This window comes from Streptomyces sp. NPDC001450 (genome assembly GCF_053597295.1).
Genome location: NZ_JBSFHY010000015.1, coordinates 54,761 through 111,490, shown reverse-complemented (window position 1 = coordinate 111,490; position 56,730 = coordinate 54,761). Strand labels below are relative to the sequence as shown.

Here is a 56,730-nt window from a genome sequence, read left to right as displayed (position 1 = left end):
ACATCGACGACACGCTGCTGCTCAGCCTCGACTACGAGAAGCGCTACAACTACACGTACAACCCGACCACCTGGGCCGACTACGTGAACAAGGCCGACCGTCCGGCCGTGTTCGGCAGCCCCGAGCTGGTCCAGTACGCCGAGTCCAAGGGCGTCGAGGTCTTCTACAACTCCGGTCTCAGCGAGGCGCAGCGCAGCGCCGCCGTCGAGAACCTGAAGAAGATCGGCGCCGATGTGAACCTCGACGCCGACCACATGTTCCTCAAGGACAAGGCCAACCCGCCGGCCTACCTGGGCGACTGTGCCACCCCGGGCACCTGGACCTGCACGACGGTGCAGTACAAGTCCGGTACCCGCAAGCACATCGAGGACGACCTGGGGTACGAGGTCATCGCCAACTTCGGCGACCAGTACTCGGACCTGGACGGCGGCTACGCCGACCGTACCTACAAGCTGCCGAACCCGACGTACTTCGTGTCCTGACCCGTCCGGTCAGCCGTACGTCCTGAGCAGCCGCTCGTACTCGGCCCCCGTCACCGGCGAAACCGTGCCGTGGCGGGGGCTGGCGGGCAGTGCGTAGTCCGTGGACAGGGTCCACCTGCCCGAGGCGAGGTCGGTGGTCTCGAAGGGCACGTAGCCGCGCAGGCCGTACTCGTCGATGAACAGGTACCACTTCTCCTCGGTGTTGGACCTGAACACGGTCGGGCCCTCGCCCCGCTGGATGGAGCCGCTGCCGATGCAGTCGGAGACGAAGCCGTACGACGTGTCGGTCAGGTTCCGTGACTTCTCCGCCGTGATGAACTTCGAGCAGGGCGAGCTGGAGCCCGGGTCCCGCTCGTCCTTGGTGAAGCGGTAGTACGTCCCCTTGTCCTTGATCACCGTCGAGTCGATGACCGAGTAGCCCGGGTCGTCCCAGACCTCCGGCTCGCTGAAGGTGCGGAAGTCCCTGGTCGTCGCGTAGAGCATCCGGTTGTACGTCGAGCCGGTGTGGTCGGGGTCGTCGGCGGCGTACAGCTTGGACGCCCAGAAGACCACGTACTCCTGCAGCCGGTCGTCCCAGTAGGCCTCCGGGGCCCAGGCGTTGCCCGCGTTGTCCGGGGCCACCTTCGCCAGCCGCTGGTCGGTCCAGTGCACCAGGTCGGTGGACTCCCAGACCATGATGGACTTGCTGCCGTGCCGCTGGACGTAGTCCCAGCTGCCGCTGCTGTTCTGGTACATCCGCAGGTCGGTGGCGATCAGATAGAACCGGTCCCCCTTGGGGGAGCGGATCACGAACGGGTCGCGCAGACCCTTCTCGCCGATGGTCGACGTCAGCACCGGCTCGCCCGCGTTCAACTCCCGCCAGTGCAGCGGGTCGTTGCCCTGGCTGAGGGCGTAGCGGATCTGTTCGCCGTCGGCGGTGCCCTCGCCGGTGAAGTAGGTGAAGAGATAGCCCGCGTACTTGGGGTGCCGCGGCTGCGCGGAGCCCGGCGGGGCGGTCAGCAGGGTGAGGAAGAGGGCGACCAGGAGGGGGACCAGCAGGGTTCTGGTTCTGGAGCGCATGGCAGTCCTGTGTGGGTTTGGGGATTTCTGTTGAATGGTGCGCGCTCTCGGAGTGTGGCCAGTGGGGGACAGTGCGTCAATCGGTGTGCGGGCGAGTGGGGCGGCCGAAAGTTTCGGTTGTTCTCGCGCGGGTGCGGCAACCTGTTCCGGCCATGGCGGCGACTTGACTGCGTCCCAACTCCCTGGGAAGGGAACGCCCAGGGCCTGCTCAAGAGGCGACCCCGTCGTACTTGAACGGATCTTTTACGAGTCGCCCGCGCCGTCCGTGTGTGCCGCGAAGTCGCCGCCCACCGCGCGCCGCCTGCCGTCCGCCGTGGCCTTGACCGTGTAGCTGTCGTCCTTCGCGTCCCGGCCGCCGCGCTCGTGGTCGTACTGCCCGGCGAACACCCACTCGCCCTTCGGGACCGTACGGCCGTCCTTGAGCACCCAGGTGTAGACCAGGAAGCCGTCCTGCTCGCCGACGGTCAGGGTGAAGTCCTGCTCCGGCAGTGAGCGCCAGGCGCCGGCCGAGACGACCCCGCCGGTCTGCGCGACCTTCAGCTGCACGGTGAGGGAGGTGATTTGCTCGCTCGTCTTGAGTGTGACGTCGCTCTGCGCCCAGAAGTCGTTGCTGTGCGGGTCGACCGAGCCGTCCGACCAGAGCGGGCCGTCCGTCTCGCCGTCGGCCGACGGCACCACGGGGGCCGAGGCGGAGGGCTTCGAGGAAGGGGAGCCGTTCGGCTTGTGCGTCTTCGGCGCCCTGCTCGGTGCAGGGTTCACCGGCGGGACCGGGGCCCGGCGCGTCGCGTCCGGCGACGGCGTGGGCGTCGGCGACACCGCGACCGTCTGCTGTGGGGGAGTGGTGTCGTCCTTGACCGCGGACGCCACCGCGTACCCGCCGACCGCGAGGACGCCGGCGACCGCCGCGGTGGCGCTGACCACGCGCACCCAGTCGAACGCCGGCGGGCGCGTGGCCCGGTGGTCGGGGCGGGTCTGTGCGGCCATGCCCCGCTCGACCCGGGCCAGGATGTGCGCGCGGTCGGGTTCGTGGGTCTCGGCCGCCTCGTGCAGCCGGGCGCGCAGCTCGTCGTGCACGTCCTGCTGCCTCATCGGTTCCTTCCTCCGCTCTCGCCGCCGCGCGCCATCGCCGCGTGCACCCTCTGCGGAACGCCCTGGGTGCCGAGCAGGCGCTGCAGTTCGGCCATGGCCTTGGACGTCTGGCTCTTAACCGTACCCACCGACACCCCGAGGGCGAGCGCGGTGTCCTTTTCCGACAGGTCGAACGCATGCCGAAGTACCACACATGCGCGTTTGCGGAAGGGCAGCCGGCGCAGTGCCGACTGCACGTCCACCACGCCCGCGACGTCAGGGTTCTCGGTCTTCTCCTCGCGGTGCGACCAGAACAGCGCGATCCGGCGCCGCTCGCGCACCGCGCTGCGGATCCGGGTGCGGGCCAGATTGGCGACCACGCCGCGTGCGTACGCCACCGGATGGTCGGCCGCGCGCACCCGGTCCCAGCGGTGCCACAGCGCCAGCAGTGCGTCCGCGGCCAGGTCGTCGGCGGCGTCGGCCTCGCCGGTCAACAGGTGGGCGAGACGGGAGAGTTCGGCGTAGTGCTGTTCGAAGAAGGCATGGAACTCCGCGGAGGCGTCGTCGACAACTGAGCCCACGGGTGACCTCTTCTCGGTGCAGCTCTGTGAGTGTCATGTGAATGACATGCGAACGTCCGGCGGAGCCTCGGACGGAGATCCGGAAGCGTAGCAGTGACCGCTTTCTGTCAGCCGTACGGGGGGCCGGACGCCGTATGGCACACCGAACCCGATTCTGTAACACGTTGAAAACCTGAAACGGGTTCGACGTGGGAACAATCCAGCCAGCATCCGCACACGCTCATCAGGCAACGAGGAGTAGGACCATGTCCGAGACGCAGAAGGTGGAGCAGCGGCCGGATACCGCGCCACCTGCCGGGAGCAGCGTCGACCGGTACTTCAGAATCTCCGAGCGGGGATCGACCTTCGGCCGGGAGATACGGGGCGGCTTCGCCACGTTCTTCACCATGGCCTACATCCTTGTCCTGAATCCAATCATCCTGGGCAGTGCCAAGGACAAGTTCGGCCACTCCCTCGACACCGGCCAACTCGTCACCGCCACCGCGCTGGTGGCCTGTGTGATGACGATCATCATGGGTGTCGGCGGCAACCTCCCGCTCGCGATCGCCGCCGGCCTCGGCCTCAACGCCGTCGTCGCCTTCCAACTCGCCCCGCTGATGAGCTGGTCCGACGCGATGGGCCTGGTCGTCCTCGAAGGCCTCGTGATCTGTCTGCTGGTCCTCACCGGGCTCCGGGAAGCGATCATGAACGCGATCCCGCAGCAGCTGAAGCAGGCCATCGGCGTCGGCATCGGCCTGTTCATCGCCTTCATCGGCTTCGTCGACGCCGGGTTCGTCAGCCGCATCCCGGACGCCGCGCACACCACCGTCCCGGTGCAGCTCGGCGCCGTCGGCCGCCTCACCGGCTGGCCCGTCCTCGTCTTCTGTCTCGGCGTCCTGCTGACCATCGCGCTGCTCGCCCGCAAGGTGAAGGGCGCGATCCTCATCAGCATCGTGACGATGACCGTCGTCGCGATCGTCATCGACGCCGTCGCCGACATCAAGAGCTGGGGCCTGACCACCCCGAAGGTCCCGGACAAGCTGGTCGCCGCCCCGGACTTCGGGCTCGTCGGTCACTTCAGCCTGTTCGGCGGCTTCGCCAAGGCCGGCTTCCTCACCGCCGTCCTGCTGGTCTTCACCCTCATCCTGTCCGACTTCTTCGACGCCATGGGCACCATCGTCGGCATCAGCGCCGAGGCCGGACTGCTCGACGAGAAGGGGCAGGTGCCCGGCATCGGCCGTGTGCTGTTCATCGACGGCGCCGCCGCCGTCGCCGGCGGTGTCGGCTCCGCCTCCTCCAACACCGCCTACATCGAGTCCGCGGCCGGTGTCGGCGAGGGCGCCCGCACCGGCTTCGCCAACCTGGTCACCGGCGGCCTCTTCGGCCTCGCGCTCTTCCTCACCCCGCTGCTGACGATCGTCCCGCTGCAGGCGGCGGCGCCCGCGCTGATCGCGGTGGGCTTCCTGATGATGACCCACGTCAAGCACATCGACTGGGACAAGTACGAGATCGCCATCCCGGCGTTCCTCACCATCGCCGCGATGCCGTTCACGTACTCGATAACCGATGGCATCGGCGCGGGCTTCCTGTCGTACGTGGTCATCAAGACGGTCCTCGGCAAGGCGAAGGAGGTCAACTGGCTGCTGTGGGGCGTGTCCGTGCTCTTCCTGGTGTACTTCGCGATTGATCCGGTGGAGCAGATCCTGGGCGTGAAGTAGGGCAGAGGGGGCGGTGGTGCCGAACCGCCCCCTTCCCGTCGGCTACTTGAGTGCCGCCTGCATCATCGCCTTCGCCACCGGCGCCGCCAGCCCGTTGCCGCTCACCTCGGACCGGGCCGCATCCGACTGCTCCACCATCACCGCCACGGCGACCTCCTTGCCGCTGCTGTCGGACTTGCCGTAGGACGTGAACCAGGCGTACGGCGTCTTGCTGTTGTTCTCGCCGTGCTGGGCGGTACCGGTCTTGCCGCCGACGGTCACCCCGTCGATCAGCGCGTTCGTACCGGTGCCGTCCTTCACCACCGTCTCCATCGCCGACTGCAACTGCTCGGCGGTGGAGGAGCTCACGATCTCCCTGGTGTCGGCGCTGTCGTCATAGTCCTTCAGCACATCGCCGCCGCTGTCGGTGATCTGCGACACCATGTGCGGCGAGACCAGCTTGCCGCCGTTGGCTATGGCCGCGGACACCATGGCCATCTGGAGCGGGGTGGCGGTGACGTCGAACTGGCCGATGCCCGACAGGGCGGTCTGCGCCTTGTCCATGTTCGAGGGGTAGACGCTGGCGTAGGCCCGCACCGGCACGTCCAGCGCGTCGTCGTCGAAGCCGAACTTCTCGGCCATCGCCTTCACCTTGTCCTGGCCGAGGTCGACGGCCATCCTGCCGAAGACGTTGTTGCAGGAGTAGCGCAGGGCGACCCGGATCGACGCGTTCTTGCACGGGGCCGACTTGTTCTCGTTGTCCAGCACCCGTGTGGTGCCCGGCAGGGTGTACGGGTCCGGGCTGTCGGTGCGTTCGTCCACGTTCTCGTACAGCCCGTCCTCCAGCGCGGCGGCCGCCACGACCAGCTTGAACGTCGAGCCCGGCGGCAGCGGCTGGCGCAGCGCCCGGTTGGTGAGCGGCTTGTCCTTGTCCGCGTTGAGCTTCTTCCAGGCCACCCCGGCCGTGTTCGCGTCGGTGAGCTGCGCGGGGTCGTACGACGGGGTCGACACCACGGCGAGGATCTTGCCGGTCTTCGGGTCGATGGCGACCGCCGCGCCCTTGTTGTCGCCGAGCGCGTCGTACGCCGCCTTCTGCACGGCCGGGTCGATCGTGGTGAGCACGTCGCCCGGGTCGGCGCGCTCACCGGTGACCGTGTCCATCACGGACTTGAGCCGGTTGTCCGTGCCGTTGAGGAGGTCCTGGTAGATGCCCTCCAGCTGGGTCGGGGCGTAGGCCTGCGAGGCGTAGCCCGTCACCGCCGCGTACAGCCTGCCGTTCTTGTACGTCCGTTTGTACGCGAGGTCGCTCCCCTTCGTCCGCGCCGAGCCGGTGATCGCGTCTCCGGCCACGATGATGTTCCCGAGCGGCTGTGAGTACGTCTCGATGACGTTCCGCCGGTTGTCGTTGTCGTCCGCGAGGGCCTTGCCGTCGTAGAACTGCACCCAGGTCGCCCTGACCAGCAGGGCGAGCACGAGCAGCAGCGCGAAGACGGACGCCCGCCTGATCGTCTTGTTCATGCCGCTCGTGAAGACGACCGGGACGAGGGCGATCGTTCCCGTACGTCCCGCTTTCTCATCGCACGTTCAGAAAACCGGCCTCGTACGCGGCGATCACCGCCTGTGTCCGGTCCCGGGCGCCCGTCTTGGCCAGCACCGCCGCGACGTGCGACTTGACGGTGGCGGGGCCGACGTCCATGCGCCGGGCGATCTCCGCGTTGGTCAGCCCGGCGGCCATGTGCCGCAGCACCTCGCTCTCCCGTCCGGTGAGCCTGCTCACCCACGCCGGGGGTGCGGGCACGGTGCGCGCGTGCTCGGCCGCGAGGGCGCGTACGGCCGACGGGAACAGCAGGCTGTCGGTGCGCGCGACCAGCCGTACCGCCTGGACGAGCGCGTCGGCGTCCGCCCGCTTCAGCAGGAATCCGGCGGCTCCGGCGCGCAGCGCGTCGTACACGTAGGAGTCGTTCTCGAAGGTGGTCACGACCACGACCCGGGGCGGTTCGTCGAGGGTGGCGAGGATCTGCTCGGTGGCCCGGATGCCGTCGACCTCCGGCATGCGGACGTCCATCAGGACGACGTCGGGACGCAGCTCCCGGACGACGGACACCGCCTCGGCGCCGGTCGCCGCCTCGCCGACCACCTCGAGGCCGGGCTCGGCGGAGAGAATGGCGCGCAGGGCGGTGCGGACCATGCGCTCGTCGTCGGCGAGGACGATCCGGATGGCGGGCCGGGTCGTGCCCGCCCTTTCGTCGGTCACGTGGATCCCTTCAGAGGCAGTCGGACGTGCAGGCGCCAGGTGTCGTTCTCGGCCCCCGCCCGGCAGACACCGCCGAGCAGCCGTACCCGGTCGGCGATGCCCCGCAGGCCGTGGCCGCCGCCGGGGCGGGGAGCGGGGCAGGCGCCGACGGGGTTCTCGACGGTGATGTCCAGGTGGCCGTCGGCGATGGCGATGCGGAGGGCGACCGGTTCGCCGGCGTGCTTGAGGGCGTTGTTCAGACCCTCCTGGACGATCCGGTACGCCTCCCGGGAGACCAGCGGGGGCAGGGCGGCGGGGCCGGTGTCGACGGTGGCCGTCACGCGCTGCCCGGCCGCCCGGGTCCGGCGCAGCAGCCCGTCCAGATCGGCCGCGAGGGTCGGGGCGGGGGCGGCGCCCGGTGCGTCGCCGTCCCGCAACACGCCCAGTACGGCGTCCAGTTCGCCGACCGTGCGCCGGGTGGTGTCCTCGATGGCGGCCAGCGCCTCGCGGGCGAAGTCCGGGTCGGTGTCGAGGACGCGGCGGGCGGCGCTCGCCTGCAGGGTGACGGCGCTCAGCGCGTGTCCGACGGAGTCGTGCAGCTCGCGGGCGAGCCGGTTGCGTACGGCGAGGTCGGCGGCGCGGGCCTCGGCCGCGGCGAGCCGGTCCGCCGGGCTCGGCCCGAGCAGGACCGGTGCCCAGTGGGCGAGCAGTGCCCCGCAGGCGGCGACGCAGGCGGCGAGGGCGAGCAGCATGGCGAGGCCGGCGACCGGGCAGAGCGCCAACGCCCAGCCCTGGTCGAGGACTTCGGGCGTGCCGAGCCGGGTGTCGCGCAGTCCCTGGAACAGGGGCAGCATCATGAGGAACACCGCGAACGGCGGTACGGCCAGCGACATCCCGGAGATGATCCCGCCGAGGCCCAGATGCAGTGTGAACCAGGCGGCCGTACGCCTCCGTTCGGACCGCGTCCGGGCCGGGCCGTGGGCGAGGGCGTCCGCCTCGATGCCGCACAGGGCGCGTGCGGCGCCGGCCTCCAGCGGGCGGGTCAGCGGAAAGAGCGAGGTCACGGTGGCGAGCGGCAACCCGACCGCGAACGAACCGAGTTGCAGGGGCAGGGACCCGAACACGTCGTCCACACCGGTGAGCGGGCCGACGATCACCGAGCCGACGAGAACGTACGGCATGGCGAGCGCGCCGCCGAGGACGAGATGGATCCAGCGGCGCCGGGCCCGCCCGCCGAACAGGAGTCCCCACGCCCTGGTCACCGCGGGGTCCTGGCCGACCGGTCCGCGAAGTGGTGGGCGGCGACGGTCGCCACGAGCAGGCCGACGATCATCTGAACAGCGTAGGTGAGGCTCATCGCCGGTGTCGGGCGCTCGGCGAGATCGTGGGAGGTCACCAGGGCGCTGAGCGCCATCCAGCCGCCCCAGCAGGCCACCGCCCCGGAGCCGACCCAGGCCAGGGCGAGCGGCACGGAGACCGGCAGGGGGCGGCCGCGGCGGAAGGCGAGCTGCCAGGCGCCGGCGACGGCGGCGGCGAGGAAGCCGGCGAAGACGACCTCCATGAGCCGGCCGCCGCCGATGTTCCGCCCGGCCGTGAACCCGCAGGCCCACAGCAGCCGCAGCGTGCCCGGGAAGAGTGCGAGCAGCGCCGCCGTCACGGCGGTTGTCCGCTGTGCGGCCGCCGTGCTGTGCTCGGGCAGCTCCCACACCCGCCCCCGCCACAGGTGGCCCCACCGCTCGCGGGCGTACCCGACGAACAGCGTCCCCAGAGCGAGCCCCTGCACGATGAACCCCCCGTACACGACCCCGAACACCCATCCGTCGAGGAACGGCCGGTCGTCACCGCTGTCCGTACCCCCGTGCACGACCATCTGCAGCGGGAACCCGACCATGATCGGCGCGAGCAGCCCCGTGGCGACCCACATCGGCACCGCGAGCACCCAGGCGGGCACCCGCCGCCCCCACGCCTGGGTCAGCAACAGCGCCAGCACGATGACAGCGGCGTCCATGAGCACGGTGAGCCCGTTGGCCAGAGCCATGACCATCCGGTGCTCCAGCAACGGACTCCCCTCCGGGATACCGAGACGACTCCCGCAGATCCAGGCGAGTTTGAGGGACAGGTACGGCAGACAGGAGACGATGGCGACGAGCCGCAGCACGGGGCGGAGCCGCAGGCTGGTGGCGTCGGCAGCGGTTGAGGAAGTCATGCCTCAACGCTCCCGCGCCCAAGGGCCGGCCCACTTCCTGCGCGACGACGATCCGTCTCCGCCGCTCGGCGGAGACGCCGTCCTCCTCACAGCCTCCGCGTGGCCAGCGTCAGGCGGTCCCTCGCGTCGAACAGGGCGTCCTTGATCATCTGCTCGTGGGCGGGGGTCAGGCGGGCCACCGGGACCGAGCAGCTGATGGCGTCGCGGGCGGGGGTGCGGTACGGGATCGCCACGCCGAAGCAGCGCAGGCCGAGCGTGTTCTCCTCGCGGTCCACGGCGAAGCCCTGCTCGCGGACCTGGTGCAGTTCCTCGATCAGCTTCTCGCGGTCGGTGATGGTGTGCTCGGTCAGGGCGGGGAGGGTCTCCGGGAGGAGCTTGCGGACCTGCTCGTCGGTGTGCGTGGCGAGCAGCGCCTTGCCGAGGGACGTGGAGTGGGCGGGCAGCCGGCGGCCGACGCGGGTGAAGGGGCGCAGGTAGTGCTGGGACTGGCGGGTGGCCAGGTAGACGACGTTCGTGCCGTCGAGGCGGGCCAGGTGGATGGTCTCCGTGGTGTCGTCGGAGAGACGGTCCAGGGTCGGGCGGGCCGCCGCCACCACCTCGTCGCCGTCGATGTAGGAGGTGCCCACGAGCAGTGCCCGCACCCCGATGCCGTACCGCGTCCCCGTCGCGTCGGTCTCCACCCAGCCCAGCTCCACGAGCGTGCGCAGCAGCATGTACAGGCTGGACTTGGGGTAGCCCACGGCCTCCTGGACGGCCGCGAGGGAGTGCATACCGGGCTTGCCGGCGAAGTACTCGAGCAATTCAACGGTCCGCACCGCGGACTTGACCTGCGACCCGCCGCCTGTCTCGCCTGCCGACATCGCCCCTGACCCCTTCGTTCGACGAGAGCCTAGATATATAGTCTCCGAGCAGCGTATTCATCATCAGAGACAGTGTTCAGTATATCGAACGCGGCTGATGGTTGACCCAGGAAGTGCGGCCTTACTTGGAGGGACCCGCGGTGGCAGCAGCACCAGTCTGGAGTGTCGACCCGCGCACCGGGAAGCAGCGTGAACAGGTTGCGGTGGAGGCCACAGCCCAGGAGGTGGACGCGGCCGTCCGGGCGGCACACGCGGTGCGCGGTGCCCTCGCCGACCGCACCGTCCGCTCCGCCTTCCTCCGCTCGGCCGCGGCAGGCCTGGACGCGGCGAAGGACCCTCTGATCGAGACCGCCGACGCCGAGACCGCCCTCGGCCCGGTCCGGCTGACCGGCGAACTCGCCCGTACGGCGTTCCAGTTGCGGGCCTTCGCCGACATCGTCGACGAGGGCGCCTTCCTGGACGTCATCATCAACCACCCCGACGACACCGCCACCCCGCCCATACCGGACCTGCGTCGTTACAAGGTCCCGCTGGGTGTCGTGGCCGTCTACTCCGCCTCCAACTTCCCCTTCGCCTTCTCCGTCGCGGGCGGCGACACCGCGAGCGCGCTGGCCGCGGGCTGCCCGGTGGTCGTCAAGGCCCACCCCGACCACCCGGCCCTGTCCGAGCTGGTCGCCAAGGTGCTGCGCCGGGCCGCCGCCGAGCACGGCATCCCCGAGGGGGTCGTCGGCCTGGTGCACGGCTTCGAGGCGGGCGTCGAGCTGATCAGGCACCCGCTGGTCACGGCCGCGGGCTTCACCGGATCCGTACGCGGTGGGCGTGCCCTGTTCGACGCGGCCGCCGCGCGCCCGGTGCCGATCCCGTTCCACGGTGAGCTGGGCTCGCTGAACCCGGTCCTGGTGACCGAGGCGGCGGCGACCGAGCGGGCGGAGGCGATCGGGTCCGGTCTCGCCGGGTCCATGACGCTGGGCGTCGGCCAGTTCTGCGTCAAGCCGGGCCTGGTGCTGGTGCCGTCCGGCGCGGCGGGCGACGGCCTGGTCAAGGCGCTCACGGACGCCGTCAGCGACACCGACGCGGGTGTCCTCCTCGACCACCGCATGCGGGACAACTTCGTCGCGGGTGTCGCCGAGCGGGCGCAGCTGCCCGAGGTGGACTCGCCGGTCACGCCGGGCGCGGGCGGCGAGCACACGGTCAGCGCGGGATTCCTCACGGTGCCGGCGAGCAGGCTGGCCGAGGCGGGCGCGTACGACCTGCTGCTGGAGGAGTGCTTCGGGCCGGTGACCGTGGTGGTCCGGTACGAGGACGAGGGCGAGGCGACGGCGGTGCTGTCGCGGCTGCCGGGCAACCTCACGGCGACCGTCCATCTGTCGGCCGAGGAGGCCGCCGGGGAGGGCCGGGGCGCCGAGCTGCTCGCGGAGCTGACTCCGCTGGCCGGGCGCGTGCTGGTGAACGGATGGCCGACGGGCGTGGCCGTGGCCCCGGCCCAGCACCACGGCGGTCCGTACCCGGCGACCACCTCCACCTCCACGTCCGTGGGCGGTACGGCCATCGAGCGGTGGCTGCGGCCCGTCACCTACCAGGGCGCGCCGGAGGCCCTGCTGCCGCCGGAGCTGCGGGACGACAACCCGCTGGGGCTCCCGCGGCGGTTCAACGGCGGCCTCGAGCGCTGAACGCGTTCACGAGACGGAGGAAAAAGGAACCTGCGAGACTCGCGCAATGGACGTGGAACTTCCCGAACTCCCTTTCCCTCTTCGCACCTACGGGCCCGACGGCAACTGGTCCTATGAGGGGGGTGTGCTCACCGGGTGGGCCGGGCCCCGGCAGGACCGGTTCGTCACGCCCACCGGTGAGGCCCTGGAGCCCGCCTCCGACGCGCCCCGGCTGCTCGGGGCGCCCGAGGGCGACTTCCGGCTGATAGCGCGGGTCACCGTCGGGTTCGGCGCCGCCTTCGACGCCGGAGTGCTCTACGTCCACGTCGGCGAACGCGCCTGGGCCAAGCTCTGTCTGGAGTACTCCCCGGACGTGCCCACCGTCTGCACGGTGGTCACCCGGGGACACTCCGACGACGCGAACTCCTTCACCGTGGAGGGGAGTTCGGTGTGGCTGCGGGTCAGCCGGACCGGACGGGCCTTCGCCTTCCACGCCTCCCGGGACGGCGAGCGCTGGACCTTCGTCCGGCTCTTCACCCTCGGCGAGGAGAAGGAGACCGGCGCGGCGTTGATCGGCTTCATGACCCAGTCGCCGATGGGCGAGGGCTGTGTGGTGACCTACGACCACATCGAGTTCCGGCCCGGCTGGCCGGACGATCTGCGGGACGGCAGCTGAGGCCGGGGTTCGGCCGGCACGGAACCGGGACCGGTGCCGTCGCGTCCTCCGTTGCATGATCAATGAACGCGTGAGCGGCGCTCTGGTGATCAGGACTGCCCTGGCGGCCGAAGCCGAGGCCGTCGCCGACCTGATGGTGCGAGCCCGGTCCACCTACTACCCGGACGGCCTCCCGGACACCGATGTCGACTGGCCGGACAGGTGGCGGCAGGCCATCGCGCGCCCCGACGGCCATGTGCTGTGCGCGGTGCGCGACACCCGGCTGGTGGGCATCGCCTCCTTCCGCATCCCGGAGGGTTCCCCTGCCGAAACGGTCAAGCTGTTCCAGTTCCACGTCGACCCCGACCGCTGGCGCGAGGGCATCGGCACCGCGCTGCACGCCGCCTGCCTGGAGCAGTGGCGGGCCGACGGTGTGCGGACGGCCGTGCTCGACGTGCACGTCGACAATCACCGTGCCCAGGCCTTCTACGCCCGCCAGGGCTGGGTTCCGGACCCGGAGAACCCGGACGACGGCCACCTTCACCTCAACCTGCGCTTCTCCGTGCCCGGGGAATGACCGTCGCTCATTGAACGTTCACGTACTGGCCGGAGAGAGCCTCCGCGCCCGTACGACCTGGAGAGAGCCGAAGACATGCGCGTCGAGATCTGGAGCGACATCGCCTGCCCCTGGTGCTACGTGGGCAAGGCCCGCTTCGAGAAGGCGCTGGCTGCCTTCCCGCACCGCGACGACGTCGAGGTGGTGCACCGCTCCTTCGAGCTGGACCCGGGCCGCGCCAAGGGCGATGTCCAGCCGGTGATCACCATGCTCACCAGGAAGTACGGCATGAGCGAGGCACAGGCCCAGGCCGGCGAGGACAACCTGGGCGCCCAGGCCGCCGCCGAGGGCCTGGACTACCGCACCCGGGACCGCGACCACGGCAACACCTTCGACATGCACCGTCTGCTGCACTTCGCCAAGGAGCAGGGCAGGCAGGACGAGCTGGTCCAGATCCTGTACCGGGCGAACTTCGCCGAGGAGCGGTCCGTGTTCACCGAGGGCGACGAGCGGCTGGTGGAGCTGGCCGTCGAGGCCGGACTGGACGCCGAGGCCGCCCGCACGGTGCTCGCCGACCCGGCCGCGTACGCCGACGAGGTCCGCGCCGACGAGCGCGAGGCCGCCCAGCTCGGCGCGAACGGCGTGCCCTTCTTCGTCCTGGACCGCACGTACGGCGTCTCCGGCGCCCAGCCCGCCGAGGTCTTCACCCAGGCGCTCACCCAGGCCTGGGGCGAGCATTCCCCGCTGAAGCTGGTCGATCAGGGCGACCAGGGCGAGGGGGCGGTCTGCGGCCCGGACGGGTGCGCGGTGCCGCAGCACTGAGAAACCGCAGGTCGGCGCGGACGTATAAGCGTTCCTGAGTGGATCCACGTAAAAATCCGCAATGGACTACGACTTCATCGGGTCGCAGAGTGGACCCATGGAGACCACGGAGACGTTCGAGAGCCTCGTCCGCGCCGAGTTCACCCCGAGGACCACCTACCTCAACACCGCCGGCGCCGGCCTGCTGCCGGCCCGTACCGTCGCCGCCCTGCACGAGGCGGCGCTGCTGCAGGCCGAGGGGCGTCCGCTGACCTCGCTGTACGAGGACGTCGAGGCCTGCCGGGCCGGGTACGCCCGGATCGCCGGAGTCCCGGCCACCCGGGTCGCGGCGGGCGCCTCGGTCGCCGCGCACTCCGGCGTGATCGCCGCCTCGCTGCCCGCAGGGGCCGAAGTCCTGACCGCCGAGGACGACTTCACCTCCGTGCTGAACCCCTTCCACGTCCGCGGCGACCTCAAGGTCCGCGCGGTGCCGCTGGAGCGGATCGCCGAGTCCGTCCGCCCGGACACCGCGCTGGTCGCGGTCAGTGCCGCGCAGTCCGCCGACGGCCGCATCGCCGACCTGCCCGCCCTGCGGGAGGCCGCCCGCGCGCACGGGGCGCGCACCTACGTCGACTTCTCCCAGGCTGCAGGCTGGCTCCCGATGGACGCGGACGCCTACGACTTCACCGCCACGGTCTCCTTCAAGTGGCTGCTCGGCCCGCACGGCGCGGCCTTCCTCACGGTCCCCGAGGACCTTGGCGGGCTCACCCCGCTGCTCGCGGGCTGGGTCGCGGCCGAGCAGCCGTGGGACAGCTGCTACGGCCCGGTCGGCGAACTCGCCCACTCCGCCCGCCGGTTCGACCTCACCCATGCCCTGTTCAACTACGCCGGGCTGCGCCGCTCCCTCGAACTGATCGAGGAACTCGGCGTGGCCGCCGTCCACGCCCACGACGTGGCCCTCGCCGACCGGTTCCGGGCGGGGCTCGCGACCCTCGGCCACGCGCCCGTGCCCGCCCCCGGCTCGGCGATCGTCTCGGTCCCCGGGCTCGGCGGCCGCCAGCCCGGGCTGAGCCGCGCCGGCATCGAGGTCTCCAACCGCGCGGGCAACCTGCGCGCGGCCTTCCACCTGTTCAACACGCCCGCGGACGTGGACCGCCTGCTGGACGCGCTCTCCGGCTGACAGGACCGGACCGGGACCTCCCGTCCCACACGAGGAGGCCTCGGCCCGGTGCTCTGGGGGGTACTTCACCGGGGTGAAGTCCCTTGCTCCGATGCTGCGTCTTCCGGGGGCAACCCCCGGACCCCGGCCGGATCCAGCTCACCCCACAGGAGTGAAATCCCTTGCCCCGATGAACGTGGGTCGGCGCACCGGCGCGGCGAACGGCTCCACCGCCGCGTTCTCCACGCTGTTGAACACGATGAAGACGTTGCTGCGCGGGAACGGCGTGATGTTGTCGCCGGACCCGTGCATGCAGTTGCAGTCGAACCAGGTCGCCGAGCCGGCCCTGCCGGTGAACAGCCGGATGCCGTACTCGCTCGCCATCTTGGTCAGCGCCTCGTCGGACGGGGTGCCCGCGTCCTGCATCTGCAGCGACTTCTTGTAGTTGTCCTCGGGCGTGGCCCCGGCGCAGCCCAGGAACGTCCGGTGCGAGCCCGGCATGATCATCAGGCCGCCGTTGGTGTCGTGGTTCTCGGTCAACGCGATCGAGACGGACACCGTGCGCATGTTCGGCAGGCCGTCCTCGGCGTGCCAGGTCTCGAAGTCCGAGTGCCAGTAGAAGCCGCTCGCGCCGAAGCCCGGCTTGACGTTGATCCGGGACTGGTGGACGTAGACGTCGGAGCCGAGGATCTGCCGGGCGCGGCCGACCACCCGCTCGTCCCGCACCAGGTTCGCGAACACCTGGCTGATCCGGTGCACCTCGAAGACGGAGCGGATCTCCTGCGACTTCGGTTCGACGATCGAGCGCTCGTCGGCGCGGATCGCCGGGTCGGCGACCAGCCGGTCCAGCTCGGCCTTGTAGACCTCGACCTCGTCGGGGGTGATCAGCTGGTCGATGGCGAGGAACCCGTCACGCTCGTACGACTGGAGGTCGGCGGTCGCGATCGGGCCGGGCGTCTCCGGGGAGCCCCAGACGACCGGATCCTGGCGGGGGACGGTCGCCTCGGCGGGGCCGCGGCTGGGGTACAGGTCGGTGACGGTGGTCATGGTTGTCACACCTCCTCGGGCTCGGTGAGCAGGGGATAGACGCCGTTCTCGTCGTGGTCCTCCCGTCCGGTGACGGGCGGATTGAACACGCAGATGCAGCGGAAGTCCTCCTTGACCCGCAGCGTGTGCCGCTCGTGCCCGTCGAGGAGGTACATGGTGCCGGGAGTGATCGTGTACGTCTTCCCGGTCTCGTGGTCGCTGAGTTCGGCCTCGCCCTCGACGCAGACGACCGCCTCGATGTGGTTGGCGTACCACATCGACGTCTCGGTCCCGGCGTACAGGACGGTCTCGTGCAGGGAGAAGCCGACGCGCTCCTTGGCGAGGACGATCCGCTTGCTCTCCCAGGTGCCGGACTTCGCCCGCACGTGCCGGTCGGTGCCTTCGATGTCCTTGAACGATCGGACGATCACGGTGGTGCACAGCCTCCTTGCTAGATGGTTTCCCGCACGGCACGGGCGAGGATGCTCAGCCCCTCGTCCAGTTCGTCGGCGGTGACGGTGAGGGCGGGCAGCAGCTTGACGACCTCGCCCTCCGGGCCGGACGTCTCGATCAGCAGCCCGAGTTCGAAGGCCCGCCGGGCGACCCGCGCGGCCCGGTTCTTCTCGTGGAACTCCAGGCCCCACACGAGACCGCGCCCGCGGTACTCCTTCACGTCGGCGAGGTTCTCCTCGGTGATGGAGATCAGCGCCTGTTCGACCTGCTCGCCGCGGGCTCGGGTCTGCTTCTCCATGGCGGAGCCGTCGGTCCAGTACGTCTCCAGGGCCGCGGTGGCGGTGACGAACGCCGGGTTGTTCCCGCGGAAGGTGCCGTTGTGCTCGCCCGGCTCCCAGACGTCGAGTTCGGGCTTGAACAGGCACAGCGACATGGGCAGGCCGTACCCGCTGATCGACTTGGAGACCGTGACGATGTCGGGCGTGATGCCCGCCTCCTCGAAGGAGAAGAACGCGCCCGTACGGCCGCAGCCCATCTGGATGTCGTCGACGATGAGCAGCATGTCCTGCCGCTCGCACAGCTCGGCGAGCGCCCGCAGCCACTCCGGGCGCGCGACGTTGATGCCGCCCTCGCCCTGCACGGTCTCCACGATCACGGCCGCGGGCTTGTTGAGCCCGGACCCCTGGTCCTCCAGCAGCCGCTCGAACCACAGGAAGTCCGGGACCGTGCCGTCGAAGTAGTTGTCGAACGGCATGGGCGTGCCGTGCACCAGCGGGATGCCGGCGCCGGCCCGCTTGAAGGCGTTGCCGGTGACGGCGAGGGAGCCCAGTGACATGCCGTGGAAGGCGTTCGTGAAGGACACGATCGCCTCCCGCCCCTTCACCTTCCGGGCGAGCTTCAGCGCGGACTCGACGGCATTGGTGCCGGTCGGGCCCGGGAACATGACCTTGTACGGCAGGTCGCGCGGGCGCAGCACCAGGTCCTGGAAGGTCTGCAGGAAGGTCCGCTTGGCGGTGGTCGACATGTCCAGGCCGTGGGTGACACCGTCCCGCGACAGATAGTCGATCAACGCCCGTTTCAGGACGGGGTTGTTGTGGCCGTAGTTGAGTGAGCCGGCCCCGGCGAAGAAGTCGAGGTACGCGTGGCCGTCCTCGTCGAACATCCGGCTGCCCTGCGCACGGTCGAACACGGTGGGCCAGCCGCGGCAGTAGCTGCGCACCTCGGACTCGAGTGTCTCGAAGACGCTGAGGTCGGGCTGGGTGATGGTCACGGTGAATCGCTCCTCAGTGCGCGTTGGTGGGGGTCAACGGGCCGATGCGGTACAGGACTTCGGGGTCGTGCGGGCCGTCCGGGAACAGGTCGGCGGGGAACAGCACCTCGCGGGCCAGGTCCGCGCCGTGGCGGGCGGCGAACGAGGTGAACAGGCGCTCGGAGGCGGTGTTCCCGGGGGTGATGGTGGTCTCGACGCGGGTGATGCCGCGCTCGGCGGTGAGCCGGGCGGTCAGCCCGTCCAGCAGGGCGGCGGCGATGCCCAGACCCCGGTGGGCGGAGTCGACGGCGACCTGCCAGACGAGCAGGGTGCCGGGGCGGTCGGGCCGCACGTACCCGGTGACGAAACCGACGGGCTCGCCGTCCGCGCCACGCGCCACCGCCGAGGTGCCGGCGAAGTCCCGGCACCACAGCAGATAGCTGTACGAGGAGTTCAGGTCGAGGGTTTTCGAGTCCTTGGCGAGCCGCCAGAGCGTGGCTCCGTCGGACACCGCCGGTCGGTCGATGAGCAGGTCTGCTGGTCGGGCAGTCATGCGGCAGGAATTTAGCGAGGCAAATTCAGAAATGCACGGGAGGGTCGACCGGGGCGGGGGTCAGGGTCGGCGGAATGTCTGAGTTGTCCCACGTTAAACCAGGACAAAACACCCTCGATGTGGAGTGTGTCACAGCCCGGAAATCCCTGCGAAACCTTGTTGTTTAGTCTCGCGAAAAGCGGGCAGAAGAAGACGGGAAGCTGTTCTGGAATGAATTCCGGAAATAGGGGTCGGAATTAATGTGGGTCGTGTGAATTGAGGGGGCCGCATGACCGATGACCGGATCGAACTGGCCGACGCCGTCGAGGCCGTGCGCAACGAACTCGTCACCGCCGCCGCCCGCTCGGCCGGGCAGGACGTGACCTTCGAGGTCGGGGACATCGAGCTGGAGTTCGGTGTCGAGCTTCGCAAGGAGGCCAAGGGCGGGGTGAAGGTGAAGGCCTGGGTGGTGGAGGCCGGCGCGGACGGCGGCGGCGGGACGACCCGCACGCACCGGGTCACCGTGCCGCTCAGACCGGTGGACGCGCGCACCGGGCAGCCGTGGAAGGTGCGGAGCGAGAACCGGGGGAGCACGGCTCGGTTCGGCAGGGGCGACGGGGAGCGGTGACGGTGGACCTCGGGGGCTTCGCCCTGGACCGGCTCGTGGTGGTACAGGGCCAAGGACAGGGCAGCGGGGTACTGCTCGATCCCTGCACCGTTCTGACGGCGCGGCATGTGGTGGGGGACCGGGACTCCGCCGAGGTGATCCATCCGTTCTCGGGCGTCCCCGTGTCCTGCAAGGTGAGGCTCACGGATCCCGGCCTCGACGCGGTCCTGCTGGCCGCCGACTCGATGGTGATCGGCGGTGGGCGGGCGGCTCGGCTCGGGCTGATCAGATACGGCAGGGTCGCGACGGGCGCACCCCTGCCGCACTGCCAGATCGTCGGCTTCCCCGAGATCCAGCGGTACGGGGACCACGGTGAGGATCTGGAGTACGACCAGTACGGTGTGAGCGTGCTGCCCATGGCCGGGCGGCTGCGCGACCTGCTCGTCTGCCAGGTCGACCAGCCCGCCGCCGCCGAACGGGGCCGTGGGGACTCGCCGTTGGCGGGACTGTCCGGGGCGCCGGTATTCGCCGGGGGCGTGCTGCTGGGGGTGGTGACCCAGGTGCCGCGCGACCGGCACCACCTCAGGATCGAGGCGGTCCCGGTCGAGACCCTGTTGCGGGACCAGCACTTCGAGGACATCACCGACGTTCACCCGCAGGACGAGCTGTTCGAAGCCCGGTACGCGGCCGATCTGAGCGCCCGGTACCGCAAGACGGAGATCTTCGGCATCGAGGAACTGGGAAGGAGCGAGTCGCGGTGGGACCTCGACACGGCCTACCTCGGCCTGGAGGCCAGTGGGGGTGGATCCGGGCCTCAGCGGATCGACGCGCTGCTGGCGGACCGACCCCGCACCCTGCTGCGGGGTGAGGCCGGCGCCTGCAAGACCACCCTGGTCTGGTGGCTCGCCGCCCACGCCGCGAACGGCACCCTCGGACCGAAGCTCCAGCGGATCAACCGCCTCGTCCCCTTCGTCGTGCCGCGCGCGACGTGCAGGCACGCGGAGGACGCTTCCCCGCGGTGTCCGAGCTGCTGTCGGCCGGCCGCGTCATCACGGACGACGCCCCCGAGGGCTGGTCGCGCCGGGTGCTGGAGGCGGGGCGCGGACTGCTGCTCCTGGACGGACTCGACGAGATCCCCGAGCGGGAACGGGAGGAGGCCCGCCGCTGGCTCACCGCCCTGCTCGACCGCTATCCCCGGACCCGCTGCCTGGCGACCGTCCGGCCGGGCGCCGTGGACCGGGACTGGCTCGCGCACGAGGGCTTCGCCGAGCTGACGCTGCTGCCGATGAACGACGACGACATGGCCGCGTTCATCGCTGCCTGGCACGACGCCGCCCGACTGGAATGCGATCAGCTCCACGACGCCGGGCGGGCCGCCGAGGAACGGGAGCTGCTCAGCACACTCGAAGCGTCGTTGCTCCCCCAGCTCGTCCAGAGCGCCGCGCTCTACCGGCTCGCCCGTACGCCGCTCCTGTGCGCAGTCGTCTGCGCCCTGCACCGGCGCAGACGCGGCCTGCTGCCGACCAGCCGCTGGTCGCTCTACCGTGCCGCTCTCGCCATGCTCCTGGGCGGTCGCGACGCCGAGCGGGGGGTCGGCCGATCCGACGTCCTCCTCGACTCCGACGAGCAGCACGCGCTGCTCCAGCCGCTCGCCCTCTGGCTCCTTCACGCCGGTCAGGAGCAGATGACGCGCGACCAGGCGATCCGGCAACTCTCCCTGGCCATGCGGGACATGCCGCGGATCCACGCCCAGGCCGAGCCCGAGCGCGTGCTGCGCTTCCTGCTCGACAGAAGCGGACTGCTCGCGGAACCCTCGGCCGACGCGATCCAGTTCATCCACCGCACGTTCCAGGACTATCTGGCGGCGAAGGAACTGCACGAAAGCGGCCGGCTGTCCGAAGTGCTGAAGCACGCGCACGAAGCGGCATGGATGGACGTGATCGTGATGGGCGTCGGCCACGCCACGCGCAAGGAAGCCCACCACGTCGTCAAGAGGCTGGTGAGGATCGCTGACGCCCGGGATCCGTGGGTGCGGCGGTGGCATCATCTGCTGGCCGCGATGTGTGCGGTCAGTCTGCTGTCGCTGGACGCGGATCTGATGGAGAAGGTGCGGGCGCGGGTCGCCGCCCTGTTTCCGTTGCGGGACCCCGAAGAGGCCTCGCTGTTCGCCCGGCTCGGGGAATGGATCGTGGACCTGCTGCCGGGGCCCGGGGGGACTGGACGACCAGCAGGCCGAGTACGTCGTGAAGGCTCTGACCGAGGTGCGCAGCGCATCGGCACGCCGGGCACTGAGGAGATTCGCGTCGCACCCCGCGGAGGGCGTGCGCCTGGAGCTCGTCGCCGGCTGGTACCGGCACCCGCCTGAGGAGTACGCCCGAGACGTGCTGTCACAAGTGCGACTCGAAACCGTGACCGTACCGGGCCGGGCGCACCTGGCGTCGCTGGCTTGGTTGCGCTCGGTCAGCGCGATCGTCCTGAACGGGGACTTCGAGCCGGCGGACCTGGATGCCCATTGCCCGACAGCGGGAGTCCGGGGTCTGTGGATCAGACAGAACGAGAAGGTCGAGGACCTGGGACTTCTGCGGAGACTTCCGGATCTGGAGAAAGTGTCCCTGAGCGAGTGCCCGGCGCTGCGGGACATCTCCGCGCTCTCGGACACCGGCGCATCGGCACTGGGAATCGGACGCGGAATGAGACCGGAGATCTGGGACGCGATCTCCGCACTGCCCTATCCCCCCGAAGTGTGGCTGCACGACGGGGCCTTGTACGAGGTACTCCCACACGCACCCACCCCGAACATCCGGCAACTGCACCTCTTCGTCGCGCGGGATCGCCTCGACCTCGACGTGCTGTGCCGAACCTTCCCTGATCTCCAGTACCTTTCCCTGGACCTGGCCGGCCCGATGGCTGCCGAGACCCCACTCGACCTGTCCCCGCTGCGGCAACACCCGGGCCTGCCGGTCCTGATCTCCGAACGCCTCTACGACGGGATGCGCGTCGTCGGAGCAGAGGAACTCGGCGACCGGTTCGTCGTGCTGCGCGAGCAGGCCCGAGCAAGCCCGTCCAGGCTGCCGGAGACCCGCTGAGCCGAGGGTTCACGCAGCAGGCTCGGCCCGCTCGGCCGCCCGCAGCGCGCCTGGCAGGTCCACGTCCAGCCCCCGCTCGGCCAGCGCGGCACCCAGCGCCGTGAGGCGGCTGTGCACCGCGCCCGGCTTGACCCGGACCATCTGCTCGGCCGGCGCCCCGCCTCCCGCCGCCGGCGGCAGCGCGGGTCGGCCGCGAGCGCGCGTGCCACCAGCTCGGACGCCACCACACCCGTCGGCGTCCGCCGCGTCGTCGCCACCGGTCCCGCGTCCCTCACCTCGTACACGTACGGCTCCAGGCCTCCGCCGAGCGCCGTCACACCGGCGCGTACCGCCGGCGCGGCGTCGCGGTGCCGGGCCATCACCGTCTCCAGGCCCGCCGACTCGATCCGCTCCAGGCACGCCTCCAGCGCCAGCATCTCCAGCTGGGCGGGCGCGGCAGCGCCTTGCGGCCGCCGTCGATCCAGCGCTCCTTCAGCCGAGGAGGGAGAGGTAGGAGCGGCGCGCGCGTTCGGGTCGGCCGCCATACGGGCCCACGCCCGCTCGCTCACCGAGATCGCCGACACACCCGCCGGGCCGCCCATCGCCTTCTGTGCGCCGATCACGCACAGGTCCACACCCCACCTGTCCGGCAGCACCGGCTCCGCCCCGACCGAGGCGACCGCGTCCAGGTAGAACAGCGCGCCGTGCTGTGCGACTCCATCGATCTTAAGTCGAAAGGCTCCGTAACCATCGGTTTGATTTGAGAGACTCAAACTTTTCCTTATAATCGGAACCCACAGTTCCCCCGCAGGGAGATCCCCCCATGAAAACGCTCCTCGGACGCCGGACCCGCATCCTGGCCGCCACCACCGCGACGGCCGGGCTCGTGCTCGTGGCCGGCTGCTCCTCCGGCGGCTCGGAGAGCGGCAAGACCACCGTCAAGGGCGTCCACCTCGTCAAGGCCGGTCAGCTGACCACCTGTACCCACCTGCCGTACCCGCCGTTCCAGTCGGAGATCAACGGCAAGGTGCAGGGCTTCGACGTCTCCCTGATCGACCTCGTCGCCAAGGACCTGGGCGTCAAGCAGCAGATCCTCGACACGCCGTTCGAGAACTTCAAGACAGGCGCCTTCCTCAACTCCGGGCAGTGCGACCTGGCCGCCGCCGGTATGACCATCACCGCCGAGCGCAAGAAGAACGTGGACTTCTCCGACCCGTACTTCGAGGCCACCCAGGCCGTCCTCGTCGACAAGAAGGCCGGCGTCAACTCGCTCGCCGACGTCAAGGCCAAGGGCAAGAAGCTCGGTGCCCAGGCGCAGACCACCGGCGAGGACTACGCCAGGAGCAAGGGCTTCGACCCGGTCTCCTTCCACTCCTCCGACGCGGTCCTCAACGGTCTGCGCACCGGCCAGGTCCAGGCCGTCGTCATCGACTACCCGGTCGTCCAGGGCTGGCTGAAGGACAAGGCCAACGCCGACGCCTTCAAGGTCGTCGACAACCTCAACACCGGTGAGCAGTACGGCTTCACGGTGAAGAAGGGCAACACCGCGCTGCTCGCCGCCGTCAACAAGGCCCTCAAGGACGCCAAGGCCGACGGCACCTACAAGAAGCTCTACGAGCAGTGGATCGGTCCGTACGACACCTCCGCCGCCTCGCCGTCCGCCTACTGACCCCATGACCGAGACGGACACGCAGATCCAGCCGAGGAAAACAGGCCTGACGCGCCGCCAGAAGCGCAGGCTGTCGCGCGGGGCGCAGTACGCCGTATTCGTCGCCGCCGTGGTCGCGTTCGCGGCCACGGCGGACTGGGGACGGCTGAAGAACCAGTTCGCGCAGGCCCACATCGCCGAGCAGATGTTCCCGGACGTCATCACGGTGGCGCTGAAGAACACCGTGCTGTACACCCTGTCCGGCTTCGTCGTGGGGCTCGCCCTCGGCATGCTCATCGCCCTGATGCGGCTGTCCTCGGTGGGGCCGTACCGCTGGGTCGCCGGCATCTACATCGAGATCTTCCGCGGCCTGCCCGCGCTGCTGATCTTCATCTTCGTCGGCGTCGGCGTACCGCTGGCCTTCCCGGACATCCAGTACCCCGGCGGCACCTACGGCAAGGTCGCCCTCGCCCTCGGCCTCGTCTCCGCCGCCTACATGGCGGAGACCATCCGCGCGGGTATCCAGGCGGTGCCCAAGGGGCAGATGGAGGCGGCCCGTTCCCTGGGCTTCTCGCCCACCCGGGCCATGATCTCCATCATCATCCCGCAGGCCTTCCGCATCATCCTGCCGCCGCTGACCAACGAGCTGGTCCTGCTCTTCAAGGACTCCTCGCTGGTGTTGTTCCTCGGCGTCACGCTGGAGGAGCGCGAGCTGTCCAAGTTCGGCAACGACCTGGCCAGTACGACCGCCAACTCCACGCCGATCCTGGTCGCGGGCCTGTGCTACCTGCTCATCACGATCCCCCTCGGCTTCGTCGTCCGCCGTATGGAGTCCGATTCCAAGGAGGCGATCCGATGAGCCGCCCGGAGATCCGCGTCCAGGACCTGCACAAGTCCTTCGGCGACAACCACGTCCTGCGCGGCATCGACCTGGAGATCGGCCAGGGCGAGGTCGTCTGCGTCATCGGCCCGTCCGGCTCCGGCAAGTCGACCCTGCTGCGCTGTGTCAACCTGCTGGAAGAGCCCACCAAGGGCCAGGTCTTCGTCGGCGGCACCGAGATCACCGACCCGGACGTCGACATCGACGCCGCACGCCGCCGCATCGGCATGGTCTTCCAGCAGTTCAACCTCTTCCCGCACCTGACAGTCACCGAGAACCTCACGCTCCCGCAGCGCCGGGTCCTCAAGCGGGACAAGGCCACGGCCGCGAAGACCGCCGCCGAGAACCTCGCCCGGGTCGGCCTGTCCGAGAAGGCGGACGCCTACCCGTCCTCCCTCTCCGGCGGCCAGCAGCAGCGCGTGGCCATCGCCCGCGCGCTGGCGATGGGCCCCGAGGTGATGCTCTTCGACGAGCCGACCTCAGCGCTCGACCCGGAGCTGGTCGGCGATGTCCTCGCCGTCATGCGCATGCTCGCCACCGAGGGCATGACCATGATGGTCGTCACCCACGAGATGACCTTCGCCCGCGAGGTCGCCGACCGGGTCGTCTTCATGGACGGCGGCGTGGTCGTCGAGGACGGCAGCCCCGACCAGGTCATCGGCAGCCCCCGCCACGAGCGCACCCGCCACTTCCTCTCCCGCCTGCTCGATCCGGCGATGGCGGAGGTGGAGGAGGCGGCCTCGGACCAGGTGGACAAGACCGAGTCGTAGGTCACTGACCGGACCGGGTCCTGGCTCACTAAGGTGCCCTACATGAGCGATCACGCGGTGCTGCACGTGAAGGGCCGGGTCCTGGTGGGGCCCGAGGACGTCCGCGACGAGCTGTGGGTGGTCGGCGGGCGCGTCAGCCACGACCGCCCCGCCGGGGCCCGGGACATACGGACCGTCGAGGGCTGGGCGCTGCCGGGCCTGGTCGACGCGCACTGCCACGTCGGCCTCGGCGCGGACGGCCCGGTCGACGCGGACACCGCCGAGAAGCAGGCGCTGACCGACCGGGAGACCGGCACCCTGCTGATCCGCGACGCGGGTTCACCCTCCGACACCCGCTGGGTCGACGACCGCGACGACCTCCCGAAGATCATCCGGGCCGGCCGGCACATCGCCCGCACCCGCCGCTACATGAGGAACTACGCCCACGAGATCGAGCCGGACGAGCTCGTCGCGTACGTCGCCCAGGAGGCCCGGCGCGGCGACGGCTGGGTCAAGCTGGTCGGCGACTGGATCGACCGCGACCTCGGCGACCTGTCCGCCTGCTGGCCGCGCGAGGCGGTGGAGGCGGCCATCGCCGAGGCCCACCGCCTCGGCGCCCGTGTCACCGCGCACTGCTTCGCCGAGAGCTCGCTGCGCGACCTGGTCGAGGCGGGCATCGACTGCATCGAGCACGCCACCGGCCTGACGGAGGAACTGATCCCGCTCTTCGCCGAGCGCGGCGTGGCGATCGTCCCGACCCTCGTCAACATCGCCACCTTCCCGCGGCTCGCGGCCGGCGGCGAGACCAAGTATCCGCGTTGGTCGGCCCATATGCGCCGGCTGCACGAGCGCCGCTACGACACCGTGCGCGGCGCCTACGACGCCGGCATCCCGGTGTACGTCGGCACGGACGCGGGCGGCTCACTGGCCCACGGCCTGGTGGCGGGCGAGGTCGCCGAACTCGTCACCGCGGGCATCCCGCCGGTCGCGGCGCTGTCGGCCACCAGCTGGGGCGCCCGGGCCTGGCTGGGCCGCCCCGGCCTGGAGGAGGGCGCACCGGCCGACCTGGTGGTGTACGAGTCCGACCCGCGGGCGGACGTACGGGTGCTGGCGGCGCCGCGTCGGGTGGTGCTCAACGGGGTCGTGGTCGAGTAAGGGAACGCGTGTGCCCGGTGATTCGAAGAGGTGTGCGTGATATCCACGTTTGAGTGAAGTGACCCAGGATAGCTGACCGTTCACCCACAGTGCGTACAAGGTTGACGGGTCCCAAGCATGTTCCGTCTGGGGGTCCCACCACCTTGAACAGCAACAACTTCCGTATGCCCGCACGCCGTCTCGCCACGGTCGCGACGGTCACCGCCCTGGCCGCAGGTCCCGCGGTCCTGGGCGCGGGCGCCGCGCACGCGACCACCGACCATGGTCGCGCCTCCGCCGTCGTGCTCCGCACCGGACTCGACGTGTCCCTGCTCAACAAGACCGTCAACGTCCCGCTCGCGGTCACCCTCAACGAGGTCCAGGCGCCCCGGAGCGCCGACAGAACCGCGCTGTCCGCCCGGCTCGACGGCGTGAACGGCGGCAAGCCGTTCACGGTCCTCGGCGCGGACGTCGCCACGGCCAAGGCCACGGTGGACAAGAAGCTCGCCGAGGGCTCGGTCCGCGTCGCCCACGCCAAGGTGCACGTCCCGGGCCTGCCCCTGCTCTCTCTCGTGGAGGTCGACGCGGTCACCGCGAAGGCGACCTGCGCGGTCGGGAAGCGGCCCGTCGCCTCCGCCGACGTCCTCGGCGCCGTCACGGTCCTCGGCAAGCGCGTCACGCTGACCGCGGGCGGCCCGACCGAGGTGAAGGTGCCCGGCGTCGGAGAGGTCCGCCTCGACCTCTCCGAGCACGAGACCACGTCCCGCACGGCAGCCGCGACGGCCCTCGAACTCAAGGTCTCCGTCAACCCGCTGAAGCTCAACGTGGCCGAGGTGGCAGGAACGATCACCCTGGCCAAGGCCACCTGTGAGTCACCGATGCACCCGCCCACCGGGCACTCGGTCCCGAGTCACGACCCGGCGTCCGACGTGAAGCCCCAGGGCGCCCGCGCCGACCTGGCCGAGACGGGCGGCAACTCGGCGACGCCGTACATCGCGGGCGGCGCGCTGGCGCTGCTGCTGGTGGGCGGGGGAGCGGTGACGGTGGCCCGCCGCCGGAAGGGCTGACGGAACCCCTGGCGGGGTCAGCCCAGTGCTCGCTCCAGCCCCGCCAGGAATCCGTTCACCGTGGCCTTGTCCCGTACGGCCATGCGTATCCAGTCGGCGTCCAGCCCGGGAAACGTGTCCCCACGCCGCACCGCGTAGCCCAGCTCGCGCAGTCGCCCTCGTACCGCGGCGGCGTCCGGCATACGCACCAGCACGAACGGCCCTTCGGCCGGACCGGCCACCCGCACACCCCGGTCGGCGAAGGCGGACAGCCCCGCCACCAGATGGGCCCGGTCCGCCGAGATCCGGTGGGCCGCGTGTGCCGCCTCCGCCAGAGCTCGCGGCGCCACGCACGCCTGAGCCGCGGCCAGTGCCGGCGTCGACACCGGCCACAGCGGTTGGGCCCGCTCCAGTTCGGTGATCGTCTCCGGTGCGGCCAGCACGTAGCCGATGCGCAGCCCGGCCAGCCCCCACGTCTTGGTCAGGCTGCGCAGCACGACCAGGCCGGGCACGTCGGTCCGTCCCGCCAGCGCCTCGCGCTCACCGGGTACCGCGTCCATGAACGCCTCGTCGACCACCAACGTCCGCCCCGGGCGGGCGAGTCCGGCGATCGTGGCGGCCGGGTGCAGGACCGACGTCGGATTGGTCGGGTTCCCGATCACCACCAGGTCGGCGTCCTCGGGGACGACCGCCGGATCCAGCCGGAAGCCGTCGGTCTCGCGCAGCACGACCCGGTCCACGCTGTGCCCCGCGTCCCGCAGCGCCGCCTCCGGCTCCGTGAACTGCGGGTGCACGACGACCGGCCGGCGCACCTTCAGCGCCCGCGCCAGCAGCACGAACGCCTCCGCCGCCCCGGCCGTCAGCAGCACCCGTTCCACCGGCAGCCCGTGCCGCGCCGCCACCGCCGCCCGCGCGGCCCGCCCGTCCGGGTAGGCCGCGAGCGACGACAGCGACCCGGCGATCTGCTCCCGCAGCCACGTCGGAGGCGTGTCCGCACGGACGTTGACCGCGAGGTCGACCAGCGCGGCCCCGTCGTCACGGACCTCGGCGTCCCCGTGATGCCGCAGATCGTGCCCGGTGTCGTCAGTGTGCATGGCTGTGCGTGTGCCCCCCGTGATGGTGGTGCCCGTGCCCGTGGTGGTGGTGGTCGTCGTCCGGGTGGAAGTGCGGCTGCTGGGGCAGCCCCACCTTGTCCTCGAAGCCCGGCAGCGCGATCCGGTACACGCAGGAGTCGCAGTTCATCCGGAGGTCGCCCCTGACGGCCTCCTCGTACCGCTCCATCACCAGATCCAGCAGCTCCGGCTCGGGCCCGATGACGTCCGCCGAGCGCACCTCGACCTCCGGGTGCGCGGCCGCCCAGCCCTCGGTCTGCTGCCGCACCCGGTCCGGCAGGATGCCGGTGAACAGGAAGTAGGGGAGGACGACGATCCGCTTCGCCCCCAGCTTCGCGCAGCGGTCGAGACCGCTCGGCACGTCCGGCGCCGCCAGCGACACGAACGCCGTCTCCACACCGGCGTACCCGCGCCCCTCCCACAGCAGCCGCGCCGCCTTGTACACCTCGGCGTTGGCGTCCGGGTCGGTGGAGCCCCGGCCCACCAGCAGCACGGTCACGTCGGCCCGGTCCTCGGGCGTACGGGCCGTGCCCCCGAGGGCCTCGTCCAGCCGCCGTGCCAGCACGTTCAGCAGCGCCGGGTGCGGGCCGAGCGGGCGGCCGTAGGTGTACGAGATGCCCGGGTGCCGCTCCTTCTCGCGGGCCAGCGCGGCCGGGATGTCACCCTTGGCGTGCCCGGCGGACACCAGCATCAGCGGCACGGCCGCGAACCGCCGTACGCCCCGCTCGACCAGGTCGGTGACGGCCTCGCCCAGCGGCGGCGGGGACAGCTCGATGAAACCGCCCGCGACGGGCAGTTCGGGGTGGCGGCGGCCCAGCTCCCGCACGAAGTCGCGGAACGCCTCGGCTCCGGCCTCGTCCCGGGTGCCGTGGCCGGCGATGAGCAGGGCGGGCGGCGGGGTGGTCACGGTTTCTCCTCGGTGGAAATCGGGTGGTACAGCAGGGCGTTGAGCGCGGCGGCGGCGACCGCCGAGCCGCCCTTCTCGGACACGTTGCTCACGGCGGGCAGCCCGCTCGCCCGCAACGCCTCCTTGGACTCGGCCGCGCCGACGAAGCCGACGGGCAGGCCGATGACGAGCGCGGGGGAGGCGTCCAGGGTCAGCAGCTCCTCCAGGGCGGTCGGCGCACAGCCGATCACCCACAGGGCGCCGGGCCCGACCTCCTCGTACGCGAGCCGGATCGCGTGGGCGGAACGGGTCAGCCCCGGCCCGGCCTTGGCGTCCTTCAGCCGGCACACGGTCGCCCGGCGGGTGATGCCGGCCGCGACCATTTCCACGTCCACGACGACGGGCGCCCCGGCGTGCAGCGCGGCATGTGCCTTCACCAGGTCGCTCTCGTCCGTGACGAGGTCGGTCGCGTACTCCAGGTCGGCGGCGGAGTGGATGACCCGCTCCACCACCGCCCGGGTCAGCGGCCGGAAGTGCGAGGTGTCCAGCCGGGCGCGCAGCCGCCGGAAGGACTCCTGCTCGATGGGATGGACCACACGGGCCACAGGGTTCACTGGGCACTCTCCTCCGTGCTCTCCTGCCCCGCGGTGGAGCCGCTCATCGATGCAGCTTCCTGCCAGCGGTAGCCGCGCGGGGTCACCATGCGCCCCGCGATGTCGCGGGTCGCCGTGTTGCCCACGGTCACGACCGTCATCATGTCGACCGTCGCCGGGTCGAGCGCGGCCAGCGTCGTCAGCCGGCTCGACTCGTCCGGCCGCGAGGCGTTGCGTACGACACCGACGGGCGTCGTCGGCTCCCGGTGCCCGGCGAGGATCGCGAGCGCCTTGGGCAGCTGCCAGTCGCGGCCCCGGGAGCGCGGGTTGTAGAAGGTGACCACGATGTCCGCCTCGGCCGCCGCCCGCACCCGCCGCTCGATGACCTCCCACGGCGTGTGCAGGTCGGACAGGCTGATCGAGACGTGGTCGTGGCCCAGCGGCGCGCCCAGGATCGCCCCGGCGGCCAGCGCGGCCGTCACACCGGGCACGCCGACCACGTCGATGTCGTCGGACGCCTCGGCGAGCGCGGGGGAGGCCATGGCGTACACGCCCGCGTCCCCGCTGCCGATCAGCGCCACCGCATGCCCCTTGCGGGCCTCGGCGACCGCCGTGCGGGCCCTCTCCTCCTCGGCGCCGAGCCCCGACTCCAGCACCCGGGTGCCCGGCCGCAGCAGGTCACGGATCTGGTCGACGTACTGGTCGAGCCCCACCAGCACGGACGCCCGCCGCAGCTCCGCCGCCGCGCGCGGGGTGAGCAGGTCCCGGGCGCCGGGGCCGAGCCCGACCACGGCGAGCCGCCCGCGCCCGGGGCGGCGTACGACGGCACAGGTCGCCATGGCCGGCCGGGCCGCGGACTTCCGCTTGGGCACGAGGAGTTCACCGCCGCGCACCAGAGCGGCCGCCTCGGCGACGGAGGGGGTGCCGACGGCCGCGAGGGGGGCGTCCGACGGGTTGGGCACCCGCACGGCCGCCAGTTCCCCGGCCGGGTACGTCACCAGCGGCACCCCGAGCCGCTCGGCGGCCTCGATGATGCCGGGCTCCTCCGACTTGGCGTCCACAGTGGCGAGTTCGGCCACCGACCTCGGCGAGAGACCCGCCTGCCGCAGCGCGTCCTCGACCAGCCCGAGCACCTCCTCGACCGGCGCGCCCCTGGAGGCGCCGACCCCGACCACCAGGGACGGCGGCCGCAACAGCACCTCCCGCTCACCCGGTTCGACGGCGCGGTCCGTGAGCCGGACGGTGTACGACCCCTGCGCCGAGGTCGGCAGCGGCGGCAGCGGCCACGGCACCTCGGCCTCCAGGGCGACGGGTTCGCCGTCCAGCAGGGCCCGGGACACCGTGGCGACCGAACCCTCGAACGGGAACCCGAGGGTGTCGAGACCCGGCAGCCCCACGGCGTCCGTCGCGGTCGTCACCACCGGCTCCGCACCCAGCAACGCGCCCACCTCACGGGCGAGTTCGTTGGCGCCGCCGCCGTGCCCGCCGACCAGCGACACCGCGAAGCGGCCGCCCTCGTCCACGCACACCACACCCGGGTCCGCCGCCTTGTCGCCGAGCAGCGGCGCGAGCAGCCGCACCGTCGCGCCCGTCGCCAGGAAGCACACCAGCTGCTCGCACTGCGCGAACGCGGCCCGGACGGCCTCCCCGACCAGGCCGTCGTACACCCGCGTACGGTCCGGCCAGGCCGCGGCCAGCCGGTCGCGCGCCGCCGCCCCCGCCGCGGTGGCGGAAATGAGGCCGATCACTGGCCAACTCCTTCACTAGACACCGGGGTTCTGACGCCCCACAGCAGGAAAACGGGATTGGTCGCCGCCAGCCGGGTCACGTCACCCGGCAGCGGCGCCAGCCGCGACGACTGCAACAGCACCCCGTCGCAGGCCAACCCGGCACTCGTCAGCGCCTCGCGCGCCGCCGGCACCCGGTCAAGGGCGGCCATGGCCACAACAACAGTGCGCCGTGCCCGCCGCGCGCACGCGCCGACGACGGCAGGCAGCTCGCGCCCGCCGCCGCCGACGAACACGGCGTCGGGATCGTCGAGTTCGGCCAGCGCGTCCGGCGCCGAGCCGTGCACCACGCGGACGTCGACACCGTGCGCCCGCGCGTTGGCGTGGATCCGCTCGGCCCCGTCCGGGGTCTTCTCGACGGCGACGACGGCCGCGCCGAGCCGCGCGCACTCCACGGCCACCGAACCCGAACCCGCGCCGACGTCCCACACCAGGTCGCCCAGGCGCGGCCCGAGCCGGGCCAGCGCCAGCGCCCGCACCTCGAACTTGGTGATCATCGAGTCGCGGTGCGCGAACTCGCTCTCGTCCAGCGCCCACCGGTCCGGCCGCGCGGGCACCCCGGCGACCGTGCGCAGCCCGCCCAGCGCCCGGGTCTCGTCCAGGCACAGCACCACGCTCACGGCCGAACCCCAGTCCTTCGCCGCGGCCTCGGCGGGCGTCACCCGCTCCACGCGCTCGCGCTCGGGGTCGCCGAGCGCGCTCGCCACGACGAGGACCCGGCCCTCGCCGAGCGCGGCGCCCAACTCGGCGGGCCCGGCCCCGGGCCCCGTCAGCACGGCCACCTTCGGGTGCGCCCGGCACACGTTGACGGCCGTGCGCAGGTCACGCCCGTGCGCGCTCACCACGACCGCGTCGTCCCACGGCAGCCCGATCCGCGCGAACGCCGTCGCCACCGACGACACTCCGGGCCGCACGTCCAGCAGCCCGGCCCCGAACCGCTCGGCCAGCGCCCGCACGATCCCGAAGAACCCGGGATCCCCGGAGGCCAGCACGACCACCGGCAGCTCCTTGCCGGCGTACTCCGCGATCGTCTCCAGGGCGGGCGCCAGCGGCCCGAGCACGATCCGCTCCGCGCCCTCGGGCAGCCGTACGGCGTCCAGATGGCGCCGCCCGCCGACGACCAGAGCGGCACCGGCGAGGACGTCCGCGGGAACCGGTGCCCCCGTCCCCGTACCGACGACCGTGATCAACTGCTCGCCCCCCGCTCACGCAGCGCCCGCCGCGCCTCGGGGTCCGCCTTGCGGAACCCGTGGAAGTGACCCGGGTGGTACAGGTGCGAACGGGTGCCGTGGGCGTCCAGCGCCGGCCCGACCAGGAAGAGCGTGTGCTTCCAGAGCTTGTGCTCCTTGACCGTCTCCTCCAGCGTGCCGATCGTGCACTTCACGACCAGTTCCTCCGGCCAGGTCGCCTGGTAGGCGACGACCACGGCGGTGTCCGTCGGGTAACCGCCCTCCAGCAGCTCCCGCACCAGCTGGCCGCTGCGGGCCGCCGACAGGAAGATCGCCATGGTGGTGCCGTGCCGGGCGAACTCGCGCACCTCCTCGCCGGGCGGCATCGGCGTCTTGCCGCCGCCGAGCCGGGTCAGCACCACGGACTGGGCGACCTCCGGGATGGTCAGCTCGCGCTGCGCGAGGGCGGCGACGGCGGAGAAGGACGAGACGCCCGGCACGACCTCCGTCGCGATCCCGAGCTCGGCACACCGGTCCAGCTGCTCCTGCGTACCGCCCCACAGCGCCGGGTCGCCGGAGTGGATCCGCGCGACCTTCAGGCCCTCGGCCAGGGCCCGCCGGTAGACGGCCACGACGTCCTCCAGGGACATGGTCGCCGAGTCGAGGATCTCCGCGTCCGCGTGTGCGTGCTCGAGCACCTCCGCCTGGACCAGGCTCGCCGCCCAGATCACCACGTCGGCCTCCGCGATCGCGCGCGCGGCACGGAACGTCAGCAGGTCGGCGGCGCCGGGGCCGGCACCGACGAACGTCACCTTGCCGGTGGGGGCATCGGCCATGGGAAGAGGTCCTCTCGTGCGGAAATGCGAGTCGAAATCGGGGGATGTGTCAGGGTCTGGTGGCATGCGGAAGGCGCCGGATGTGCGCGAAGGCGCCTCCATCGGATAGCAAGGGCCTATGGCGGTCTTTGTCGCGCTCGGCGCGTTCCTGATGACGCTGGCCGGCGGCTGGACGGCACAGCGCGTGACCGACCGTCGCCACCTGGTCCTGGGTCTGGCCGGCGGTCTGATGCTGGGCGTGGTCGGCCTGGACCTGCTGCCGGAGGCGCTGCACGCCGCCGACCGCGAGATCTTCGGCGTACCCGCGGCCCTGCTGCTGTTCGTGGCCGGTTTCCTGCTGGCCCACCTGGTGGAGCGCACGCTGGCCGCGCGCCAGGCGTCGCACGGGGGCGACGAGCACAACCACCGCGCGCCCGAGGTGGGCCTGACGGCGGCCGCCGCGATGGTCGGCCACAGCGCGATGGACGGTGTGGCGATCGGCGCGGCCTTCCAGGTGGGCGGCGGCATGGGCGCCTCCGTCGCGCTCGCCGTGATCGCGCACGACTTCGCCGACGGCTTCAACACCTTCACGATCACGAGCCTGTACGGCAACGCGCGCCGCCGGGCGATAGGCATGCTCGTCGCCGACGCCCTCGCACCCGTCGTGGGCGCGCTGTCGACCGCGTTCTTCCACCTCCCCGAACCGCTGCTCGGCGGCTATCTCGGCCTTTTCGGCGGCGTCCTGCTCTATCTCGCGGCCGCCGAGATCCTCCCCGAAGCCCACCACGAGCACCCCGCCCGCTCCACCCTGCTGTGCACGGTGGCCGGCGCGGCCTTCATCTGGCTGGTGGTCGGCATCTCCGGCGGCTGACCGCAGCGGCCGCCTCACAGCTTCCCGCCCCGTCCGCCGTCCCGCCGCGGCGGCGCGATCAGCGTCGACAGATACGGCAACGGCTCCCCGTCCAGCTCCGCGGCCGGCCGCACCGACTCCTCCGGCAGCCCGAGCGCCGAGCCCCACACGGCGTCCCCGATCCGCCCGGTCTCCCGCAGCACCTCGGCGACCTCGGCGGCCTGCCGCCCGAACTTGTACGCCACGACGGTCCCCGGCCCGGCCAGCGCCTCCTTGAGCACCGCCGAGCCCGCCGTCACCGGCACCAGCGTCAGCGGCTCGGTGCCCTCGGTCAGGACGGCCCCGGACCTGGCCGCCAGATCCTGCATGGCGGTGATCCCGGGCACGGTCTCCACCGCGACACCCGGCACCAGCTCCGCGATCGTCTCCGCGAGATACGTGAACGTCGAGTACACGTTCGGATCCCCGATGGTGGCGAAGGCGACGGACCCGTGCCGCCGCAGCAGCTCGGCGACCCTCTCGCCCGCCGCGTCCCAGGCGGCCTCCCGCCGCGCCCGGTCGGTCCGCTCGTTCAGCGCGAACACCACCCGGACGACCTTCTCGGCGGGCACGTAGTGCAACACGGTCGCCTCGGCCCGCCCCCGCTCCCCGCCGTCCTTTCCATCGGGCGCAGCCATCACGGGTACGACGACGACGTCCGCCGCGCGCAGCGCGTTGACCCCCTTGACGGTCACCAGCTCCGGGTCACCGGGACCGACCCCGACACCGACCAGCCTGCTGCTCATGACGTCCGGCACCTCTCCACGAACCGACGGGCCACACCGGGCTCGGACGCCCAGTGCGTGTGCAGATAACTCGCGTGCACGCCCTGCTGTACGAAACCTTCGACCCGCCGAGCCGGGGTGCGCACCCCCCAGGCGGGAGCGGCACCCGCCCCGGGCTCGACGACCGTGCGATGGAACTCGTGCCCCCGCATCCGCGTGCCCGCGACGGCCAGCACACTGTCCCCGACGGCCACCGCGTCCCGGTACCCCAGAGTGAGCCGTTCACTCATCCGCGCGGTGGCGTCCAGCACCCCGCACATGGGCTTTCCGTCCAACTCCCGGCAGAGATAGAGCAGCCCGGCACATTCGGCGGCGACGGGGGCGCCGTTCAACGCCAGTTCGGCAATGGCCTTGCGCAGCGGCTCGTTGGCGGACAGCTCGGCGGCATACACCTCGGGGAACCCGCCCCCGATGACCAACCCGGCTGTATCTTCGGGCAGTTGCTCGTCCCGGAGTGGATCGAAGGTGACCACTTCGGCGCCGGCGGCGGTCAGCAGCTCGGTGTGCTCGGCATAGGAGAAGGTGAACGCGGAACCACCGGCAACGGCGACACGCGGCGCCCATTTCCCATCCGACAGTTTCGGGCGGACGGGCGGGCAATCGGGGGTCCAGGGGGCGGAGCCCCCTGGCAATGGACCGGCGGAACGTGCCAACGCCTCCAGCGCGACCAAGTCGCAACCTCGAGCAACTTGCGCCGCCATGGCCCCGACGGAGTCGACCGCAGCGGAGCGCCGCTCGGCAACAGGCACCAGCCCCAGATGCCGAGAAGGCGTATCCACCTGAGCAACCCGCCGCAGCACACCCAGCACCGGCACCCCGGCCGCATCCAACGCGTCCAGCAGCAGCTCCTCATGCCGGTCGGAGCCCACCTTGTTCAGGATCACGCCCCCGACCCGCACCTCCGGATCCCAGGAGGCAAACCCGTGCACCAGCGCCGCCACCGACCGCGACTGCGACGACGCGTCCACGACCAGCACCACCGGCGCCCGCAACAACTTGGCGACATGGGCCGTGGACGCGAGTTCCCCCTCGCCCGCGGCCCCGTCGTACAGCCCCATCACACCCTCGACGACCGCGAGGTCACACCCCGACGCCCCGTGCAGGAACAGCGGAGCGACCAGCTCCGGCCCGCACAGGTACGCGTCCAGGTTGCGCCCCACCCGCCCGGTCGCGAGCGCGTGGTACCCGGGGTCGATGTAGTCGGGCCCGACCTTGTGCGGGGACACGGCGAGCCCCCGCGCGGCGAACGCGGCCATCAGCCCCGTGGCGACGGTGGTCTTGCCGCTGCCGGACGACGGCGCGGCAATGACCAGCCGGGGGACGGAACTCACCACTCGATGCCCTTCTGGCCCTTCTGCCCCACGTCCATGGGGTGCTTGACCTTGGACATGTCGGTGACGAGGTCGGCGAAGTCCACCAGCTTCTCGGGCGCGTTACGACCGGTGATCACCACATGCTGCGTACCCGGCCGGTTCCGCAGCACGTCCACGACCTCGTCCGTGTCCACCCACCCCCAGTGCATCGGGTAGGCGAACTCGTCCAGCACGTACAGCCGGTACGTCTCGGCCGCCAGGTCCCGCTTGACCTGCTCCCAGCCCTCCCGGGCCTTCTCCTCGTTGGTCGCGTTGTCACCCTGGATGTCCCGCTGGACCCAGGACCAGCCCTCGCCCATCTTGTGCCAGTCGACGGTGCCGCCCTCGCCGGAGGCACCGAGCACACGCAGCGCGTTCTCCTCGCCGACCTTCCACTTCGCCGACTTGACGAACTGGAACACCCCGATCGGCCACCCCTGGTTCCAGGCGCGCAGCGCGAGACCGAACGCGGCGGTCGACTTGCCCTTGCCGATGCCCGTGTGGACGACGACCAGCGGACGGTTGCGCCGCTGGCGGGTCGTCAGCCCGTCGTCCGGCACCACACTCGGCTGTCCCTGCGGCATTACGCGGCCCTCCTCGAAGTCCCCTGCGTCCCCTGCACGTTCCTGACCAGCCCGGCGATCGAGTCGGCCCGCAGCTCGTCCAGCGTGACGGCCGTACCGCCCAGCTCACCCGCGAGCTGCCCGGCGAGCCCGAGCCGCACCGGCCCCGACTCGCAGTCCACGACCACCGAGGCGACGCCCTCGGCCGCGAACAGCCGGGCCGCCCGCCCCGCCAGCGCGACCGGCTCCGGGCCACCGGTGGCCCGCCCGTCGGTCACCACCACGACCAGCGCCCGCCGCGCCGGATCCCGCAGCCGCTCCACCCGCAGCACCTCGTGCGCCTTGAGCAGCCCGGCCGCCAGCGGCGTACGGCCACCCGTCGGCAGCGACTCCAGCCGGGCCGCCGCGGCGTCCACCGACGAGGTCGGCGGCAGGGCGACATCGGCCGCGGCGCCCCGGAAGGTCACCAGGCCCACCTTGTCCCGCCGCTGGTAGGCGTCCAGCAGCAGGGACAGCACGGCACCCTTCACGGCGCTCATCCGCTGCCGTGCCGCCATCGACCCGGACGCGTCGACCACGAACAGCACGAGGTTGCCCTCGCGCCCCTCCCGCGTCGCCTGCCGCAGATCGTCCCTGCGCAGCACCAGCCCCGGCCCGGACCGCCCGCGGGCCCGCTGGTGCGGGGCCGCGGCCAGCACGGTCGCCGCCAGGTGCAGCTTGGTGAGCGTCCCGCGCGGCCGCCGGGCCCCGGTGGTCCGCCCGTGCTCGGTCCGCGCGCGCGAGCGCCGCCCGGCGGCGCCCTCGCCGATCCCGGGCACGCTCAGCGCCTTCGTACGGAACGGCTCGGCGGCCCGTACGGCCTGCTGCTCCTGTGCGCCGGCGGCCTGCGGCTGCCCGCCCTCACCGGCCTCGGGCTGCGCGGCCGTGTCGCCACCGCCCTGCGGACCGCCGTCGGACTGCGGCGGCTGTCCACCGCCCCCGCCCGGACCGTCCGGGTCGGGATCCTCGTCGTCCGAGCCGCCGAACTGCTCCAGGGTCTCGTCCAGTTTGTCCTCGTCAAGACCCGGCGCATCGAACGGATTGCGGCGGCGCCGGTGCGGCAGCGCCAGCAGCGCGGCCTGCCGCACGTCCTCGGCGAGCACGTCCGTGCGCCCGGCCCACGCGGCCAGCGCCGTCGCCGTACGCGCCATCACGATGTCGGCACGCATGCCGTCCACCTCGAAGGCCGCGCAGGTCGCCGCGATCTGCCGCAGCGCCCCGTCGCCCAGCCGCACCTGCGGCAGCAGCTCGCGCGCGGCCACGATCCGATCCCGTACGGCGGCCTCCTCGGCGGCCCACCGTGCGGCGAAGCCCGCCGGGTCGTCGTCGTAGGCGAGCCGTCGCCGTACGACCTCCACCCGCTGGTCCGGCTCCCGCGAGGCCGCCACCTCCACCGTCAGCCCGAAGCGGTCCAGCAGCTGCGGCCGCAGCTCGCCCTCCTCGGGGTTCATGGTGCCGACGAGCAGGAACCGAGCCGCGTGCCGTACCGAGACGCCCTCGCGCTCGACGTAGGACGCGCCCATCGCCGCCGCGTCCAGCAGCAGGTCGACCAGGTGGTCGTGGAGCAGGTTGACCTCGTCGACGTAGAGGATCCCGCGGTGCGCGTCGGCCAGCAGGCCCGGCTCGAACGCCTTCACGCCCTCCGCCAGCGCCCGCTCGATGTCCAGCGCGCCCACCAGCCGGTCCTCGGAGGCGCCGACGGGCAGCTCGACCATCCGCGCGGGCCGCGACACACCGGCCCCGGCCTCGTGCGGCCCGTCCGGGCAGGACGGGTCCGGTGCCACCGGGTCACAGGAGAAACGGCACCCGGAGACCACGGACACCTCCGGCAGCAGCGCCGAAAGGGCCCGTACGGCCGTCGACTTGGCGGTGCCCTTCTCGCCGCGCACCAGCACACCGCCGACCGCCGGCGACACGGCGTTCAGCAGCAGCGCAAGCCGCAGGTCGTCCTGGCCGACGACGGCCGTGAACGGAAACGGGGTACTCACTTCTCGTCGCCCTCCAAGTCGCCTTCCAGCTCCAGGTAGGTGGCGCGCAGCCGCTCCAGCGTGTCCGCGTCCGGCTCGGCCCACAGCCCGCGGTCCGCCGCCTCCAGCAGCCGCTCGGTGATCCCGCGCAGCGCCCACGGGTTGGACTTCTTCATGAAGTCCCGGTTCTCCGGGTCGAAGACGTACTCCGCGCTGAGCTTCTCGTACATCCAGTCGTCGACCACGCCCGCCGTCGCGTCGTAGCCGAACAGGTAGTCCACGGTCGCCGCCATCTCGAAGGCGCCCTTGTAGCCGTGCCGGCGCATCGCCGCCATCCAGCGCGGGTTGACCACGCGCGCGCGGAAGACGCGGTGCGTCTCCTCGCCGAGCGTGCGGGTCCTCACCTGGTCGGGTACGGCGCTGTCACCCACGTAGGCCTCGGGGTTGGCGCCGGTCAGGTGGCGGACCATGGCGACCATGCCGCCGTGGTACTGGAAGTAGTCGTCGGCGTCGACCAGGTCGTGCTCGCGGGTGTCGACGTTCTTCGCGGCGACCGCGATCCGCCTGAACGCGGTCTCCATGTCCCCGCGCGCCGCCCGCCCGTCGAGCCCGCGCCCGTACGCGTAGCCGCCCCACACCGCGTACACCTCGGCGAGGTCGGCGTCGGAGCGCCAGTTGCGGGCGTCGATCAGCGGCAGCAGACCGGCGCCGTACGCACCCGGCTTGGAGCCGAAGACACGGGCCGTCGCGCGCCGCCGGTCTCCGTGCCCGGCGGTGTCCTCGTCGGCGTGCGCCTTCACGAAGTTCTGCCCGGCGGGCTCGTCCAGCTCGGCCACCGCCCGCACCGCGTCGTCGATCAGCCCGACCACATGCGGGAACGCGTCCCGGAAGAAGCCGGAGATGCGGACCGTGACGTCGATGCGCGGTCGGCCCAGCTCCGCCAGGGGAACCACCTCGAACCCCGTCACCCGGCGCGAGGCCTCGTCCCACACCGGGCGGCAGCCCAGCAGCGCCAGGATCTCGGCGATGTCGTCGCCCTGGGTGCGCATCGCCGACGTGCCCCACACCGTGAGGCCGACGGACTTCGGGTACTCACCCGTGTCCTGCAGATACCTCTGCACCAGCGAGTCCGCCAGCGACTGGCCGACCTCCCAGCTCAGCCGGGAGGGGATGGCCTTGGGGTCGACCGAGTAGAAGTTGCGGCCGGTCGGCAGGACGTTGACCAGACCGCGGGTCGGCGAACCCGAGGGGCCGGCCGGGACGTAACCGCCGTCCAGCGCCCGCAGGATGTGGCCGATCTCGTCGGTCGTGCGGGCGAGCCGTGGTACCACCTCGGTGCACGCGAACTCCAGCACCGCGACCGCGTCCCGGAGTTCGGTGCCGAGGACCTCTCGGACCAGCGGCACGCTCTCGGCGACCGCCCAGTCGCGCGCCTCCATGCCCTCCGCGAGCCGCCGGCACAGCTGCTCCAGCAGGTCGATCGCGTCGGCGGCCGTCCGGGAGGGGCCCTCGACCAGGTCCGTCAGCTCCACCGGCACCTTCACCGGCGCACCGGGCTCGGCCAGCAGCTCCTTCTCGACGAGCCCGAAGTGCTCGGCCAGCGAGGCCCGCAGCCCCGGCAGCGCGTTCGCCTGCCCGCCCCACACCTGCGAGGCGCGCAGCACGGCGAGGACCAGGTTCACGCGCGGCTCGCCGACCGGACCGCCGCCGAGGATGTGCAGACCGTCCCTGATCTGCACGTCCTTGATCTCGCACAGATAGCCGTCGATGTGCATGACGAACTCGTCGAAGTCGTCGTCGTCCGGCTGCTCGTCCACATGCAGGTCGTGGTGCAGCTCGGCTGTCTTGACCAGCGTCCAGATCTGCGCCCGCACGGCCGGTGCCTTCGCCGGGTCCAGGTCGGAGACGAGCGCGTACTCGTCCAGCAGCTGCTCCAGCTTGGCCAGGTCGCCGTAGGTGTCGGCACGCGCCATCGGCGGCACCAGGTGGTCGACCACCGTGGCGTGCCCGCGCCGCTTGGCCTGCGTGCCCTCGCCGGGGTCGTTGACGATGAACGGGTAGATGAGGGGCAGGTCGCCGAGGACGGCGTCCGGGGCACAACCGGCGCTCAGACCCAGGCCCTTGCCCGGCAGCCACTCCATCGTGCCGTGCTTGCCCATGTGCACGATCGCATCGGCGCCGAAGCTGTTGTCGAGCCAGCGGTAGGCCGCCATGTAGTGGTGCGACGGCGGCATGTCGGGGTCGTGGTAGATCGCGATCGGGTTCTCACCGAAGCCGCGCGGCGGCTGGATCATCACGACGACGTTCCCGAACCGCAGGGACGCGAGCACGATCTCGTCCCCGTCCACGTACAGGCTGCCCGGCGGCTCGCCCCACGCCTCCAGCATCGCGTCCCGCAGCTCCGGGTCGAGCTTGTCGAACCACGCCCGGTAGTCGGCGAGCGGCACCCGCGCGGGCGCGGCGGCCAGCTGCTCCTCGGTGAGCCACTCGACGTCGTGACCGCCGGCCTCGATCAGCCGGTGGATCAACTCGTCGCCGTTGTCCGGGTATGCGGTGAGCCCGTATCCGGCTTCCTTCAGGGCGTCCAGGACGCGTACCGCCGACGCGGGCGTGTCCAGGCCCACCGCGTTGCCGACCCGCGAGTGCTTGGTCGGGTAGGCGGTGAAGACCAGCGCGATCTTCTTGTCCGCGTTCGGCTTGTGCTTCAACTGCGCGTGCCGTACGGCGATTCCGGCCACCCGCGAGGCCCGCTCGGGGTCGGCGACGTACACCGGCACGTCGTCCGGTCCCTGCTCCTTGAAGGAGAACGGCACGGTGACGATCCGGCCGTCGAACTCCGGGATCGCGACCTGCATCGCCGCGTCCATGGGGGAGAGGGCGGCGTCCGACTCGTCCCAGGCGGAGCGCGAGGAGGTGAGGCAGAGGCCCTGCAGCACCGGGATGTTCAGGTCGGCGAGCGCCCCGATGTCCCAGGACTCCTCGTCGCCGCCCGCCGAGGCCTGCGAGGCATGCGTACCGCCGGCCGCCAGGACGGTGGCGACCAGGGCGTCGGCCTGCCCCAGCAGCTGGTACAGCCCGGCATCCGCGCCGCGCAGCGAACCGCAGTACACGGGCAGGGCGTTGGCGCCCCGGCCCTCGATCGCCTCGCACAGCGTGTCCACGAAGGCGGTGTTGCCGCTCAGCTCGTGCGCCCGGTAGAAGAGCACGCCCACGGTCGGCCGGCCGTCCCGGATCCCGTACGAGCCGTGCACGCCGTACTCGGGCATCTTCCGCGGTTCTTCGAAGCCCTCGCCGGTCAGCAGCACGGTGTCGGACAGGAACCGGGCCAGCTCGGTCAGGTTGTCGGGCCCGCCCTCGACCAGGTACTTCAGGGCCTCCGCCACGACACCCGCCGGTACGGACGACTCGGCCATCAGCTCGGCGTCCGGCACGGCCTCGCCGCCCAGCAGCACGGTCGGCACACCGGACGCCCGGAGGACGGCCAGCCCGTCCTCCCAGGCGCGCTTGCCGCCCAGCAGGCGTACGACGGCGATGTCCGCGCCCTCGACGAGGCCCGGCAGCTCCTCTGCGACGTCCACCCGGGTGGGGTTCCCGATCCGGTAGCCGGCGCCGGAGGCCCGGGCCGCCAGCAGATCGGTGTCGGCGGTCGACAACAACAACACTGTGCTCATGCGGGCGCTCCCGGTGGAATGAAAGGCAGTCCTTGCGGCGCGCCCGACTCGATGAGCCGCCAGAGCGCGTCCGTGTCCGCGTGCTGTTCGATCAGGTCGCCGAGCCGGTCCAGCTGCTCCTCGCGCAGCGCGGCGAACGAGGTGTCGGGGGCCGGCACGAAGCGGCGGCCCGCGGCGGCCGCCACCTCGCGCAGGAAGGCCCGCCGGAATCCGTCCGACTCCAGCGAGCCGTGCCAGTGCGTGCCCCAGGTCCGGCCGACCCGGCAGCCGTCCAGGCTGTGTCCTTTGTCATCAGAGATGAACGCCTCACCACCCTCTATGGAGGCGACGCCGTGATGGATCTCGTAGCCCTCGACCCGCTCCCCGAGGGCTTCCCCCACCGGCCGGGTCAGGGTCTTCTCGCGGGCGAACCGCACGCGCACGGGGAGCACTCCGAGTCCCGGGACGCTGCCGGCGCGCGACTCGACCTCGTCCTCGATGTGCTCGCCGAGGATCTGGAAGCCACCGCAGACGCCGAGCACCGGGCGTCCCTCCGCGGCCCTTCTGACGAGGGCGTCCGCGAGACCCCGCTCCCGCAGCCACGCGAGCGCCCTGACCGTCCCCCGGGTCCCCGGGATCACCACGAGGTCGGCGTCCGCCAGCTCCTCCGGCCGGTCCACGAACCGCACCACGACACCCGGCTCGGCGGCCAGCGCGTCCACGTCCGTGAAGTTGGACATGAGCGGGACCGCGCAGACGGCGACCCGCAGCACGTCCTCGCCGACGGGCGGTGCGGTGTTCGACTCCCGCACGGTCCCGCGCAGGGAGACTCTCAGGCCGTCCTCCTCGTCGATGCCGAGCCCGTGCCGGAACGGCAGCACGCCGTACGTGTGCCGTCCGGTGAGCCCGTGCAGCATGCCCAACCCCGGCTCCAGCAGGCTGACATCCCCGCGGAACTTGTTCACCAGGAAACCGGCGACCAGCTCCTGGTCCTCCCGGGACAGCAGCGCGACGGTCCCGAAGAAGGAGGCGAACACGCCCCCGCGGTCGATGTCACCCACCACGAGCACGGGAAGCCGCGCGTTCCGCGCGATCCCCATGTTCACGATGTCGGTGCGCCGCAGATTGATCTCCGCGGGCGAACCGGCCCCCTCACAGATCACCGCGTCATACGTGCCCCGCAACTCGGCCAGACAGTCCAGCACCGTGCCGAGCAGCCGCTGCTGGCGCCCCCCGTGGTACCCGCGCGCGCTCAGCTCGCCCACCGGCTTGCCGAGCAGCACCACCTGGCTGCTCTGCTCACCACCGGGCTTGAGCAGCACGGGGTTCATCAGCGCGGTCGGCTCGACACGGCAGGCCTGGGCCTGCATGGCCTGAGCCCGCCCGATCTCGGCACCCTCCCGGGTCACGAACGAGTTGAGGGACATGTTCTGCGCCTTGAAGGGCGCGACCTTGACGCCCTGGCGCACCAGCCACCGGCAGATCCCGGCCGTCACGACGCTCTTGCCGGCGTCGGAGGTGGTGCCGGCGACGAGGAGACCACCGTTCACTTCCCACGTCCCTTCACGAGTCGGCGCGCGGCGACCGTGCCGCCGAGCGCGAGCAGACCGACCCGGCGGGAGAGCCGTACGGCCCGGTCGATGTCGGTGACCCGGACGGGCCGCCCGGTGTCCCCGTTGAGCACGGGCCGGTGTTCGACGCGCCCGCCGTAGGAGAGCGTCCCGCCCAGCCGCACGCCGAGGGCGCCCGCGAACGAGGCCTCGACGGGCCCGGCGTTGGGACTCGGGTGCTTGCGGGCGTCCGCCCGCCAGGCGCGCAGGGCGCCTCGGGGGTCGGGTCCGGCGGCGGCCGCGAGTACGGCGGTCAGCCGCGCCCCAGGCCAGCCGGCGAGGTCGTCCAGCCGGGCGGAGGCCCAGCCGTAGCGCCGGAAGCGGGCCGACTTGTGCCCCACCATCGCGTCCAGGGTGTTGACGGCCCGGAAGCCGAGCAGCCCCGGCACCCCGCCCACCGCACCCCACACCAGCGCACCCACCACGGCGTCCGAGGTGTTCTCGGCAACGGACTCGACCACGGCCCGGGCCATCCCGTCGGCGTCGAGGGCCTGCGGATCCCGCCCGCACAGATGCGGCAGCCGCGCCCGCGCCGCCTCGACGTCCCCGGACTCCAGCGCGCGCCCGACGGTCCGCGCCTCCCGGGCGAGCGAAGTGCCCCCGACCACGGCCCAGGTGGCGGCGGCGGTCAGCGCGACGGAGGCGACGGGGGAGCGGCGCACGGCCCGCTCGGCCGCGGCCCCCAGAGCGACGGCACCCCCGGCGCACAGGGCGGTGTGCAGCGCACCCCAGCCGCGGTGGTCGTGCCACAGCGCGCGTTCCACGGCGGCGGCCGCCCGTCCGAACGCGGCGACCGGATGCCCGCGGCGCGGATCGCCGAGGACGAGGTCGCCGACGAGGCCGGCGGCGGCGCCGTACGCGTAGAAGCGATCGGCACCCATCGGCTCAGCCGGCCGTGGGGGCAGGCAGGGCCCTGTTACTGAACCTCAATCGGCAGCCGCGCATGGCGATATGTCCTCACTCAGGGTGTCCGCGCCCTGGTTCGACGAGACCGGCGGTGAGAGTTCCTGGCTCCCGGGGTTTTCTTCCCCGGTGACAGTGGCGGGACCGCGCCGGATTCGCACCGGCTTCCTCTGCTGCCGCCGTACATGGCGTGGGCAGTCCACCACGCGCCCGGAAGGGCCGTCAACTTGCCTTTGACCTGGGAAGCCGGACTGTGCTGAGGCCCACATCGCCAGCACGCCGGGCGGCGCCGAGCGACCCGGTCGCGGTGAATTCCACTCCCTCGGGCGGCATTCGGGGATCCCGCTTGTGCTCACGGACCGTGACCGCCTGCAAGAGGTCTCGCGGGACGGCACGGCTGTCCCGGCGGCCGCCTAGACCCTCCAGCAGGCGCTCGCCCGGGTGCGGCCTGCGCTGGCCGCGCTGGTGAACGAGGCCCGGGGACTGGCGAGACCGCCCGCGTCCGTCACCGTGTCGGCTACGGCACCCCCGACGGCTCCCGTCTCCGTGGACAGGCGGCGGACACGCGTCCGCCCTGTCGATCCGACTGAAGCGGTGTCGACAGGGCGGACGATACGGACTTGGCCGTCAGGGCTTGGCCACGATCAGATAGATCCCGTACGCCACGGCAGCCGCACAAGCGGCGAAGCACACGTACGCACCAGTCACGGCCAGCCCGGCGGACCCGCCCTGCGCCGTGGCCTTCTCGCGGCGCGACAGGCCGTTGACGCCGAGGGTGAACAGGGCCACCAGGCCCACCGTGAACGCGAGGCTGACGCCGAAGACGGAGCCGATGGCCGCCCAGTCGATCTTCATGGGGATGCTTCCTTCGGTTACCGGGCGGTCAGACGGCGGCGGCCGGCGGGGTCGCCGGAGCGGGTTCGGTGGTGGCCGGAGCCGGGATCGTCGCCGACAGGTCCTCGGCGACGGTGCCCGCGGGCGGCGGGGTCACCGCGGCGATGGCGGTGGTCACCACGCCGGCCGGCTCCGCCGTGTCGTCGACGACGTTGGTGTGGTCGACGACCTCGCGGCGGGAGATCTTCCAGATCGCGGCGCTGGCACCGACCAGGAAGACGGCGACGACCGCGGTGCCCCAGTCACCCAGGTCCGTGACGGACTCGGCGCCCGCGCCGACCAGCGCGGCGGCCGGCAGGGTCAGCGCCCAGGCGATGACCATGCGGGTCGCGGTGGACCAGCGGACCACACCGCCCTTGCGGCCCAGACCCGCACCCATCACCGAGCCGGAGACGACGTGGGTGGTGGAGAGGGAGAAGCCGAGGTGGGAGGAGGCCAGGATGGCCGTGGCCGCGCTGGTCTGGGCGGCGAAGCCCTGTCGCGCCTCGAGTTCGGTCAGGCCCTTGCCCATGGTGCGGATGATGCGCCAGCCGCCGATGTAGGTGCCGAGCGCGATGGCCAGACCCGCGGAGAGGATGACCCAGGTGGGAGGGTTGGAGCCGGGGGCGATGGCGCCGCCCGCGATGAGGGCGAGGGTGATGATGCCCATCGTCTTCTGCGCGTCGTTGGTGCCGTGGGCGAGGGAGACGAGACCGGCGGAGGCGATCTGGCCGGCGCGGTAGCCCTTGCGGGTGGCCTCACCGTCGGCGTTCTTGCCGATGCCGTAGGAGAAGCGGGTGGCCAGCATCGCGGCGAGACCCGCGACGATCGGGGCGGCGACCGCCGGGAGCAGCACCTTGGTGACCAGCACGTCACTGTGGACGGCACCGAAGCCCGCGGAGGCGACGGTGGCGCCGATCAGGCCGCCCATCAGGGCGTGCGAGGAGCTGGACGGCAGTCCCACCAGCCAGGTCAGCAGGTTCCAGAGGATCGCGCCGACCAGGGCGGCGAAGATGACCTCGGGACGTATGCCGTTCTCATCGACAAGACCCTTGGAGATCGTGTTGGCGACCTCCACGGAGAGGAAAGCGCCTACAAGGTTGAGAGCGGCGGACATGGCCACCGCGACCTTGGGCTTGAGGGCACCGGTCGAGATGGTGGTGGCCATCGCGTTGGCGGTGTCATGAAAACCGTTCGTGAAATCGAACACGAGTGCGGTTACCACCACAATCGCGAGGATCAGCGAGAAGTTTTCCATTTACCCAGGCAATCGTTCGAGGTCATTGGCTGTTGGACCGTAGGCAACCTGGGTGAACGGAAGGTGAACTAGGGCGGGCTTCAGGGTGTCATCAAAGGGCGGTTGGGGTTTCGTCCGGTCCCACGCCCCAGGCGCCCCTTGGCTACCAACCCCGCGCGAAGGCCCGCAGCCGGCTCGGCGGCCCGTTGAAGAGATTCTGGTCACCCGGCAGACCGCCCTCGGTGCCGAACTGCCAGAAGGTCCAGTGCGCCCAGCCGCCCGGCAGCGCCCCCGGGTCCGACGTGCCGTGCCGGGCGATCCACAGGGGGTGGTCCGCGGCGAAGGCGCGGCTGTCGCCGGTGCAGGCCTGCCACCAGTCGGCGGTGGTGTAGATGACCGGACGGCGGCCGGTCTCCTGCTCGACCTCGTCGCTGAAGGACCGGATCCACTCGACCATCTGCTCCGAGTCCAGCCCGTAGCACTTGTGCTCGTCGTCGTACGGGTTGTACTCGATGTCGAGCGCGGGCGGCAGCGTCCAGCCGTCCGCCCGCCAGTCCCCGCCGTGCTGTACGAAGTACGTGGCCTGCTCGGCGCCCGAGGACCTGTCCGGCCGTGCGAAGTGGTACGCGCCCCGGATCAGGCCGGCCCCCCGCGCGCCCTCGTACTGCCGGTCGAAGTAGGGGTTGCGGTAGGTCGTGGACTCGGTCGCCTTGATGTAGGTGAACCGTGCGCCGTCCGACCGGGCGGCGGGGAAGTCGACGTGCTGCTGGTGGGACGACACGTCGTGCCCTCTGAGCGGGCCCACGGCGGACGCCGGTGAGCCGGCGGCCGCGGCCTGGGTGCCCGCGAGGGCGAGCGTCGCGGTGGCGGCCGCGAGAACGCCCGCGCGGCGTCGGGAGCGGGAAGCGGTGCGAGCACGAGGCATGTGTCCCCCTGGAGTGGCGGTGGAACGTCGTCCAGTGAGTAAGAAAGATCATTGAATACCTGATGATCATTTGAAACATGATGATTTCGGGTGTTTCATGGCGGCCTTTACCCGGCCGGCGGTACGGGACCCGGCCCGCAGCACGCCGATGGGCCGCTCCGAGCCGGGCCGACTGGCAGGATCGCGGCATGGCTGAACAGCGGCGGGAAGCGGAACGGGAAGCGAAAGCGGCGCGCGTCTGGGGGGAACTGGTCGCCACGGCCCGCCGGACGGTAGCCGACGGACTGGTCGTCGGCACCTCGGGAAACGTCTCGGCACGCGTCGGGGACCTGGTGCTGGTCACCCCTTCGGGCGTGCCCTACGACCGGCTGACCCCGGACGACATAACCGGCGTCGACCTCGACGGGCGCCAGGTGCTCGGCACGCTCGTGCCGACCAGCGAACTGCCCATGCACCTCGCCGTCTACCGCACCACCGACGCCCGGGCCGTCGTCCACACCCACGCCGTGCACGCCACGGCCGTCTCCACCCTCGTGACCGAGCTGCCCCCGATCCACTACATGGCCGGTGCCCTCGGCGGCCATGTCCGGGTAGCCCGGTACGCGACCTACGGCACCGACGAGCTGGCCGCGAACATGCTCGACGCCCTCGCCGACCGCTCCGGCTGCCTCCTGCAGAACCACGGCACGATCACCTACGGCTCCACCCTCGACCAGGCCTACGACCGCACCGCCCAGCTGGAGTGGATGTGCCGCCTGTGGCTGACGGCGTCGTCCGTGCCGGGCCTGACGCCCTCCCTGCTGACGGAGGTACAGATGAAGGAGGCCGGCACTCGTTTGAAACGCTACGGACAACGCAGCTGACTCTGGCCGTCCGACAGCCCCGCTCGTCGGCCGCTCGCCGCCCGGGCGGGGCTCATCGGTCCTCCCCGCCGCAGCGGTGCTCGGCCACGGCGCACGCTTCCGCAGCGGTGCTCGGCCACGGCGCACGCTTCCGCAGCGGTGCTCGGCCACGGCGCGCGCTTCCGCAGCGGTGCTCGGCCACGGCGCACGCTTCCGCAGCGGCGCTCGGCCACGGCGCACGCCTCCGGCGGTGCCGTGCCCTCCCGCATCCCGTCGGATCCCGGCCACCCTCACCCTTCCGCTGGCCCGTAGCGAGAACCCGCACGACACTGGAACCCGTGGGCACCGTCAGAGCGACCGCCGCCGCACTCACCGCGGTCCTGGCCGCCGGCGCGGCCTCCGTGGCCGCCGGGCGTCTCGCCAGTGACGCCGCGCTGAAGGTGCCCCCCGGCCGTCCGTTGCCCACCGAACCCCGGCTCACCGTGCACGGCACGGCCGCGGGACAGATCACCCTCACCCGCGACCTGGCCTCACTGCGCCCCGGCACCTACGGCCTGGCCGGCGACGGCTCCCACGCGGTCGTCGGCCCCGTCCTGGCGACGGCCGCACACACCGCCGACACCGTCGTACGCCGCCTCGTACGCGTCACGCACGGCACCCTCGCCGCCGGCGACGCCGTGTGGCTCACCCCGAACGTGCACGTCGGCAACCCGAGCGCCGCTCTCGGCCTGGACCACGCCGACATCGACGTGCCCGGCGAACTCGGGGCCCTGCCCGCCTGGTTCGTGCCCGGCTACCGGGACACCTGGGTGATCGCCGTGCACGGCCTCGGCACCACCCGCGAGCACGCCATGAACGTCATGGAGTTCCTGCACGGCCGCCGCCTGCCGATCCTCGCGCTCGCCTACCGTGGCGACCTCGGCGCCCCACGCCCGCCGGACGGCCTCAACCATCTCGGCGAGACCGAGTGGCGCGATGTGGACGCCGCGATCCGCTACGCCGTCCGTTACGGCGCCCGCCGGGTCATCCTCCTCGGCTGGTCCACCGGCGCCACCATGGCTCTGCGCGCCAGCGAGCACTCCGTCGTGCGCGAGCGCGTCGCCGGGCTGATCCTCGACTCGCCGGTGCTCAGCTGGCCCGCCACGCTGCGCGCCCTGGCCCAGGCCCGCCACACCCCCGAACCCCTGCTGCCGCTCGCCGTGTGGGCCGCGCAGGGCCGGGCCGGTCTCAACGCCGACGGGGCGGGGGAGAGCGCCGACCCCGAGCTGCTCGGCGTACCGACCCTGATCATCCACGGCCCGGACGACATGGTCGCCCCGTGGGAGTACTCCCGGCGCCTGGCCGCCCGCCGCCCCGACCGCGTCGCCCTGCACACCGTGCCGCAGGCCCCGCACGCGGCGATGTGGAACGCGGACCCGGCGGAGTACGAGGAGCGCCTGCGCCGCTTCCTGACCCCGCTGATGTGAGGCCCGCCGACTCCGCCGACACAAGCCGGAAGCCCCGGTTCCAGGCGTTCCGTTCAAGGCCGAACGACTGGCTTGATCATGCCTCCTCGCCAGCCATCGGCCCCGGTGCGTTGGCCAGCCCCGTAGCCCCCCGTGACATTCCGTTTGGGTTTTCGGACCGTCAACCGGAAGACTGCACCCGTGACGTCCCGTATCCCGCGCGACTCCAGGCTTCGACTCGTCCGACCGCGACCCCTGGCCGCCGCCCCCAGAGCTGTGAACCAGCGGCGCCCACGCCGCCCCGCACCCCGGCCGCCGGAGGGCACCCCGGCCCCCGCTGAACTGGCCAGAATGGCGCGCAGCGGACTGTCCGGCGCGGTCCGCGTCGCCCGCTGGGCCGACACCGCCCTCGGGCCCGGCCGCGACGGCGCCACCGCCGACGGCAAGGCCACCCTCTCCGACGCGAGCGCCGAACGCGCCGCCGCAGACCTCGTCCTGAGCGCCGCTCAGATTCGCGCCGACTGGGACACCGCCCGCCTCGCGGGACTTGTCGAGGTGCACGGGGACAGTGCGCGCCCCGGCTGGCGCCTGCGCGCCTGGGACCGCGACGACAGCGCCGTACTGCGCGGCTGGGTCGCCCTCTTCGACGCCTGGTCGCTGGCCAGCCCGGAACCCGCGGACCACGAGCCGGCCGCCGTCGCCGAGGTCGTCTCGGCCATGCCCCAGGTGCTCTCCTTCCTCCAGCTGTCCGCCGGACCCGTCCCGGTCGAGCAGCTCCTGGACCTGCTCCAGCAGCGCGTCACCGAACTGCGCACCGAGCGCTGCGAGATCCCCTACGAGCCCGGCTCCGCGGGGCCCACCGGAGCGCTGGGCCCGGCCGAACCCGCATCCGTCGGGGACACCCCGCTCGCCCCCCTCCTCGACTGGGCCCTCAAGGCCCTCGCCTCCGTCGGCGCCCTGACCTACGGCGACGGCCAGGCCACGCTCACCCCGCTGGGCAGCTGGGCGGTCTGGGTCAAGCTGGAGCAGATCTGCGTGGCCGCGCAGAGCCCCGCCGGCAACATCGAGCAGGCGGCCGAGGACATGCTCCGCGGCTGCGCCCAGCTCCGCCCCAACGCGGCCCGCGCCGAGTACCGCGCCTGGCTCGCCGCCCGCCCCGTCGGCAGCGCCGTCACCGAGCTGCTCGGCGCCGCCCGCGGCGAGGACGCCCTGCTGCGCGGCCTCGCCTTCGAGGCGCTGCGCGTCGTCGGCGCCCCCGCCGAACCCGACGTACGCGCCGTGCTGGACGATCCGGCCCTGCGTCCGTACGCCCTGCTGTGGCTCGCCGAGCACGACGGCGTCGACCCGGAGGACGCCCACGAGGTCCTCACCCGCGAGGAGGCCACCTGGCTGTGGGTCGACACCGCCGCTGCCGTCGCCGACCACGGCGAGACGGAGATGCTGGTACGGCACCTGGAGGCCGCCGTGCAGCCCACCGTCCCCACGCTGCTCGACGAGGTCCGCGCCGTCGGGCACCCGCGCACCGTGCAGGTGCTGGTCGCGCTCGCCGCCGCCCACCCCGACCCGGCCCTCGCCAAGGCCGTGCGCCGCGCCGCCTTCCAGGTGCACACCGGCGGATAGGCCTTCCGGCTGGCTGCGGGCGGGACCGGCCCGCTCAGCCGCCGATCTCGGGGGAGTACGTCCCGAAGCTCCAGATGTTGCCCTCGGCGTCCCGGGCCATGTAGTCCCGCGAGCCGTAGTCCTGGTCCGTCGGGGGCATCAGGATCTCCACGCCGTGCTCCACGGCCCGCTGGTGGTGCGCGTCGACGTCGTCCACGACGATGTACACCCCCGCGGGCCCGGCGTCCTTCATCGCCGTGTCGAAGAGGCCGCCGCGGCCCTTGGAGCCGACCATCACCGCGCCGTTGCCCTGGACCAGCTCGGCGTGCATCACCGAGCCGTCCTCCGTTTCGTACACCGACAGCTCGGTGAAGCCGAAGGCCTCCGTGAGCTGCCTGATCGCCGCCTTCGCGTCCGCGTACAGCAGCGTCGGATAGATGCTCGGCCGTCCGCCCGTGCCTGCCATGCCGATCACTCCTTCGTGCGTCGGTTGGGTCTTCGCGTCGAGTCTTGCAGCCACCACTGACAACGCCTCAGCGGAACGCGTCGCACGCCCGGAGTGCCAAGTGTCCCTTCCGGTCGGGCCGTAGAACGGCCCGACCGTCGGGGTCACCGCGCCGCACGCCGTGCCGACCCGGACACCGCGCCGCGGCGCCGGTCGTCCGAAGCCTGGCGTCATCCCTGCCCGGCAACCGCCCCGAACCTCCGGACGCACACCCGAACGGGTTACGTCCGCCCCCGCCCGCCGAAGTGTGTTGTACATCACGGCGCCGCCCCTCGGGCAACAGCCCCAGGACAGCGGCCCGAACAGGTGGACGTAGAAAAACCGCTTGCACGGCCCCGTTAGACTTGGCCCATGGCCATTCTCCTCGCGCATTAGACGGCGGGAACGTCCTCAGCCGCCCACCGCCCAATCCCGTACGCCCTGGAGTCTGTCCGTGATCTCCGCCTCCGGTATCGAGCTGCGCGCCGGTGCGCGCGTCCTCATCGAGAACGCCACCTTCCGTGTCGCCAAGGGCGACCGCATCGGCCTCGTCGGCCGCAACGGCGCAGGCAAGACCACCCTCACCAAGGTCCTCGCCGGCGAAGGCATCCCGGCCGCCGGCAACGTCGCCCGCTCCGGCGAGGTCGGCTACCTCCCGCAGGACCCCCGCACCGGCGACCTCGACGTGCTCGCCCGCGACCGTGTCCTGTCCGCGCGCGGCCTGGACGTACTGATCCGCAAGATGCGCGAGAACGAGGAGCGCATCGCCAACGGCAAGGGCTCCACCCGCGAGAAGGCCCTCAAGCAGTACGAGCGCCAGGAGACCGAGTTCCTCACCAAGGGCGGGTACTCCGCCGAGGCCGAGGCCGCCACCATCGCCGCCGCGCTCAACCTGCCCGACCGTGTGCTCGGCCAGCCCCTGCACACGCTCTCCGGCGGTCAGCGCCGCCGTGTCGAGCTGGCCCGGATCCTCTTCTCCGACGCCGACACGCTGCTGCTCGACGAGCCCACCAACCACCTCGACGCCGACTCGATCACCTGGCTGCGGGACTACCTGAAGGCCTACCGCGGCGGCTTCATCGTGATCTCCCACGACGTCGACCTGGTCGAGACGGTCGTCAACAAGGTCTTCTACCTGGACGCGAACCGTTCGACGATCGACGTCTACAACATGGGCTGGAAGCTCTACCAGCAGCAGCGCGAGGCCGACGAGAAGCGCCGCAAGCGCGAGCGGCAGAACGCCGAGAAGAAGGCCGCCGCGCTCAACGCGCAGGCCGACAAGATGCGCGCCAAGGCCACCAAGACGGTCGCCGCGCAGAACATGGCCCGCCGCGCCGAGAAGCTGCTCTCCGGCCTCGAGGAGGTCCGCCAGTCCGACAAGGTCGCCAAGCTCCGCTTCCCGGAGCCCGCGCCCTGCGGCAAGACCCCGCTGATGGCCGAGGGCCTGTCGAAGTCGTACGGCTCCCTGGAGATCTTCACCGACGTCGACCTGGCCATCGACAAGGGGTCCCGCGTCGTCATCCTCGGCCTCAACGGCGCCGGCAAGACCACCCTGCTGCGTCTGCTCGGCGGGGTGGAGCAGCCCGACACCGGCGAGGTCCGCCCCGGCCACGGCCTCAAGCTCGGCTACTACGCCCAGGAGCACGAGACCCTGGACGCCGACCGCACGGTCCTGGAGAACATGCGCTCGGCCGCCCCCGACATGGACCTCGTGGAGGTCCGCAAGGTGCTGGGCTCGTTCCTGTTCTCCGGCGACGACGTCGACAAGCCCGCCGGCGTCCTCTCCGGCGGCGAGAAGACCCGTCTCGCCCTCGCCACCCTGGTCGTCTCCTCCGCGAACGTCCTGCTCCTGGACGAGCCGACCAACAACCTGGACCCCGCGAGCCGCGAGGAGATCCTCGGCGCCCTGCGCACGTACAAGGGCGCGGTCGTCCTCGTCACCCACGACGAGGGCGCCGTCGAGGCGCTGCAGCCCGAGCGGATCATCCTGCTGCCGGACGGCGTCGAGGACCTGTGGGGTGCCGACTACGCCGATCTCGTCGCCCTGGCTTGATCGAAGGACTGATCCACTGCGTATGGATCATTCGGCCGAGCCGTGATCCATCATCTGTGTGAGATCTCCTCGTATCGAGGTGTGTCGTACATCGATTTCGCGGCCGATCCCCTGGCCACCAAGGGATCGGCCGCTTCGCGTCCCTGACCTGGCACTTCACGAATCCACCCGTTCGGCCCCGTGGGCGCTCCACTGTGGAATCAGAGATTCCGCATGTGGGGATGTGCTCCTGTCGTCACAACGATGTCCCACGGACCTTGCCGAATGGGTGGCCATCACGCCCTGGAGGGGTGATCATGAGGAGACCAGAGCGCACTTCCCATGAGGAGGCACGGGTGGCCGAGACTCTGAAGAAGGGCAGCCGGGTGACCGGCGCCGCGCGCGACAAGCTCGCGGCAGACCTGAAGAAGAAGTACGACTCCGGTGCGAGCATCCGGGCGCTGGCCGAGGAGACCGGCCGCTCGTATGGCTTCGTACACCGGATGCTCAGCGAGTCGGGCGTCACGCTTCGTGGGCGTGGCGGAGCGACCCGGGGTAAGAAGGCCGCATCGTCCTGACTCCGGGCGGCCCATCGCCTTCGACGGTGGCCACCCGGTCGGTTGCCTGATCGGCCGGGTGGTTACTGTGCAGTCACTTAGCATGCCACTACGGCAATGCGTGATGACCGCACCCATCGGAGGCGCCCCATGGCTTCGCCCGACCAGGACCTCGCTCCTGTACTCGACAAGGACGGCGTAAGGCTCACCGTCGACGACGCGCTCGCCACGGTGACGCTGACCAACCCGGCCAAGCGCAACGCGCAGAGCCCCGCCCTGTGGCGGGCGCTCACCGAGGCCGGTCGGCTGTTGCCGGGCTCCGTCCGTGTCGTCGTGCTGCGCGGCGAGGGCAAGTCCTTCTCCGCCGGGCTGGACCGACAGATGTTCACCCTGGAGGGGATCCCGGGCGAGCCGACCTTCACCGATCTCGCGCGCCGTGACGACGCCGGGCTCGACGCGTCCATCGCCGAATTCCAGGAGGCGTTCACCTGGTGGCGGCGGAACGACATCGTGTCCATCGCCGCCGTCCAGGGGCACGCCATCGGTGCCGGGTTCCAGCTCGCGCTCGCCTGCGACCTGCGGGTCGTCGCGGACGACGTGCAGTTCGCCATGCGCGAGACGGCCCTCGGCATCGTTCCCGATCTGACCGGCACGCATCCGCTGGTCGGCCTGGTCGGGTACGCCCGCGCGCTCGAGATCTGCGTGACCGGGCGCTTCGTCGGGGCGGAGGAGGCGGTGGCTTCGGGGCTGGCCAACCTTGCCGTGCCCGCCGTCGAACTGGACGGTGCGGTAGGGGACTTGGCCGCGGCGATGATGGCTGCGCCGCGCGATGCGGTGGTGGAGACCAAGGCGTTGCTGCGGGGTGCGGTCGGTCGTACGTACGACGAGCAGCGTGCGGCTGAGCGGGCTGCTCAGGGGCGGCGGTTGCGGGACCTGGCCGGCGTCGGCGAATGAGCGAGGGCGGTGGTCAGCCGACTGCCGTGACCAGCACCGCCACGGTCGGGTGATCGTCCAGCGCATCCCGTACCGCCACGCGTACCTGCCGGGCGACGTCCACGGCCCGGTGGTCCGTGCCGGTCGCCAGCTCCACGCGTATGTGCCGGTGGGGCAGGGAGGTCCCGTCGGCGCGCTGTTCGACGTGCACCGCCCGGCCCAAGCCCGCAAGTGAGCCCGTCAGACGGGTCACCCCGGGGACGGACAGCGCGGCGGTCGTCGCGAGGGACTCGTCGGGGTCCGTGGTCC

General features: G+C 71.8%; 51 protein-coding genes, 2 pseudogenes and 1 riboswitch (2 of these 54 only partly in view). Of the genes and pseudogenes, 22 read left to right on the top strand and 31 right to left on the bottom strand.

From position 1 onward, the window contains the following. On the top strand, positions 1-482 hold the 3' portion of the coding sequence (locus ACWC5O_RS18710; RefSeq protein WP_450588441.1) for an HAD family acid phosphatase. The gene continues 316 nt to the left of window position 1, outside the view; only the last 482 of its 798 coding nucleotides appear in the window; the start codon falls outside the window, past its left edge; it ends in the stop codon at positions 480-482. Between the two features lie 15 nt (positions 483-497). Here ACWC5O_RS18710 and ACWC5O_RS18705 read toward each other — a convergent pair. The 3 genes and pseudogenes from ACWC5O_RS18705 to ACWC5O_RS18695 all read right to left on the bottom strand — a co-directional run. Continuing rightward, positions 498-1,541 (bottom strand): annotated as a pseudogene (locus ACWC5O_RS18705) (glycoside hydrolase family 43 protein); the annotation flags it as partial. A gap of 243 nt (positions 1,542-1,784) precedes the next feature. Beyond that, positions 1,785-2,630: a hypothetical protein gene (locus ACWC5O_RS18700; RefSeq protein WP_450588439.1), complete on the bottom strand. Its 846-nt coding sequence runs from the start codon at positions 2,628-2,630 to the stop codon at positions 1,785-1,787. Further along, positions 2,627-3,190: a SigE family RNA polymerase sigma factor gene (locus ACWC5O_RS18695; RefSeq protein WP_450588438.1), complete on the bottom strand. Its 564-nt coding sequence runs from the start codon at positions 3,188-3,190 to the stop codon at positions 2,627-2,629. Before ACWC5O_RS18695 ends, ACWC5O_RS18700 begins: the two co-directional genes overlap by 4 nt. Positions 3,191-3,435: 245 nt before the next feature. Between ACWC5O_RS18695 and ACWC5O_RS18690 the strand changes: the two genes are divergently transcribed. Then, on the top strand, positions 3,436-4,887 hold the full coding sequence (locus ACWC5O_RS18690; RefSeq protein WP_450588436.1) for an NCS2 family permease: 1,452 nt from the start codon (positions 3,436-3,438) through the stop codon (positions 4,885-4,887). Between the two features lie 42 nt (positions 4,888-4,929). Here ACWC5O_RS18690 and ACWC5O_RS18685 read toward each other — a convergent pair whose 3' ends face one another. The 5 genes from ACWC5O_RS18685 to ACWC5O_RS18665 all read right to left on the bottom strand — a co-directional run bounded on the left by ACWC5O_RS18685 (position 4,930) and on the right by ACWC5O_RS18665 (position 10,165). Beyond that, on the bottom strand, positions 4,930-6,384 hold the full coding sequence (locus ACWC5O_RS18685) for a peptidoglycan D,D-transpeptidase FtsI family protein (protein WP_450588434.1): 1,455 nt from the start codon (positions 6,382-6,384) through the stop codon (positions 4,930-4,932). 55 nt (positions 6,385-6,439) lie between these two features. Next, positions 6,440-7,120, bottom strand: coding sequence for a response regulator transcription factor (locus tag ACWC5O_RS18680; protein ID WP_450588432.1), 681 nt, complete (start codon positions 7,118-7,120; stop codon positions 6,440-6,442). Beyond that, positions 7,117-8,361, bottom strand: a complete 1,245-nt coding sequence (locus ACWC5O_RS18675) for a sensor histidine kinase (protein ID WP_450588430.1) — start codon at positions 8,359-8,361, stop codon at positions 7,117-7,119. The genes ACWC5O_RS18680 and ACWC5O_RS18675 overlap by 4 nt, the downstream gene beginning before the upstream one ends. Beyond that, complete coding sequence (locus ACWC5O_RS18670) at positions 8,358-9,305, bottom strand: hypothetical protein (RefSeq protein ID WP_450588428.1); 948 nt, start codon at positions 9,303-9,305, stop codon at positions 8,358-8,360. The genes ACWC5O_RS18675 and ACWC5O_RS18670 overlap by 4 nt, the downstream gene beginning before the upstream one ends. Positions 9,306-9,391: 86 nt before the next feature. After that, positions 9,392-10,165, bottom strand: coding sequence for an IclR family transcriptional regulator (locus ACWC5O_RS18665; RefSeq protein ID WP_450588426.1), 774 nt, complete (start codon positions 10,163-10,165; stop codon positions 9,392-9,394). Positions 10,166-10,305: 140 nt separating this feature from the next. Here ACWC5O_RS18665 and ACWC5O_RS18660 point away from each other — a divergent pair, with 140 nt between their 5' ends. From ACWC5O_RS18660 to ACWC5O_RS18640, 5 genes are all read left to right on the top strand, one after another. Next, entirely contained in the window at positions 10,306-11,835 is a 1,530-nt protein-coding gene (locus ACWC5O_RS18660; RefSeq protein ID WP_450588424.1) for an aldehyde dehydrogenase (NADP(+)), read from the top strand. A 46-nt stretch (positions 11,836-11,881) separates the two neighbouring features. After that, a complete protein-coding gene (locus ACWC5O_RS18655) occupies positions 11,882-12,490 on the top strand; it encodes a DUF1349 domain-containing protein (protein ID WP_450588422.1) in 609 nt (202 codons plus the stop codon). A gap of 55 nt (positions 12,491-12,545) precedes the next feature. After that, entirely contained in the window at positions 12,546-13,046 is a 501-nt protein-coding gene (locus ACWC5O_RS18650; RefSeq protein ID WP_450588420.1) for an N-acetyltransferase family protein, read from the top strand. Between the two features lie 75 nt (positions 13,047-13,121). After that, entirely contained in the window at positions 13,122-13,847 is a 726-nt protein-coding gene (locus ACWC5O_RS18645; RefSeq protein WP_450588418.1) for a DsbA family oxidoreductase, read from the top strand. Between the two features lie 97 nt (positions 13,848-13,944). Then, the gene (locus tag ACWC5O_RS18640; protein WP_450588416.1) at positions 13,945-15,006 is read left to right on the top strand and encodes an aminotransferase class V-fold PLP-dependent enzyme; all 1,062 of its coding nucleotides are present in this window, start codon (positions 13,945-13,947) and stop codon (positions 15,004-15,006) included. Positions 15,007-15,144: 138 nt separating this feature from the next. Here ACWC5O_RS18640 and thpD read toward each other — a convergent pair whose 3' ends face one another. The 4 genes from thpD to ectA are packed head-to-tail and all read right to left on the bottom strand — an operon-like array spanning position 15,145 to position 18,266. Then, positions 15,145-16,032, bottom strand: a complete 888-nt coding sequence (gene thpD, locus ACWC5O_RS18635) for an ectoine hydroxylase (protein WP_450588414.1) — start codon at positions 16,030-16,032, stop codon at positions 15,145-15,147. A 5-nt stretch (positions 16,033-16,037) separates the two neighbouring features. After that, a complete protein-coding gene (locus tag ACWC5O_RS18630; RefSeq protein WP_450588412.1) occupies positions 16,038-16,442 on the bottom strand; it encodes an ectoine synthase in 405 nt (134 codons plus the stop codon). A gap of 20 nt (positions 16,443-16,462) precedes the next feature. Next, positions 16,463-17,734 carry a diaminobutyrate--2-oxoglutarate transaminase gene (gene ectB / locus ACWC5O_RS18625; protein ID WP_450588411.1) on the bottom strand — a complete coding sequence of 424 codons (1,272 nt, stop codon included), beginning with the start codon at positions 17,732-17,734 and terminating at the stop codon, positions 16,463-16,465. 13 nt (positions 17,735-17,747) lie between these two features. Continuing rightward, the gene (gene ectA, locus ACWC5O_RS18620; RefSeq protein ID WP_450588409.1) at positions 17,748-18,266 is read right to left on the bottom strand and encodes a diaminobutyrate acetyltransferase; all 519 of its coding nucleotides are present in this window, start codon (positions 18,264-18,266) and stop codon (positions 17,748-17,750) included. Between the two features lie 268 nt (positions 18,267-18,534). Here ectA and ACWC5O_RS18615 point away from each other — a divergent pair, with 268 nt between their 5' ends. The 3 genes from ACWC5O_RS18615 (at position 18,535) to ACWC5O_RS18605 (ending at position 21,938) form a co-directional block, all read left to right on the top strand. After that, the gene (locus tag ACWC5O_RS18615) at positions 18,535-18,873 is read left to right on the top strand and encodes a trypco2 family protein (protein ID WP_450588408.1); all 339 of its coding nucleotides are present in this window, start codon (positions 18,535-18,537) and stop codon (positions 18,871-18,873) included. 997 nt (positions 18,874-19,870) lie between these two features. Next, a complete protein-coding gene (locus tag ACWC5O_RS18610) occupies positions 19,871-21,217 on the top strand; it encodes an NACHT domain-containing protein (RefSeq protein ID WP_450588406.1) in 1,347 nt (448 codons plus the stop codon). Positions 21,218-21,260: 43 nt separating this feature from the next. Continuing rightward, positions 21,261-21,938 (top strand): hypothetical protein, encoded by a 678-nt coding sequence (locus ACWC5O_RS18605; protein WP_450588405.1) that lies wholly within the window; start codon positions 21,261-21,263, stop codon positions 21,936-21,938. A 365-nt stretch (positions 21,939-22,303) separates the two neighbouring features. Here ACWC5O_RS18605 and ACWC5O_RS18600 read toward each other — a convergent pair. Then, positions 22,304-22,573 (bottom strand): annotated as a pseudogene (locus tag ACWC5O_RS18600) (alanine--glyoxylate aminotransferase family protein); the annotation flags it as partial. 167 nt (positions 22,574-22,740) lie between these two features. Between ACWC5O_RS18600 and ACWC5O_RS18595 the strand changes: the two are divergent. The 5 genes from ACWC5O_RS18595 (at position 22,741) to ACWC5O_RS18575 (ending at position 27,395) form a co-directional block, all read left to right on the top strand. Further along, positions 22,741-23,586: a transporter substrate-binding domain-containing protein gene (locus tag ACWC5O_RS18595; RefSeq protein ID WP_450588403.1), complete on the top strand. Its 846-nt coding sequence runs from the start codon at positions 22,741-22,743 to the stop codon at positions 23,584-23,586. Between the two features lie 4 nt (positions 23,587-23,590). Then, complete coding sequence (locus tag ACWC5O_RS18590; protein WP_450588401.1) at positions 23,591-24,424, top strand: amino acid ABC transporter permease; 834 nt, start codon at positions 23,591-23,593, stop codon at positions 24,422-24,424. Next, a complete protein-coding gene (locus ACWC5O_RS18585) occupies positions 24,421-25,215 on the top strand; it encodes an amino acid ABC transporter ATP-binding protein (RefSeq protein ID WP_450588400.1) in 795 nt (264 codons plus the stop codon). Before ACWC5O_RS18590 ends, ACWC5O_RS18585 begins: the two co-directional genes overlap by 4 nt. Positions 25,216-25,257: 42 nt before the next feature. Then, positions 25,258-26,349, top strand: coding sequence for an amidohydrolase family protein (locus tag ACWC5O_RS18580; RefSeq protein ID WP_450588398.1), 1,092 nt, complete (start codon positions 25,258-25,260; stop codon positions 26,347-26,349). 143 nt (positions 26,350-26,492) lie between these two features. Then, complete coding sequence (locus ACWC5O_RS18575) at positions 26,493-27,395, top strand: SCO1860 family LAETG-anchored protein (RefSeq protein WP_450588397.1); 903 nt, start codon at positions 26,493-26,495, stop codon at positions 27,393-27,395. 17 nt (positions 27,396-27,412) lie between these two features. On the opposite strand, the gene cobC is transcribed toward ACWC5O_RS18575, so the two are convergent. From cobC to cobM, 6 genes are read right to left on the bottom strand one after another with little or no spacing between them, the layout of a single operon-like run. Beyond that, positions 27,413-28,468, bottom strand: a complete 1,056-nt coding sequence (gene cobC, locus ACWC5O_RS18570) for an Rv2231c family pyridoxal phosphate-dependent protein CobC (protein ID WP_450588395.1) — start codon at positions 28,466-28,468, stop codon at positions 27,413-27,415. Then, positions 28,458-29,393, bottom strand: coding sequence for a sirohydrochlorin chelatase (locus tag ACWC5O_RS18565; RefSeq protein WP_450588393.1), 936 nt, complete (start codon positions 29,391-29,393; stop codon positions 28,458-28,460). Before ACWC5O_RS18565 ends, cobC begins: the two co-directional genes overlap by 11 nt. Next, the gene (locus ACWC5O_RS18560) at positions 29,390-29,977 is read right to left on the bottom strand and encodes a precorrin-8X methylmutase (RefSeq protein WP_450588561.1); all 588 of its coding nucleotides are present in this window, start codon (positions 29,975-29,977) and stop codon (positions 29,390-29,392) included. The genes ACWC5O_RS18565 and ACWC5O_RS18560 overlap by 4 nt, the downstream gene beginning before the upstream one ends. Before the next feature lie 5 nt (positions 29,978-29,982). Continuing rightward, on the bottom strand, positions 29,983-31,713 hold the full coding sequence (gene cobJ, locus ACWC5O_RS18555) for a precorrin-3B C(17)-methyltransferase (RefSeq protein WP_450588391.1): 1,731 nt from the start codon (positions 31,711-31,713) through the stop codon (positions 29,983-29,985). Then, entirely contained in the window at positions 31,710-32,942 is a 1,233-nt protein-coding gene (cbiE, locus tag ACWC5O_RS18550) for a precorrin-6y C5,15-methyltransferase (decarboxylating) subunit CbiE (RefSeq protein ID WP_450588389.1), read from the bottom strand. Before cbiE ends, cobJ begins: the two co-directional genes overlap by 4 nt. After that, positions 32,939-33,757 (bottom strand): precorrin-4 C(11)-methyltransferase, encoded by an 819-nt coding sequence (cobM, locus tag ACWC5O_RS18545; RefSeq protein ID WP_450588388.1) that lies wholly within the window; start codon positions 33,755-33,757, stop codon positions 32,939-32,941. Before cobM ends, cbiE begins: the two co-directional genes overlap by 4 nt. A gap of 118 nt (positions 33,758-33,875) precedes the next feature. On the opposite strand from cobM, the gene ACWC5O_RS18540 reads away from it, so the two are divergent. Further along, positions 33,876-34,607 carry a ZIP family metal transporter gene (locus ACWC5O_RS18540; RefSeq protein WP_450588387.1) on the top strand — a complete coding sequence of 244 codons (732 nt, stop codon included), beginning with the start codon at positions 33,876-33,878 and terminating at the stop codon, positions 34,605-34,607. A gap of 14 nt (positions 34,608-34,621) precedes the next feature. On the opposite strand, the gene cobI is transcribed toward ACWC5O_RS18540, so the two are convergent. The 10 genes from cobI to ACWC5O_RS18490 all read right to left on the bottom strand — a co-directional run bounded on the left by cobI (position 34,622) and on the right by ACWC5O_RS18490 (position 48,529). After that, positions 34,622-35,371, bottom strand: a complete 750-nt coding sequence (cobI, locus tag ACWC5O_RS18535) for a precorrin-2 C(20)-methyltransferase (RefSeq protein ID WP_450588385.1) — start codon at positions 35,369-35,371, stop codon at positions 34,622-34,624. Then, positions 35,368-36,744 carry a cobyrinate a,c-diamide synthase gene (locus tag ACWC5O_RS18530; RefSeq protein WP_450588383.1) on the bottom strand — a complete coding sequence of 459 codons (1,377 nt, stop codon included), beginning with the start codon at positions 36,742-36,744 and terminating at the stop codon, positions 35,368-35,370. The genes cobI and ACWC5O_RS18530 overlap by 4 nt, the downstream gene beginning before the upstream one ends. Then, complete coding sequence (gene cobO / locus ACWC5O_RS18525; protein ID WP_450588382.1) at positions 36,738-37,346, bottom strand: cob(I)yrinic acid a,c-diamide adenosyltransferase; 609 nt, start codon at positions 37,344-37,346, stop codon at positions 36,738-36,740. Before cobO ends, ACWC5O_RS18530 begins: the two co-directional genes overlap by 7 nt. Continuing rightward, a complete protein-coding gene (locus ACWC5O_RS18520; RefSeq protein ID WP_450588380.1) occupies positions 37,346-39,352 on the bottom strand; it encodes a putative cobaltochelatase in 2,007 nt (668 codons plus the stop codon). Before ACWC5O_RS18520 ends, cobO begins: the two co-directional genes overlap by 1 nt. Next, positions 39,349-43,002, bottom strand: coding sequence for a cobaltochelatase subunit CobN (gene cobN, locus ACWC5O_RS18515; protein ID WP_450588378.1), 3,654 nt, complete (start codon positions 43,000-43,002; stop codon positions 39,349-39,351). The genes ACWC5O_RS18520 and cobN overlap by 4 nt, the downstream gene beginning before the upstream one ends. Further along, positions 42,999-44,531, bottom strand: a complete 1,533-nt coding sequence (locus ACWC5O_RS18510; RefSeq protein WP_450588377.1) for a cobyric acid synthase — start codon at positions 44,529-44,531, stop codon at positions 42,999-43,001. Before ACWC5O_RS18510 ends, cobN begins: the two co-directional genes overlap by 4 nt. Then, positions 44,528-45,472: a cobalamin biosynthesis protein gene (locus ACWC5O_RS18505; RefSeq protein ID WP_450588375.1), complete on the bottom strand. Its 945-nt coding sequence runs from the start codon at positions 45,470-45,472 to the stop codon at positions 44,528-44,530. Before ACWC5O_RS18505 ends, ACWC5O_RS18510 begins: the two co-directional genes overlap by 4 nt. A gap of 100 nt (positions 45,473-45,572) precedes the next feature. Then, a riboswitch (cobalamin riboswitch) is annotated at positions 45,573-45,714 on the bottom strand. A 407-nt stretch (positions 45,715-46,121) separates the two neighbouring features. Next, the gene (locus ACWC5O_RS18500) at positions 46,122-46,349 is read right to left on the bottom strand and encodes a hypothetical protein (protein ID WP_450588373.1); all 228 of its coding nucleotides are present in this window, start codon (positions 46,347-46,349) and stop codon (positions 46,122-46,124) included. A 28-nt stretch (positions 46,350-46,377) separates the two neighbouring features. After that, a complete protein-coding gene (locus tag ACWC5O_RS18495) occupies positions 46,378-47,625 on the bottom strand; it encodes an anion permease (protein ID WP_450588371.1) in 1,248 nt (415 codons plus the stop codon). Between the two features lie 142 nt (positions 47,626-47,767). Then, positions 47,768-48,529, bottom strand: a complete 762-nt coding sequence (locus ACWC5O_RS18490; RefSeq protein WP_450588369.1) for a lysozyme — start codon at positions 48,527-48,529, stop codon at positions 47,768-47,770. Positions 48,530-48,717: 188 nt separating this feature from the next. Here ACWC5O_RS18490 and ACWC5O_RS18485 point away from each other — a divergent pair, with 188 nt between their 5' ends. From ACWC5O_RS18485 to ACWC5O_RS18475, 3 genes are all read left to right on the top strand, one after another. Beyond that, positions 48,718-49,392 carry a class II aldolase/adducin family protein gene (locus tag ACWC5O_RS18485; RefSeq protein WP_450588367.1) on the top strand — a complete coding sequence of 225 codons (675 nt, stop codon included), beginning with the start codon at positions 48,718-48,720 and terminating at the stop codon, positions 49,390-49,392. 317 nt (positions 49,393-49,709) lie between these two features. After that, positions 49,710-50,837, top strand: a complete 1,128-nt coding sequence (locus ACWC5O_RS18480) for an alpha/beta hydrolase (protein ID WP_450588365.1) — start codon at positions 49,710-49,712, stop codon at positions 50,835-50,837. A 180-nt stretch (positions 50,838-51,017) separates the two neighbouring features. Then, the gene (locus ACWC5O_RS18475) at positions 51,018-52,436 is read left to right on the top strand and encodes a hypothetical protein (RefSeq protein ID WP_450588364.1); all 1,419 of its coding nucleotides are present in this window, start codon (positions 51,018-51,020) and stop codon (positions 52,434-52,436) included. A gap of 34 nt (positions 52,437-52,470) precedes the next feature. On the opposite strand, the gene ACWC5O_RS18470 is transcribed toward ACWC5O_RS18475, so the two are convergent. Continuing rightward, a complete protein-coding gene (locus ACWC5O_RS18470; protein ID WP_450588362.1) occupies positions 52,471-52,881 on the bottom strand; it encodes a VOC family protein in 411 nt (136 codons plus the stop codon). 472 nt (positions 52,882-53,353) lie between these two features. Between ACWC5O_RS18470 and abc-f the strand changes: the two genes are divergently transcribed. From abc-f to ACWC5O_RS18455, 3 genes are all read left to right on the top strand, one after another. Continuing rightward, a complete protein-coding gene (gene abc-f, locus ACWC5O_RS18465) occupies positions 53,354-54,952 on the top strand; it encodes a ribosomal protection-like ABC-F family protein (RefSeq protein WP_450588361.1) in 1,599 nt (532 codons plus the stop codon). A gap of 335 nt (positions 54,953-55,287) precedes the next feature. Beyond that, positions 55,288-55,509 (top strand): helix-turn-helix domain-containing protein, encoded by a 222-nt coding sequence (locus tag ACWC5O_RS18460; protein ID WP_004002281.1) that lies wholly within the window; start codon positions 55,288-55,290, stop codon positions 55,507-55,509. A 129-nt stretch (positions 55,510-55,638) separates the two neighbouring features. Continuing rightward, positions 55,639-56,442, top strand: coding sequence for an enoyl-CoA hydratase/isomerase family protein (locus ACWC5O_RS18455; RefSeq protein ID WP_450588358.1), 804 nt, complete (start codon positions 55,639-55,641; stop codon positions 56,440-56,442). 13 nt (positions 56,443-56,455) lie between these two features. Here the strand turns inward: ACWC5O_RS18455 and ACWC5O_RS18450 are convergent, their stop codons facing one another. After that, positions 56,456-56,730, bottom strand: the 3' end of a protein-coding gene (locus tag ACWC5O_RS18450; RefSeq protein ID WP_450588357.1) for a nucleopolyhedrovirus P10 family protein. The gene runs 451 nt beyond the window's last position; only the last 275 of its 726 coding nucleotides appear in the window; its start codon lies off the right edge, out of view — the gene reads right to left on this strand; its stop codon occupies positions 56,456-56,458.

Bases quoted from the DNA above. Each gene is read 5' to 3' on its own strand.
- ACWC5O_RS18700 (WP_450588439.1), bottom strand. From the start codon at position 2,630: ATGAGGCAGCAGGACGTGCACGACGAGCTGCGCGCCCGGCTGCACGAG.
- cobN (WP_450588378.1), bottom strand. From the start codon at position 43,002: ATGAGCACAGTGTTGTTGTTGTCGACCGCCGACACCGATCTGCTGGCG.
- ACWC5O_RS18665 (WP_450588426.1), bottom strand. From the start codon at position 10,165: ATGTCGGCAGGCGAGACAGGCGGCGGGTCGCAGGTCAAGTCCGCGGTG.
- ACWC5O_RS18585 (WP_450588400.1), top strand. From the start codon at position 24,421: ATGAGCCGCCCGGAGATCCGCGTCCAGGACCTGCACAAGTCCTTCGGC.
- ACWC5O_RS18645 (WP_450588418.1), top strand. From the start codon at position 13,122: ATGCGCGTCGAGATCTGGAGCGACATCGCCTGCCCCTGGTGCTACGTG.
- ACWC5O_RS18490 (WP_450588369.1), bottom strand. From the start codon at position 48,529: ATGCCTCGTGCTCGCACCGCTTCCCGCTCCCGACGCCGCGCGGGCGTT.
- cobM (WP_450588388.1), bottom strand. From the start codon at position 33,757: ATGGCCGATGCCCCCACCGGCAAGGTGACGTTCGTCGGTGCCGGCCCC.
- ACWC5O_RS18485 (WP_450588367.1), top strand. From the start codon at position 48,718: ATGGCTGAACAGCGGCGGGAAGCGGAACGGGAAGCGAAAGCGGCGCGC.
- cobC (WP_450588395.1), bottom strand. From the start codon at position 28,468: ATGCACACTGACGACACCGGGCACGATCTGCGGCATCACGGGGACGCC.
- ACWC5O_RS18595 (WP_450588403.1), top strand. From the start codon at position 22,741: ATGAAAACGCTCCTCGGACGCCGGACCCGCATCCTGGCCGCCACCACC.
- ACWC5O_RS18540 (WP_450588387.1), top strand. From the start codon at position 33,876: ATGGCGGTCTTTGTCGCGCTCGGCGCGTTCCTGATGACGCTGGCCGGC.
- ACWC5O_RS18690 (WP_450588436.1), top strand. From the start codon at position 3,436: ATGTCCGAGACGCAGAAGGTGGAGCAGCGGCCGGATACCGCGCCACCT.
- ACWC5O_RS18615 (WP_450588408.1), top strand. From the start codon at position 18,535: ATGACCGATGACCGGATCGAACTGGCCGACGCCGTCGAGGCCGTGCGC.
- ACWC5O_RS18670 (WP_450588428.1), bottom strand. From the start codon at position 9,305: ATGACTTCCTCAACCGCTGCCGACGCCACCAGCCTGCGGCTCCGCCCC.
- ACWC5O_RS18500 (WP_450588373.1), bottom strand. From the start codon at position 46,349: ATGAAGATCGACTGGGCGGCCATCGGCTCCGTCTTCGGCGTCAGCCTC.
- ACWC5O_RS18640 (WP_450588416.1), top strand. From the start codon at position 13,945: ATGGAGACCACGGAGACGTTCGAGAGCCTCGTCCGCGCCGAGTTCACC.
- ACWC5O_RS18495 (WP_450588371.1), bottom strand. From the start codon at position 47,625: ATGGAAAACTTCTCGCTGATCCTCGCGATTGTGGTGGTAACCGCACTC.
- ACWC5O_RS18685 (WP_450588434.1), bottom strand. From the start codon at position 6,384: ATGAACAAGACGATCAGGCGGGCGTCCGTCTTCGCGCTGCTGCTCGTG.
- cobO (WP_450588382.1), bottom strand. From the start codon at position 37,346: ATGCCGCAGGGACAGCCGAGTGTGGTGCCGGACGACGGGCTGACGACC.
- ACWC5O_RS18580 (WP_450588398.1), top strand. From the start codon at position 25,258: ATGAGCGATCACGCGGTGCTGCACGTGAAGGGCCGGGTCCTGGTGGGG.
- ACWC5O_RS18655 (WP_450588422.1), top strand. From the start codon at position 11,882: ATGGACGTGGAACTTCCCGAACTCCCTTTCCCTCTTCGCACCTACGGG.
- ACWC5O_RS18650 (WP_450588420.1), top strand. From the start codon at position 12,546: ATGATCAATGAACGCGTGAGCGGCGCTCTGGTGATCAGGACTGCCCTG.
- ACWC5O_RS18470 (WP_450588362.1), bottom strand. From the start codon at position 52,881: ATGGCAGGCACGGGCGGACGGCCGAGCATCTATCCGACGCTGCTGTAC.
- ACWC5O_RS18455 (WP_450588358.1), top strand. From the start codon at position 55,639: ATGGCTTCGCCCGACCAGGACCTCGCTCCTGTACTCGACAAGGACGGC.
- cobI (WP_450588385.1), bottom strand. From the start codon at position 35,371: ATGAGCAGCAGGCTGGTCGGTGTCGGGGTCGGTCCCGGTGACCCGGAG.
- thpD (WP_450588414.1), bottom strand. From the start codon at position 16,032: ATGACCACCGTCACCGACCTGTACCCCAGCCGCGGCCCCGCCGAGGCG.
- ACWC5O_RS18590 (WP_450588401.1), top strand. From the start codon at position 23,591: ATGACCGAGACGGACACGCAGATCCAGCCGAGGAAAACAGGCCTGACG.
- ACWC5O_RS18505 (WP_450588375.1), bottom strand. From the start codon at position 45,472: ATGGGTGCCGATCGCTTCTACGCGTACGGCGCCGCCGCCGGCCTCGTC.
- ectA (WP_450588409.1), bottom strand. From the start codon at position 18,266: ATGACTGCCCGACCAGCAGACCTGCTCATCGACCGACCGGCGGTGTCC.